The following is a 57,671-nucleotide window of genomic DNA, read 5'->3' as shown; positions in this document are numbered from 1 at the left end:
ATCGCAGTACAAACAGCTTGGCGTAATGATTGGAAACGCTGTCCGCAAGATCATTATCGAGGAACAGCGGCCAATGGGGTTATTGGACTCAAGGAAGCGTTAATTGCTGATGTCAGATGTTATATAGCTCTTTACTTTACCATCTTCACCAAAAGTTACTGTTAGTGACGTTTGAGAGTGTTGACCAACAAAATTACTATTAACATAGTACCAAGAAAGGGTTGTATTTCCGTCAGAGTCTTTTCCTTTGACAAGTGGCTTGCCAAATTTAGCTATCAAGTTAGCGTCTGTAGTCTGTCCTACAACTATTGAGTTGATATCACTTTCAGTGATTTTTACTCCGGCGGTGACACACCCAGCCAGCACCAACACCATAACGAGAGCGAGTTTTTTCATGATCTTTCCTTGTTTCAATGACTCGGATAAGGTTAGCACAATGATATTTGCATTTAACACCATACAGTGATTAAATTTTCCCAGAGTGGAAGAAAAGTAGTATCACCCTGAAAACCGTCCTTTGTGGCGGTTTTTGCGTTTGTGGCCTCGGCATTTTGTCGGGGCTTTTTTGTACCTGAATGTCGGGAGACATTAACCCATGATGCAGCAATCTGCGCAGCCAATAAAAGGCGCTAAATCTGGCGGATCTGGTTCACAGACGCCATATACAGCACCTGACACGCTGCGTTCTGTCGCTACCGCGAAACTGCTTTATGCCATTAGTGAAGGCGAGATAGAAGGGCTGGTTAATGGCTACAACTCTGTTTACCTTGATGGAACACCTGTAAATAACGCCGATGGCAGCGCCAATATAGAAGGCGTTACCGTTGATTTCCGCGCGGGAACTGTTGACCAAAGTTATATACAAGGTTTCCCGGAAACCAACAATGAAGTTTCTGTCGGCGTAGAACTACGCTACGGCACACCATGGGTACGCCAGTTCACTAATCCACAGTTATCAGCGGTACGGTTACGTTTTGCGTGGCCATCTTTGCTGACTCAGAAGGACAATGGTGATCGTGTTGGATACCGTATTACCTATGCCATAGATGTTTCCACCGATGGCGGCAGTTACACCACTGTACTTACCACAGCCGTAGACGGAAAGACAGAGTCTGAGTACGAGCGCAGCCACCGCATTGATTTACCGCAGCAGGGTTCAAGCTGGCAAATTCGCGTTAGACGATTGACTGAAAATGCCGATTCTGTAACGACTGGCGACACTATGAATGTGGTGTCGTACACGGAAGTTGTCGATGCCAAGTTACGTTATCCGCACACTGCATTACTGGCCGTTCAATACAACTCTGAGCAGTTTTCTAGCGTTCCGAAATTCGCGGCACTATGCCGTGGACGCATTATTCAGGTTCCGACCAACTACGATCCAGAAACACGTACGTATGCCACATCCGGTACAGGAACGACTAACGGCGTATGGGATGGCACATTTAAGCTGGCATACACCAATAACCCGGCATGGGTTTGGTATGACTTAATCCTGCATAAACGTTATGGCCTCGGCAATCGCATCAATGCCAACATGGTCAACAAATGGAAGCTGTACCAGATCTCCCAGTATTGTGACGTGATGGTAGATGATGGCAAAGGGGGTACAGAGCCACGCTACACCTGCAACGTCTATATCCAAACACAAAGCCAGGCATACCAGTTACTAAATGAGTTAACTAGCATTTTCCACGGGAAAAGCTATTGGGACGGCAGCCAGATGGTAGTTAATGCCGACATGCCTGAAGACCCCATTTACACCTACACCAACGCTAACGTCATTGATGGTATTTTTGAGTATAAAGGGACAGCTTTACGAGATAGGCACAGTGTTGCAACTACTAAGTGGAGCAATCCAGATCTCAATTATGAAGATGACACCGCCGTTGTATTTGATGACTCAGCAGTAACGCTCGGGATATCACAGCTTGATGTTGACGTTGTTGGATGCACATCAGAAGGTCAGGCACAGAGGGCAGGGCTATGGGCGCTAAAATCAGAACAACTTGAAACACGCACAGTAAACTTCACAGTCGGCCTAGATGGGCAAATACCACGCCCATTTAACATCATCAATATTGCCGATCAGATGTTGCAAGGGGCAATGAATGGTGGACGCATAAAAACTGCTACGGCATCAGTTGTTCAACTTGACCGTATCGCAGATGCAGCCGTTGGCGATCGCCTGATCGTAAACTTACCGTCAGGAAAGGCAGAGTCACGCAATATCACCGACATTGATGGCTATCACGTCACTGTTTCTCCAAATTACTCAGAAGTTCCGCAGTCTCAATCTGTTTGGGTAGTTGACTCTGATAATCTGGCCGTGATGCAGTTCCGTGTGCTTTCAATCAAGAGGTCAGACGAAAAAAAACAGTATGAAATTAATGCTGTTATCAGCGTTCCAGGGAAACATTCAGCCATCGATAGCGGTGCAAAAATCGATGTTAAGCCAATATCAGTAATCCCTGCAAAAATCCAAGAACCGCCAACCAATGTCACCCTCAGTCAGAGAACACTAGTCGAACAGACACTATCTGTAACTGTTATGACAATCCAGTGGGACGCGGCAGACGGGGCAGTGGCTTATGATGTGGAGTGGCGCAAGGACAATGGCGACTGGATAAAAGTACCGCGAACTGGCACTAGAAGTGTTGAAGTGCGTGGGGTGTATACCGGGCAATATCTGGCCAGAGTTACCGCGATAAATGCTGCTGATATTTCGTCGAAATACGCCACATCAGCACTTACAGATATCACAGGGAAAACCGGATCCCCGCCGGCACTCGCCAGCCTGACCACTTCCTCTATTGTGTTTGGCATCGATTTAAACTGGAGCTTTCCGGCCGGGTCAGAAGATACCCTCTACACCGAAATCTACTATGCAACCAGCGGCAGCGGAGCCAACGAAACACTGCTCGGTCAATATGCCTATCCTCTGGATAACCACACATTAAATGGTCTGGCAGCCGGCGTAAGTTTTTGGTTTAAAGCCCGCATTGTTGATAGGACGGGAAACATCGGTCCGTGGACTGATTATGTACAAGGTTCGTCATCGTCAGATTCAGGGGTAATTCTAGATTACCTGACTGGTAAAATCACCGAGAGCGAACTTGCTCAAGACTTACTGCAACCCATTCAAAGCATTCCAACGCTCACGGCCAACATCGACTCAATCAATCAGCAGTTGGCAGAGATAACAGGCGCTGGCGCGTGGGTAAATACCACCGTTTATGATAGTGGTGATTACGTTACTTATGACGATGGTACAGGCGTTTCACTATACCGAGCCAAGCAAGACGCCATCCCCGCCGGAACGCTACCAACTAACACCACATACTGGGACTACGTTGGCGACTATGCCAGTATCGGAGAAGCGGTCGCCGCGCTGACGGCATCAGTCACTGACATTGAAAATTCCATTGATGTACTCGATGGTCAACTCACTGCCAACGTTCGCCGCACCGATACCATGATCGCCGCATATCGTGATGACGATGACGGCGAAGGACGACTAGCTGACGTGTTGGCTGGTTGGAAAGCAAAAGCTGCAATAAAATTGGAGCAGAAGACTCGTGCTTCTGAAATCGAAGCTGAGGCACAGCAAAGGCTAAATCTAACAGCCACAGTTAATAGTAATTATTCGGATATTACTCAACAGTTAACAGTGCTGAGTAATGACCAGCAGTCAACAGCACAGGACTTGGAGACATTACAGACTGACTACGAATCTAACAAGTCATCTGTCCAAAATACACTCGATTCAATTACTACAGAAACAGGCGCGTTGGCGCAATCCATTCAGCAAGTAGAAGCTTCGGCATCTGCTGCAAATGCAGCAGCTTCAACAGCGCAAAATGCAGCAGACCAAGCCAAAGCTGATGCAGCCGCAGCTGCTGGGATAGCAAATGGCAAGGGAAAGGTGATTATTCAATCCACTGAACCAGCCACTGCTGACCGATTAGCGCAGAACTTGTGGATTGATACCACAGGTGGTGCTAATACGCCAAAACGTTGGAACGGCTCAGCATGGGTAGCCGTTACAGATAAAGCGGCTACTGATGCAGCAAACGCTGCTGCCGCTGCGCAATCTACAGCTGATGCCGCCCAATCTGCATCTGCACAAAACACCGCTGCTGTGCAGCAAGTGTCACAAGCTCAAGCAGATCTAGAAGGCAACGTAAATGCACTGGTAACAATAAAGGCGGAAACAACAACTAGTGGAAGAAAAGTTTGGGCTGGTTTAGCTCTTGGTTCTAATGGAGAATCGAGTGAAATATTACTGAAAGCAGACAATATCAGCTTCATTAATGGGACTGATGAAAATAGCATTACACCTGCTGTAGTCATCGAAAATGGCATGCCAATGATGAATGCTGCACTAATTGGCATCCTTCTGAATAAAACCATCATACAGCGTGTAGGCACCTCAATGCAGGTATTTGGCATTGGATTTGGGAGTTCAGGACAATTTGTAGAGTGGTTTGGCCCAAATGTCGGTGATATCAGTAACTGCACCGAGGCAAATGCCACATCTTATAAAAAAACCAACGGTGATCAGTTTACCGGCGGTTCATTTAGGAGCGGAGTGCTGCAGAACGGTTATCAAAATACTGGAATTAGCGCCTACGCTGTTGGCGATTACCCAGTCTCATTCGGCCCATTCGGCACAAATGGCCGCAGCAAAACAGTATTGCTATCCATCAGTGCGGCAGGGCCAGTTGTTCAACTAGGTACGCATTTAGATGGTTGGTCGCCAGGTACATTGCCAACCCCTGTTTTTGGGTGGGCAATAGAAAGAAAGATCGGGTCTGGTTCATGGACGCAAATAGCTGCTGGAACGATCACTGGGTCAACAGTAGTTTATCAGGATGAAATACCTGATACTAATCAATACAATTACTACTCAACATCATCGATTGATGGATCTTATACATATACAGATAACTCTGTATCTACTGATAACTTTAGCTACAGAGTAAGAGTAACGGCATGGACAAGTGTTTATTCAGGATCAAATCCAGCAGCTCGTCAAAGTATTGGACTAACATCTATTGAGTCTTAATTACTCTTTAATGACCAATATTTATCACAAATTATTTTACCTGTTGATTTATATTTTCTGCACTTTTTAAAAACGGTGTCACAAACATTCACAATGACAGTTTTATTAACTGATCCTTTTTTTGATGCTTCAGCAAATGACGTGATGATACGGCATTCATCACCTTGGACAATACACTGACTTTTATCAGTAATTGTCATTTCCTTTATAAATGTAACAGGTTTTTCACTGCTGATTGCGCTGAAAGAAAAACCAATAAGTAAAGCTGCAAATAATTTTGATTTTTTCATGATATAGCTCCTTTTTACAGTTTATTTTACGAACGATTTAAAAATTCATTTCATTAAACTTTTATAGGTTTTAATGAATTGCTCTGATTAATAAGTCAGGATTTATTGGAGATAAAAATGGCATGGTACAGAACAGGCACAGTAACCGTCACAAACGTCCAGACTGCAGTTACAGGCAGCGGCACAGCATGGCTATCTAACTCTCGCGTGGGTGATGCCTTCGTTGGCCCAGATGGAAAGATGTACGAGATAACCGGGATTAGTGCAGACAACGCAATGGCGATTTATCCGCCATATGCAGGCACATCAGCGTCAGGTCAGTCATATGCGATCATCCCAGTACCAGGGTATACAAAAAAACTAGCAGACCAAGCCGCCGAGCTTATCAACGACTATGATGATGCACTGCAAAAACCGTGGAATGTTGCTGAAACGCCAGCTGATGTTAGGACGGAATTGGAGCTGGGTAATGCGGCGACTAAAACTGTGGGGACGGCTACTGGAAATTTGATGGAAGTTGGTGCATTTGGTGTAGGATCAAAAATTTTAACTGATATATATGCTGCCGGGGGAACAAACTTAGCAAACTTTGGTGGTGGATTTTCTTATACATCAACGGTAGGGCCTGGTTCACCATCTACAGATTCTGCTATGCCCCGAGCAAATATTTTGACTATGCCAGGACAATCAAATGATCATTATGCGAGATTTTGGGCAACCAGGGCAAATTTGTCGTCCTATCCAAAATTATATTTTATGACATCATTTGGTTCGACAGTAAGACCGTATGTAGAGATGCTAAGCAAAGGCAATACTACAACTGATACAAACGGCTTCATCAAAGCGGCTTCCCCGATCATCAATCTCTACGCTGACAAAATCGAACTGAACGATGAAGCGAAACAGCAGAATATCGAGCTAGTAGTGAATGGCATTGGCGATTACACCATCACTGGCACCAGCGGATTTGCGCAAGATGGCTGGTACGTCACAACACCAACAGACGCTAATAACATGGCGAAAGTGAATGTGAAATATCAGCAAGAGCTACAGGCTGATGGTACCTATAGCCTTACAGTAAAAACATTTGAACCACGCTACAAACTTAATGATATCGGTGAATTTGAGTGCATTGGACAGCCATGCGACATCACATCCGAACGCTTTATCTCAATCCGCCTGCAGCCACTGCCAATACCGGAAATAGCACCAGAAGAAGTAGAGTAGTTTTGATTTTTAAAGTGTGTACATCTGTGTGTACATGTAGATTCTATTACATCAACTAAATATTAATTAAAACAGTAAATTAATGTTGTATGTTTCATAATCGTGCCAGTAAATTGTGGCCGGTTCGTTATCTTTCATTACTGTTTAAATCCTTTAATTTTATCAACTATCACTATGTATTTATTAATTTTATTTTGTTACTAGTATTTCCAAGTATTTTGCCATCTTAGCCTGTATTTCCAAGTGGTGTGTACCTTTATGTGTACATGTACGCGCTAGATGCGTAAATCTTCTTATGAATAGGTACACAGCCAATTTAACTGTCCTTATCTGGTACAAAGTTACGGGATTAAACCATATCTCGGCAACTGTGAGCTGTCTGGTCGGCCCCTGTTACTCCATCTGGCACCATCACATGGCAGTCCCGATTTCGTATTGAAGGATGTCCAGCCCGTCTAACCTTGGGCCATTGTCCCGATCTTAAATTATCTGCTGCAAGAGTTCTTATCCCGCACTGCGAAACGCAATCGCCAATGGCATTGCGTTTCGTGCGTACTGGCAAGCAAGTGCCGTACCGGGAGTGTCACCGTCTGGGACTGCTGTGAGTTATTTATAGATACCAGCCCTGAAGCATTAAAACCTGACGCAGTGGTAATCTATCGCTCAGTGTTCAATTTTCACTTGTTTAAAGCGTTTGAGAACATACCTGTAGAGGATATCACGCTTGGCGCCTGGATAGCCTTCATTTGATAAAAAAGCTATCGTTAGTCGGGTAGATGTGTAACCGACCCATCGATATGAGAAATCCGGCATTAGCGGGAAGTGGATAAAATTTAGCAGGCGAATCCAGAGTTAACAAAGATTTGATGTAAGTTTAAACCTTATTTAAAAGCGTGTAGAAAAATCAGGTGTAAGTGAGGAAAGGCAACCAAGTAAGCTCCTTATACCGCCTATAAATTACTTAACGTCCTTTCCGATCAATACAATTTGCCAACGATATTGAGCATTGGTAGATCAGCAGAAGATACAATCGAGTAGGCCAAAATGGCCCCAATATCGTCGCCCGCTTTTCTCATTTAGGCGAATCCATTTTTTGGTCAGCGCGCTACACGATTGTTGAATTATTGTGCCTTGCAATGCATCAGCTATGATAACACCGTTAAAACTCAACCGGTAAATACTATGGACGGTATAAAACTAATCGCTTTTGTGATACTTGTCGCAACCCCAATCTGCCAAGCAAATGTCTACAAATGCATAGTAGATGGAAAGGTAATATTCTCGCAGGAGCCATGCGCTGATAATGCAACGCCTGTCGATTTATCTAAAGTCGGCAGTGTAGTGGGAGCACAACGTCAAACTGATGCTGCTCAGTCTTCCGTCACGACTGCGGCAACAGGTGACAATCACACTGAAATTGCAAACTACATCAAAGCACAAGATCTCAATCGCCAAATCAGCAAACTTGAGTACCAGCGGCAGCAGGTATTCAAGGCGCGTGATGCAAAGCTAGATAAGCTCCGGCACCAAAAGAACTACGCAAGCAACAACCTGGCAGGGGCCACGTGGGAGCAAAGCATCTCCCAAGAAATGCAGTCAATAACCAGTGCTGCCGATTCTCAAGTGGTGTCAATTGATCGGCAAATAGCATCGCTGCAACAGCAGTTGAATGGTCTTCGATAGTTAGTGAAATTCAGGAAAATTTTTTACTAACGCGATTTCGTTTTGCCACAGTTTTGCCACCTAACAGGTAAGCACCAAAAACAGCAGATAACAAAAAAGCCCAGCAATAATTGCTAGGCTTTTCAGTAAGTTATTTGGTCGGTATGAGAGGATTCGAACCTCCGACCCCTGACACCCCATGACAGTGCGCTACCGGGCTGCGCTACATACCGAATGTGTTGTGAGCAAACAAACCGCGCAGAGGTCTGTTTCAACGAGGCAGAACTTTACCAAGAGCCAAGATGCAGTGCAAGCGGCAAATTAGCTGAACGGATTCAACTGCCTAGTTTGTGCGCGCTACCTAAAACACTGCTAACGCTTTAATTGCGTTTAATGGCTGTAAAGCCGCCGGCCTTCGCGCATCACTTCGATCATTTCCGGGGCACTCATTTTTTTGTGTAATCTATGGGAATAATCTTCATCGTAAATCCGGTATTTCCCGTGTCGATCAATTACGGTAATTTCATTTTGCTGATAAATAGCGAAGACACGATTGTCGCCAATATATAGCCAGGTTTGATCATCCGGTTGCATCAGATGGCGTCCTGCACTGTAGTCAGATGCCGGATTCGTGCATCCGAGCACTTGAGTCATGAGCGTTGGCACTACACCGTAATGGCTGGTACGGTAATTTACTTTGCCGCTCACGCTGCCAGGCCAGTGGATGATCAACGGTACCTGTATATTATCTGGTGATAGGTTGTGACGGGCTTCATCGGTATTACTAGTGAATAGCTTTCCGCTAACACCGGTTATCAGCACAATAGTATCTTGCGGTAATGCTTCCAGTAATCGCTGCAACTGCTGATCAATGAAGTTAAGCGATTGCCGGTATTGGTTGAACAGCACTTTTTCGGCAGGTTTCAGCGGTTTTGCAGGTTTTACCGTTTGGACGCCTAAAAAGCCAACTGGCGTATCATAATCTTCAGGAGATTTAAGATTTAGTAAGGCAAACCACGGCCCACGCTGTTGATGGCGCCACTGCTGAAAAGCATCAACGCTGGCAATATCACTCAATGCACTGCCGCCTTTTTCTGAAGCCAATACTGGTGCGAAATCCTTGAAAATTGCTTTGGGCTTGGCTTCATTTACACCATCATCGGTAGTGAACAGCCCAAGTTGATACCCCTGTTGTTTCAGCGTTTGAGTTAGCAACGGTGCGGTGTAATTAAGGTCCACTGCATCCATATAGCTACCCTGTAATCCGTAAAGTAGCGAAAACATGCCGCTACTGTACTGGTTTCCTCCACTCAGATGATGGGTGAATAACTGGTTTTGCTGACTGTAATGCTGCAGAAATGGCATGGTTTGACTATCGACCAGATCAGCCCGAAAACTATCAACGGTTATCAGTAAGACATTTGGCTGTGCATCTGCATGACATTGTAATGGCGCTTGAGGATAGCGGAGGCTGCGTTCGACTTTGATATCTGGGTTATTACTGCCATCAATGCCATGGTTTTCCATAAAGGTCTTGGCTGTCGCAGGGTAGGAAATAGGATAGGTATCGTCAAATCGGGTAATTTCGGTCACATCTGCCGCATCGGCCCATATATGTACTAGATGACTGCTCACAAAACAGATGCCAATAAAAACAACTAATTTATTGCCCAAATTGCGGCGTTGAATGCGTTCAATACGCTTCCATAGCCAATTGGCGGCCACTAATTCTATGGTCAGTATGACCACCGGTATGATGATAAATGACGGCCCCTGCATTAACCCATTCAGGTCAGCCCACGCCAGATCAAAGGCAAAAGGGGTGAGGTGCATGCCGTAGTCTTGATAGACCACCGTATCGTAAAGCAAGGTACATAAACCGATACAAGCAATAATGGCGGCATAACCACGCAAAATACGGGAATAAGGTAATAGCAGTGTGATTGGGAACAACAACACCAAGTACACAATAAACGACAGGAAGCTGAAATGACCAATAGTGCTGACCGTGAGGTAACCCCAACCGATCAGCGAGTCCGGTAGCCCTGGTGATTGCAGGTAGCGAATACCGATCAGCATGGCCAGAATGCCATTGAAAAAAGCAAACCAGTGCCCCCAGTTGATCAGGCGCGACACTCTGTCTCTTCCTCGTTGTTTTATTTGCTCCACCATTCAGCTTCCGCGTATTTCGAGTTGCTTGTGTATCTTACGGTTTTTTCGGTAAAAGATACCAGTAATTAGCGCCAGTTAGCGCAGCGATTGTGTCAGCGCTTTAGCAAATTGCTCGGCTAGTGCCTCTCTGGACTCTTTACTGACCTTTGTTGTCAGCAGGTAAGAAACCGTATTACCTAAGGCCATCAGACTCAGATCGGTCGGGGCCTGGTGTTTTTCCAGCACGTTCAACAGTTCAGTAATCAGGGTTTCAACTTCGGCGTTGCTGTATTTGGATTGAATCGGCATATCAAAAAATTTTCACTCGTGACTAGAATAGCGGCATATAATACCGGATTTACCACAGAGTAGCACTACGAAGCCCTATGAGTATTCACGTTGAACAAGCGATTATTCACGCTATCACTTTGAACAGTGAAGGTAAGTTAGGTTGCCGTTTACGGCCACAACCGTTGCTTAACGGCGCAGCTGTGGAAGCAATGGTGGAAGAATTACACCAGACTTACTCATCAAAAGCCGGTAAGGGATTTGGTTTTTTTGGGGTTCATGGTGACGATGGCGAAGCCAATCCGGCATTTAAAAATGCCTTGCAGTCTTATCTTGAAAATGCGTTAGGTTTTGTTGAGCTCTCTGCTGCTGCTGGCAAGCTGCTGCAAGAAGAGTTGTCAAAGTACGATTTTAGCCAGGGCGGCTTCCTGTTGTTAGCGCTGTACCAACATATGGCAACAGATTACCTGTTTGTAGCGTTATTGAATGCCAAGTCTTCCATGACGGTGCTGGACGATATGGAACTGACGCAGAATGATCATCTGGATCTTACCAACTTGCAGTTGGCTGCCCGCATCGATCTTACCGAGTGGCAACGCGATAGCGAATCCCGCAAGTATATCTCTTTCGTGCGTGGCCGAGCTGGCCGTAAAGTGGCGGATTTTTTCCTCGATTTTATGGGATGTGTTGAAGGCGTCAATGCCAAACAGCAAAGTAAGCAGTTGATGCAGGTGGTAGAAGATTATGTTGCGGAAGGCGATTTAACCAAAGATGAACGCCAGCAATGCCGCAACCGGGTGTTCGAATATTGCCAAGAACAGGTTGAAACTGGCATCGATGTGCAACTGAAGGACTTAGCCGATGAATTGGCGGAATCAGGGATGGAGTCATTCTATGACTTTGCTAAACAGGGCGAATATGACTTGGAAGACAATTTCCCCGCCGATAAATCTACGCTGCGACAACTGAAGAAGTTTTCCGGCACTGGCGGCGGCGTGTCTTTGAGTTTTGACAGTACACATCTTGGTGAACGGGTGATCTATGACCCTATCTCAGATACTATTGTGATTAAAGGTGTTCCGGCCAATCTCAAAGACCAGTTAGACCGCCGCTTGAAAAGTAATTAATCGTAACCTAAAAAAACAGGCACTTTGATGTGCCTGTTTTTTTAGTTGAGGCGGAAAATCAGCGGCTGCGGTTAAATTGCAGGCGTTCACCTACGGTGTTATCAATAAAGCGATTACCATCAAATTTATGGATGCCATTAACCCAGGTTCCCGCAATACTGGCTGCAAACTGATGCCCCATAAACGGGGTCCAGCCACAGTGATAGCGGGTATTTTCTTTGGTTACCGTAAACGGCGAGCCAAGATCGACCAAGGCCAAATCGGCAACATAGCCTTCACGCAAGTAACCACGATCTTTCAGTTCAAAACGCTCGGCAACGGCATGGCTGGTTTTTTGGACAATTTTTTCCAGTGAGAAAATCCCCTGCGCGTGCAAATCTAGCAGACTCAGCAGAGCATGTTGCACCAATGGCAAACCCGACGGCATCTTAAAATAGCTGTCGGCCTGTTTTTCTTCCCAAGTGTGTGGCGCGTGGTCAGTGGCAATGATATCGAGAATGTCATCATTAACCGCTTGCTGTAACGCTAACTGATCAGCACGAGTTTTGATGGCCGGATTACATTTAATCTGGCTACCCAACCGCTCGTAATCGCTGTCATTAAAGAACAGGTGATGTACGCAGACCTCGGCAGTGATGTTAGCCCCTTTTAGGTCCGCCAGTTTTTTCGCGGGCAGGAATAGGTGCAGTTCGTCAGCGGTTGTCAGGTGCAGCACATGTAATCTGGCTTTATTGCGAATTGCCAGATCTGTCGCCAGTTGGGACGACTTTAAACAGGCCTCGCGCGAACGGATTTCGCCGTGCAGCGAAACAGGGACGTGTTCACCATATTGCTGCCGCATTTTCTCTTCGTTAATGGCGATCGTTGGGCTGTCTTCACAGTGAGTGGCAATCACCACCGGCGAATTGGCAAAAATACCTTCCAACGTTGCTTGATTGTCTACCAACATGTTGCCGGTAGACGCTCCCATGAAAATTTTCACACCGCAGGCCTGATTGGGGTCGAGGCGTTTGATCTCTTCGAGGTTGTTATTGGTGGCACCAAGATAGAACGCAAAGTTTGCCAAGGAGCTTTGGGAGGCTCGGGTATATTTGTCTTCCAGTGCTTGAAGATTGGTGGTCTGCGGATTGACATTGGGCATTTCCATAAAACTGGTGATCCCGCCAGCCACAGCTGCACGTGATTCACTCGCGATAGTGCCTTTGTTAGGAAATCCGGGTTCACGAAAATGCACTTGGTCATCAATCATGCCAGGCAACAGATATTTGCCTGTCGCATCGACAACCGTCGCGCCCGCTGGAGCCGTGATTTGTGCGGCGATCTTGCTGATCCGACCATCTTCAATCAACAGATCCTGGCTGGTGATGACACCTTCATTCACCAGTTGCGCGTTGCATATAAGGGTTTTCATAGGGTACCTGTCTTACGTATTCTTAAGTTTGTCAGTGACACAGGTATAATAACGGAATATAAATTGAAATGCTGTGGCTCTTTGAAAAAGCAGCACAAAAAAATGTCACTAACCAATGGGCTGGTGTTGGCATCTGTTTTATTCAATGTCGATGAAATCAGGGTGGACTGTATTTCTGCCCAGGAGAAAACATGCAACTGTTTGTAAAGGATTTGACGGTGATCGATTTTTCCTATCTGTGTCCGTTTCGGGGCATGGTAGGGGAAAGCTGGATTGTTGATGTGCTGTTGGACGGCGGGCTGGATCAGCAAAACATGGTGCTGGATTTTGGCAAAGTTAAACGCACCGTCAAGCGCGTTATTGATGATGTGGCGGATCATCGTTTGCTGGTGCCAACGGCCTGCGGCGACCTGCGTTGGCAGCAACAAAGCGATACGGTGTGGATTGACTTTGCCAGCCGTAAAGGGTCGATTCATTTAGGTTGTCCAGCACAGGCGTTTGCGTTGGTACCCTGTGAACTTATTGATTTTGATAGTGTGACCGATTTTCTCATCAACGCGTTGCGGGATGCGTTGCCAGACAACGTCGACAACATCAGCCTGACACTGCGCAATGAGCTGCTTGATGGACCTTTCTACCACTACAGTCATGGATTGAAAAAACATGATGGTAACTGTCAGCGAATTGCTCATGGACATCGTAGTCCGGTTAACGTGTTTGAAAATGGTGTGGCTGCACCTGAGTGGGATCGATACTGGGCTGAACGCTGGCAAGATGTCTATCTGGGGAGCGAAGCTGACAGAGTCCCTGTTACCCAACTGACTATGTCTCCCCAATGCCGTATCAGCGATGACAGTCACTACGGCTTTCGTTACACCGCGCCCCAAGGTGAGTTTCAATTGGCAATGCCTAAAGGTTGTTGTGATCTGCTACCAGATGACACTACCATAGAGCTATTAGCACAATTTATGGCAGATACCCTGGCGGCAAAAATGCCGGGCCGTCGCTATCGGGTGATGGCGTTTGAAGGGATAGGAAAAGGCGCCATCGCCGTAGCTGGTCAGTTATTGTAACCCTTTGAGGTTGGAGGCACTCGCGTCGTTTATGTCGTTTACCAAGTCGTACGCTTTATTGGCCAGTTTATTGTGGGTCAGTAGCCCACAGTGGGGACTGGCCGCAACCGCACTTAAGGATGGAATACAGCTTAAAGGCACACTCGAACAAGGCGCACTGCTGCGCGGTCATGTAACCCCGGGAACGAAAGTATTGCTGAATGGTGAGCCGTTAAAGGTCAATTCCCAAGGGGATTTTGCTTTTGGTTTTGAGCGGGAAGCCCCATTGCAGCATACCTTGACTATGTCATATCCCGATGGTCGCTCAGAGACCCGTGAGCTTAAAATTGCTGAGCGCCAGTATCGTATTGCCAAGGTGAACGGCATCAGTCAAAAAATCATGCAGCCAGATCCTCAGGATGTTGCTAGAGCAGCCAAAGATAGCGCGATGGTGAAACAGGCCAGAGCGATATCTTCAGACGAATCTGGCTTTGCAGAAGACTTTATTTGGCCGCTAACGGGCAGAATTTCCGGCGTTTATGGTAGCCAACGGGTTTATAACGGCAAGCCAGGAAATCCCCATTATGGTGTGGATGTGGCGGCTAAAACTGGCACAGTGGTGGTCGCCCCTGCTGATGGCGTTATCACTTTGGCGGTGCCAGATATGTTCTATTCTGGTGGCACGGTCATCATCGATCATGGTTATGGTGTCAGTTCGACATTTCTACACCTGAGCAAACTCTACCTGCAGCCGGGGGATAGAGTTAAACAGGGACAAGCGGTGGCGGAAGTCGGTGCTACCGGTCGTGCCAGTGGCCCCCATTTAGACTGGCGCATTAACTGGTATCAGATGCGTCTTGATGCTGCAACAGTCGTCCCTAGCATGGATAAAGTACTGAAAAAAACTGTTCAATAATATCAGGTTGGTCTGAGCCTGAACGGATAAGCGCAGGGAGCTATATGCCGTTAAGTGCACTGTACATACTGATCGCCTTGTCGGCGGTATTCCTAATGTGGTTGTTACCGTCTTCGTGGTGGTGGCTGTGGCTACCGCTATGCTGGATAGCGCTGGCATTCACATTAGTCGCCAGTGCCTACGCTGTTAACCGTCCGGGTATTTTTCGCAAACGAAGCAACGGACAGTTATCTATGCTGATGCGTTGGGTATTACTGCCTTTTCTCTGGTTTGTTGGCAGTTTTAATGCCTTATTTCGACGTTATGACACCGTGCCACGCTTCAGTAAAATCCGTGATGATCTCTATTTAGGGAGTCGTCTGTTTAGTGTTGATATTGACGAATTACAACGATTGCAAATTGGCGCAATACTGGATGTTACCTCTGAATTTGATGCGATTGCGGTGGCCGATTTGCAACAGGCTGGAATTAACTACCTGAATCTACCGGTACTGGATCACTCAATACCATCTAAAGTCGCCATGCGGCGAGCGCTGCAATGGATGTCGCGACAGCAACGTCATGGTCGCAAATTGTTGGTGCATTGTGCGCTAGGGCGAGGGCGTTCAGTGTTGATGGTTGCGGCGTGGTTATTGTGTCGGGAATCGTTTGATTCGGTGACGCAGGTGCTGACTGATATTCGCCAACATCGTACCAGCATTCGTTTAAATCGACGGCAACTTAAATTTTTAAAGCGGCTTTGGCAATCGCAAGAACTGTCGTTAAAGCATCGGTTGTGGTTAATCGTTAACCCGGTTTCTGGCGGTGGCAAGTGGCCTAAATATCGTGAGGAAATTTGTCAGCGCTTACAGCAATATTATGAGGTGCAGGTGCTGGAAACGACACCGCAGCGGCCCGCCGCCGCACTGGCACGTAAAGCGATTCGAAGCGGTGCAGACATTTTGGTCGCCGGAGGCGGCGATGGCACGGTGAATGAGGTGGCCTCGGCGGTTATTGGTACAGATTTACCTTTAGGCATTATTCCGCTTGGAACCACAAATGCGCTCAGTCAGGTGCTGTGGGGCTTAGGCGCCAAGTTGGAGCCACTTGGCACTGCGTTAGAGGCTATCATCAACGGCGAACAACAGCGAATTGATACTGCCCGATGTAATGGACGTCCAGTATTGCTGTTGGTCGGGGTAGGGTTTGAGGCGCAAATGATTAAAACGGCTAACCGTGAACGTAAAAATGCGTTAGGTGAACTGGCCTACTTACAGGGCTTCTGGCAGGCATTTAGTCAAAATCGAGAGATGTCATTGAACGTTCGTCTGGACAAATCTGCGCCATTTACGCTGCATACTGGCTCGGTTACAGTGGCAAACAGTGCCCCTGTAACCACCATTCTAGCTCAGGGGGCAGGTCATACGGATCTGTGTGATGGTTTATTGGATGTCACCTGGTTGACGCCGACGGATGGGCTGGGCGAATCGCTGCTGACCATTGCGGAACTGACGGTGAACGGCTTAACCAAACAGTCGCTGGAGATTAACGCACATCATCAAAAAGTCGCCAAAATCAAGATTTCATCGGCTAAACGTATGGATTATGTCATCGATGGTGAGTATTTCCGCGGCCGTACCTTAAATATTCAGGTACGGCCCGCATCGCTAAATGTGTTGTTACCTTCGGCTACAGAAGATTAACCAAGGCTCACTTACAAGGTTAGTCATCACCTTTTTCAGTACGATGGATGCCCACAGCGCCTAATACATATTTTTCATATATGGGTTCACTGGTGCCGCGACGAACCTTGTACATAAAGTATTTTTCAAAAGCTATTTTTGCCAGATGGACCCATTTCCCCATGGAAGTCCAGTTAGCATTGCGTGGTGGGTTTTGTGGTAGGGCCACAAATGCCGCACCTTTATCGCCCATATCCGCCAGACAGATGGCATTGAGTGTTGGGATCGTCTTAGGCGCTTCGCCCTTGATGGCCGACAACATGTTGTCAACGATGGCGGTGGTCATGGATTCGATCATAAAACCGGTCTTGGGAACGCCGACCGGTACTGGGGTGGCTTCCATCGGTGGCAGCGCGACACACACACCTGCGGCATAGATGTCGGGATAAGCCACTGAACGCTGGTAGGTATCGGTCAGAACAAAGCCCTTATCGTTACAGAGCTTAGGAACCGCAGCAATCGCTGGGCTGCCTTTGAATGGCGGTAGCATCATCGACATTTTGAATGGTAGCTCATGCGTAAATTCGACTTCACCTTTGCGATTGAGCTCTTCTACATGCATAACACCATCATCCACCTTGACGGTTTTGGCATTGCAGATCCATTTGATATCGCGTTTGCGGCATTCGTGTTCCATCAGACCTTTTGAATCGCCAACACCACCTAATCCCATGTGACCAATATAAGGTTCGCTAGTCACAAACAGTAACGGCACTTTCTGGCGGATTTTGGCCGCACGTAGAGCGCTGTCCAGTGAGAAGAGATATTCGTAGGCGGGGCCAAAGCAACTGGCACCTTGAAATGCACCAACAATCACCGGACCAGGTGATTGTTGCAGTTGCTGATAGGCCTCAAAGGCTTTTTCAGCATGTTCTGCGGTACAGATAGATTGGGTGAAATTGTGGGGACCACTGCCTGGGATTGCATCGAAGTTCAGCTTAGGACCCGTACATATAACTAAGTAGTCATAGGATTGCTGCGTCCCATCACCGAGTGTTAACAATTTGTTGTCGGGATCAATGGCACTGACGCCAGCAGCAGAAAACGCAATTTTCCGTTTGCTCAGATAAGTATCCAGCGGCAGGCAGATATCTTTGGTCTTGCGTTCACCTAGGGCAACCCAGGGGTTCGAGGGTACAAACTGAAAATCAGGCCGTTCATTAATCACCATCACTTCACTGTCAGCGGGTAACCGTTGTTTCAGTTCAAATGCTGCAGACACGCCCCCGAGTCCGGCACCTATTACCACGACTTTGGTCATTCTTTTCCTCTCTTTTTTATAGGCCCTGAGATGTGAGCGACAGGGCTGGATGACTTATCCATAAGAAAAATCTAATGGATTGTGTACAGATTAGCGGATGGCTGACGCTATGCAAGTTTTTTTATAACGTAATTACACCAAAGTCGTAGATAGGGAGGGCAGAGGAATGTGTGAAAATTAGCTAAAACTAAGTGCTTTCATTTTGATCTTATTGATATTTTTCTAATTTATTGTACAACGTTTTAATACTAATCCCCAATTGCGCTGCAGTGGCTGTACGGTTGCCATTATTCTCTGCCAATGTGGCTTCTATCGCGGCCCGGGTCAACGTTTCCAAGGGTATCCCCGCCGGGATATTATCGATACTGGCATCCAGCGGCGCCTCTGCAAGCGAAATGTTTTCAGCGAGTTGTATATGCTGAGGCAGTATCACTTCATCGGCAAGAATATAAGCACGTTCAACGGTGTATTTTAATTCTCGGACATTGCCAGGCCAGTTGTGCGCTGCGATTTTGGCTAGAGCGTCGTCGGCAATGGCCACTTGAGTATTTTCTGCCGCATTGCGATATGCTAGAAAATGTTGCGCTAGGCCGATGATGTCCTGTTCACGTTCGCGTAATGGCGGCACCAGTAACGGGAATTGCGCCAAGCGAAAATATAGATCCTCCCGAAACAACTCTGCGGCAATAGCTTGCTGCGGGTCGCGGTTGGTCGCGGCAATGATCCTGACATTGGCGGTTTTTAACTGTTGACTGCCTACTGGGCGATATTCTCGATTTTCCAGCACTCGCAATAGTTTCACCTGATGGGGCAGCGGCATTTCAGTGATCTCATCCAGAAACAGCGTGCCACCCTCAGCTTGTTCAAATACGCCTTTATGATCTTTGACCGCTCCGGTAAAGGCACCTTTGATGTGGCCAAATAACTCACTGTCAACTAACTCTGGGCTGAGTGCGCCACAATTGATCGCCACAAACGGCCCCTGATTGCGATTGCTGGCAAGATGCAGGGTGTTAGCCACCAGTTCCTTGCCGGTGCCGCTTTCGCCCATGATCAATACCTGGGCCTCGCTGTTGGCGACTTTTCTCAGCGTACGATACAGCTTGTGCATGGCGCGGGATGAGCCCACCAATAACCCAAATTGATCCAATGCGCTGCTAGTAGCGCAACGTGCCTTCAGTGCAGTTTGTTGCTGCTGTTGCGCATAGTCTGCTAGAAAATCATCCAACACGTCTGCCAGCAGTTTGTCATCGATTGGTGGACGAAAGTGATAGCCCGCACTTTTATGAATGAGCTGATCCAATGCTGGATCTGGTGCACCATCGCTGAAAAACAGCCACTCTTGCTGGAGTAATAGGTTGCTGATGCTGAGCTGTTGTACTTCGCTGTTGATCACTGCGCTTGATTGTAACAGTACCAGATCGGCATCTGCTTGCTGCAGTGTCTCTAGCCAGTCGCTTGAAGGGATAACCCACTCACACTGTTGTAGCTGTGGCAAGTCAGACAATTGCTGTAATAGGTTTTTGTCTTTGATATGGATAAAGATTTTGGGACGAGACATAGAAGCTTCCTGCAACAGTGTTATGCCACTTTAAGACAGATATTGCGTGTGAACAATGACAATCTGAGTCTAAGCAAGGCTATGTTCAGCCTTGCCGTACGGCTGCTTGGTACGGTGTTTGTATAGTTTTGTGCAGGATGATGCTGTCTTATGATGAACTAACAGGAGATGATGATGCGAAATGTGACTCATCAGCACTCTGAGTTGAGCCTGCTTACACATGATGGCAATTGCCAGCATTTCAGCAACACCGATGTTGCGTTGTTATACCTCAATCTGCGGCTAGAATTGGACCCATTGCCGTTGCGGCAACGTTGGTTGCAGTTGACCGATAGCTACCGTTTGCGTCGGACGTTGACACGCTTACAACGACTACATTCCGGAATTGCCGGGAGTCTGTTGCGTTTTACCGGATTGGCAGAGCAACAAGGGCGTCGTTGGCCATCGTTGCAACATGCATTGGTTTGGATCCCGCCACTGCTCGCACATCGTTATCGGGCATTAAAACAGCAGCCACTGTCGATGCCACCACCCAGTAGTCATGCTTTCCGTTTGGCACTGTGGCAGTTGGAGCAAAATGTTGCGAGTTGGCATCGCCGCAGTGTTGCCTATTGCGAGTCAGAATCTGTATCCGTGCTGCTGGCGGATATGGCCGCGGCGCGACAGTTAAGTCTCGATAGTGTTTTTCCCGGCAATGAGCAGGGGGCTTAGCAACGGTTGATGCAGTAAAAGTTACATGCGGGCGTGAATATTTTACCTTAATGGCGATTAGCATCGCATGCTGTAGATGTGATTTTCATTATAACTATATGAAATAAATGAATTTAGTAAAGTTGGCATCATTCTGGTATTAGCTAAAACGACAAACGAGTTACCCGGGCTTTTGTCCGTTGCGCCAATCACCATTTGAAAATTTGGCACAAAAACTCGGTTTTCAATCACAAGAAGGAGGTCGTTATGAATAACAAGCTGATATCTGCCACTGTTGCCCTGGGTTTACTGATCCCGGCTTACAGCTACGCCCAGACTTGGAAGAATGAGGCCCATGATGCTTGGATTGATGGTAAAGCAGAAAGCGTATTGTTACTGAACACCAATCTCAACAATTTTGACATTAACACCGATGTACATCAGGGCAAAGTCACGTTGACCGGCGAAGTTGACAGTGATGTTGATAAAGCCTTAGCCGGCGAGTTGGTTGAAGGTCTGGAAGGTGTGAAATCGGTTGATAACAAACTGACGGTCATGCCAGCTTCGCCAACCAAAAATGGCGATAATGCGGATGATGCCTCGCAGGTGCTCACCGATACTAAAATCACCACTGTGGTGAAAACACGGTTGTTGTTTGAGCCGGAAGTGAGCGGCACTGCTATTAATGTCACGACAGAAAATGGCGTCGTTTCGCTAGATGGTGAGCTGCACTCATCGGCTGAAAAAGATCTCGCGTTGAATATTGCCCGTAATACTGATGATGTCAAAAATGTCGTAGACAATCTTAGAGTGCTGGATTAACCGTTTGCGTGTTATTTGGAAAAAGCCCGGATATTTCCGGGCTTCTTTATGATTATGTCGCTTCACTAGCAATAATGGTTTCGATGCTGTGTGGGTGCACTTTGATGCACAATTCTTCACAGTAAAAAGCAATTGTAGGATTAGGCAAACGTTCATCCGCTCCTGCCGGACTGCTGTATTTGATACTGATAGCGTCATCACCGTCGAAGACTGTGGCGAGCGTCGGTATTCTGTTCAGCAGTGCTTGGCGTAACTGCGCACAGTCGGTGGCTTCACACGGCAGCACTAATTCAATATGTTCCCAACCCTCACTGTCATAATGCTTATCCTTGGGGTAGGGCAATTCGATACAGGGAATGCGGTATTGCTCCAAACGCAGTGCTTGCGGCAGTTTAATAATCAGTATTGGGCGGCCGTTGATCTGTTTATCGGACAAGAGCTCGCCGTCAATTAAAAACTGCTGTTGCAACTTGTCGGCCAATTGCCTGCTGTTAACCCGTATAGCGGCATGATCGCATTGGGGCAGCACCTGCAAGCCCAGCCGATGCACAAACTTTTGCATCCTGGCGGCGAAGTCGGCAAACGATGCCATTAGCGTCTGGTAGTCGACCACCTGACTCATGGCCAAATCTCGATGGGGGTTCCGGGTTCCACCAACTTCCAAATTTCGTCCATTTCTTTATTGGTGACAGCGATACAGCCATTGGTCCAGTTGTACTGTTGTGCTTCTTCTGGAGGCAAATCGGTATGCGGATTCTGTCCGTGGATCATAATTTGCCCGCCGGGATTAATACCCAGTGCCCGCGCCCGGAAAATATCTTCATCGTTGGGATAAGAGATATGGATAGCGCGATAATAGGTACTGTTGGGCTTCTTGTAATCGAGGACATAGCGGCCTTCAGGTGTGCGTTGGTCGCCTTCTTTCAACTTGTGGCCCCGAGGCATGTCCCCCATGGCAATATGGTATTCGTGTAGGATTTTTCCGTTGCTCATCAACCGTAACTGTGACAGTGATTTCTTAACAACGACTAAGTCAACTTGAGGCTGTGCTAACAGCGGTTGGCTCAGCAAACTGAGTGTTGCGATTAATAGCAGGTGTGTACACTTGAACATGGACTTTCTTGTTATTGTGGATTGACGCCAGATAATGACGGCATCATAACCGAAAAGTTATCTGCTATTGAAGCACTCGCTGAAGAATGTATGATCCGCAGGCCAACTCAGCATGCTAACCCAGGAAATAAAACGCATGACAAAGCATCAACAGCAGCATGATTCACCACTGCAGCAGCGGTTGCGCACGATTATTTTTGGCACTGATACGGTTGCAGGACGAACATTTGATATCGCCTTAATCGTCTGCATCATTTGCAGTGTGGCGTTGGTATTTTTGAATACGGTGCAATCGGTAAATCAGCGTTTTGGCAGTTTAATTCTTGGTCTCGAATGGTTTTTTACCGTGGTGTTTACGGTGGAATATGGGTTACGTTTATACAGCTCTACGAATTCCTGGAAGTATGCCCGTAGTTTCTACGGATTGGTGGATTTGCTCAGCGTCTTGCCCAGCTATCTGGCGCTGTTTGTGCCAGGTGCTAATCTCACCTTGGTGATTCGGGTGTTGCGACTGTTCCGCATTTTTCGGGTGCTGAAGCTGCTGCGTTACCTTAGCGAAGGTAATATGCTGTTGCGCGCTATGTTGCTGTCAAGCCGTAAAGTTTTCATTTTTTTCTTCTCCGTCAGCCTGATCATCATGGTGCTAGGGGCGGTGATGTATGTCGTAGAAGGGCCGGAGAACGGGTTCAGTTCTATCCCTAAATCGGTGTACTGGACCATAGTCACCATTACTACTGTAGGTTATGGTGATATTACCCCAAAAACCGGGCTGGGGCAGACCATTGCCGCCTTTACTATGTTGCTGGGTTATTCCATTATTGCCATCCCCACCGGTATTCTGACCGCAGAAATTGGCCAAGAGATGGGGCGCGTACGCGACTTGCGCCGTTGTGCCAACTGCCTCAAAACCGGTCATGAACATCAGGCCAAATACTGCAGCCGTTGTGGTAGCGAACTGGAAGCCGCGCTATCGCCGGAAAAGGAGTCTCGTGAGTAACATCTCTGCTACAGCAAGTCATGCGAAGTTTGTTGAAGGTAGCATCCTCAAACATATTCTGGTGATGAGTTCTACTGCCGCTATCGGTGTGTCGGCACTGTTCTTAGTCGATCTGCTGGACATGTTTTTTCTGAGCATGTTGGGGGAACAGGAGTTGGCTGCCGCTGTTGGTTATGCTGGCACGATTTCATTTTTCACCACCTCTATTGGTATTGGATTGTCAATTGCCCTTGGAGCCTTGGTATCTCGTGCAATTGGTGCAAGGGAAATAGCAAAGGCGAAGCGACTTTTGATAAACGCCGCCACGGTCACTTTTGTTGTGGCGGTGTTGACTTCGGCTTTGGTGACCGCGTTTATTCCAGAGTTGTTGTCACTGGTGGGTGCCTCTGGTCGTACTGCTGAGTTGGCGACCAGTTATCTGCACATTCTAGTCCCTTCGTTGCCGATAATCTGTCTGGCAATGGCGTTGGGCGGTGCTTTGCGCGCAGTAGGTGATGCCAAATTGTCGATGTGGTCGACACTTGCGGGTGGTGCAGTCAATGCGGCGTTGGATCCCTTATTTATCTTTGTGTTGGGTTTAGGTATTGAAGGGGCAGCAATGGCTTCGGTATTGGCGCGGTTGACGGCATTGTTGATCGCGGCTCGCGGGGTCTTTGTGAAACATCAGTTATGGGGTGGTTTTCAGTGGCAGGCATTACGGCAGGATTTACCGGTTATCTTTGCCATTGCGGGGCCAGCAATGCTGACTAATGTGGCAACTCCCATCGGTAATGCCTTTGTGACTCGCGCCGTGGCGGATTTCGGCGATAGTTATGTGGCCGGCTGGGCGGTAATTGGCCGACTGATCCCGGTGACGTTTGGGATGATTTTTGCGCTCAGCGGTGCCATCGGGCCAATTGTTGGCCAAAATTATGGTGCTTGTGCATATGAGCGTTTGCGGGAGAGTCTCACCCGGGCATTGCAGTTTTGCACTTGTTACGTGGTCTGTATGTCTTTGTTGTTATTACTACTTAAAGACTGGATAGTCACCGTGTTTGCCATGCAAGGGCAGGCAGCGGAACTGATCCATTTCTTCTGTGAGTTTATGGCAGTATTTTTCCTGTTTAATGGCGCGCTGTTTATCGCTAATGCTTCATTTAATAATCTGGGAAAAGCCAAATACTCCACCTTCTTTAATATCGGTAAAGCTACCATTGGTACTATGCCATTTGTCTGGTTAGGTGGACAAATGGGCGGGGTTTATGGCGTGTTGGTCGGCCAAGCTTTGGGATCTGTGCTATTTGCGGTCCTGGGGGTTGTGACGGCCTATCGACTGGTGACCCAAGTGACTGCCGCCGGACGCGAGCGGTCGGATTCTCTGTTAGATGAAGCTGGATTGGCTCCGGTAGCCTGTGCGCCTATGTCGTCTTCTCGTGTACCAATGGCACTGTTGGCCGAAGAGGCTGAAGTCGCCGACGAGCGGCGACCAGACAGCCAATAAAACCTCAGGAAAACAGCTGATCTTCTAGCGTTCTGCCTTTTATTAACATTCGATACTGCAACTGCTGCTGATGCAGTAACTGCAGCAGTTGAATGTCCAACTGTTCACCGAGCACTGGTTGATACTTAAGTATCAGCGTATGTTTGCCACTTGGTTGAATCGCTTCAATCCCCGGCAAACCTTGTAATTGTGTTTGCAGTGCCGCCATGTCGCAAGATTGCATCTGCAATGTGAGATAGGTCTGGCTATCTTGGGTCGTCAAATCAACAGCTTGGCTGAGTTTGCCGTGGTCCAGATACAACACCTTGCCACAGAGTTTTTCCAGTTCTTCAAGGTTATGAGAGCTGATGAGAAAAGTAATATCAGCGGCCAGGTTACTCACTAGGTCACGGATGTTGCGCGCGTTGACAGGGTCCAGTCCGGCAGTGGGCTCGTCCAGCAATACCAGTTTGGGCGCGCCGATCAGCGCTTGCGCAATGGCGGCGCGCTTGCCCATACCGTGGCTCAACGCTTTGGGTAATGAACGCGCAGCATCGACTAATCCTACCAACGCCAGCACCCGCAATGCTTCGTTTTCTGCCGCTTTGCCGTTAAAACCATGCAGGCGTGCATATAACGCCAACTGGGTTAGCAGACTGAAATCTGGATCTAATGCGGCGTCTTGGGGTAATGCGGCCACTTTGCCCAGCAACGCTGCGCTGCCTGGTTGCTTACCCAACACTTTGATATCACCAGCACTGGGTTTAATAAACCCCAGCATCAGACTCAACAGTGTTGTTTTACCTGCACCGTTAGGCCCTACCAGCGCGATTGGGCTGCCAGTTTCTAGGGTCAGATCGACATTATCAAGCGCCAGCTTATTGCCGTAACGTTTACTCAAACCATGGCATCGCAACAGATTCATAGATCACCCCGTTTGATTAGCTGAAGTCCCAGCGCCAGATAGGCAATACTTTGGATAATTGGCAACGGGGCGCTGCTGAGCGCCGCTTTGGGACTGATGGCGAGCAAACCATCGGTTTGCATGCCGGGGACTAGATAATTCAGGAATCCCAGCAGTGGCAGGGCATAATCCAACAGCGGCAGTAAAATGGCCGACACGGTAAAGAATAACACCGCATAAATGGTGGCCTGTCGGTTAGAGGTTGCCACCAGTGACAGCACCGACATCAACGCCGTATAGGGCAATAGCACAATCAACAGATTAAGGGTGATCCAGAAGGCATCGGTAATCGCCACACCGCTAAGGGAGGGCTCTCTTATCATTGCCAGCGCTATGGTGGCGGCAACGGTCAGTATCAGCAACAACAGCTGGATCAGCATCATGCCCAGAAAACGGCCGAAAAATAATGCCTCACGACCGCAATGCAGTGTCAGAAAACGTAAGGTTCCGCGTTGCTTGTCTGCGGCAAATTGGCCTGCGGCCAACATGATGCAGAACATCGGGAACAGGTAAAGGGATATGGCCCAATACACTGCCAACTCAGCAACAGGCCAACTGAACAATTGGGCTAGTATTTTATTATCAATGGCGGCGGCTAGATCTCGCATACTCGGATCTGTCATTAGTTCAGCGGCACTTTTGATGGGATAAGCCAAAAACAATAACCATAATAAGGCAAACGTCAGTAATGCCAGTAGTCCTCGGCGTTGCAACAACAAGCGTTGCAGTTCAAACAACGCCAGTTGCCGGATATTATGCCAGCTGCCTGGGTGTGTTTTTTTAGAAGTTAGCCCCATGGGATCCCCTGCAATTTTGGTGTTAAAGATCGGCGTGATAAATCAGCGTATGGCTTGTTGTAGCTCAGCGACCAGCTGTTCAAGCACTGCCACCTGCTGTTCCAACTGCTGAACCCGTGCCGCTAACGGTTCGCCACTGCTAACACTGCTGACCGCTTGCGGTATGGTTTCAGCAACGTTGCTGAACAGTTCGGTAAAACGGACTTCACGTCTGCCAGCCTCCCGTGGTAGCTGTTGCAGCAACGATTTATCCAGCAAGGCCTGCAGATGGTGTTCCACTTCGTCAATATCGCGAAATTCATAAAGTCGCTGTGCCCTAGCTCTTAACTCTCCCGCTGTTTGTGGCCCTCGCAGCAGTAGCAGACAGATAATGGCCACTTGTGGCGCTGGGAACTGCAGATCGGAAAATTCGGTATTACAAAAACGGTGGCGATATTTACTGACCCTGCTGCCAAATCCGCTTTCCTCAGTGACTAATCGCTGTTGCTGCAGGCGCATCAGTCCATCCAGCACTTCACTGTCACTGAGATTCATCACCGGGTCGCGGGATGTTTTCTGGTTGCAGGCCAGTGTCAGGGCATTGAGTGACAGGGGATACTGTTCTGGAGTGGTAACCTCTTTTTCCAGCAGGCAACCAATAATGCGAGTTTCAATACTGTCCAGTGTCATGGCGTGTCCTTGTTGTTCGTTCAGAGTAGGCGGATACCATCATCCTCAATGGCCAGTTTCCCGGCCTTGAACAGTCCACCGATAGATTTTTTGAAGGCCTTTTTACTCATACCAAGCTCGGCATAAATCACTTCCGGTGCGGTTTTATCGCCAAAGGGTAGATAGCCTCCCGCCAGTTGCAGTTTTTGCAGGATCTGCTGTGATTGTTGGTCCAGCTCTTGTCGGTCACCTTTTTGCAGCGTCAGATCCAGTTTGTTATCGGCGCGAACTCGTTTGATATAGCCTGGTAGCCGTTGCCCGAAGCGCAATTTTCGGAAAACTTCATTCTGGTAGATAACGCCCAAATGGCGGTTATTGACGATGGCTTTATACCCTAAATCTGAGGTGCCAGCGATGATCAGTTCGACTTGTTGTCCCTCTTTATATCGCGCTGGCGACTGATCGATAAATTTATCAATTTTAGCGGAAGCGACGATGCGCTCATCTGCGCGATTCAGATGGACATAGACCAAATAACTGTGGCCTTCTTCTGCGGGCTTGCGCTGCTCACCAAACGGCAATAACAGATCTTTATCTAAACCCCAGTCAAGGAAGGCTCCGTAACGGCCGGTAGCGATGGTTTTGAGGTAGGCAAACTCGCCCACTTGTGCCAATGGCTTTTGCGTTGTCGCAATCGGTGTGTCATCAGAATCCAGATACAGAAAAACGTCTACCTGGTCACCCGGCTGACACTCTTTGGGAACGTACTTTTTGGGAAGCAGCACTTGTCCGAGTTCCCCAGCATTTAAATAAACGCCAAAGTCCACTTGCTTAATTACTTCCAGCGTACAACGTTTTCCTAGTTCGGCCATATTATCTCTGTCATCGTGTTGGCAATAAACGGGCGGATTATACCGTAAGCTGGCGGTAGATGCTTAGATGGATTGTTAATCTGGGGCGGCGTTAACGGGTAAGCCGCTGATGACACGTAAAAAAGCTTGATGTACGTTCATGAGTAAATAGTATAACGCTATGAATTTAAATCGAAATTCAATATGTTAAAGGTTGAATCCGCTATGGCAAATTGTTACTGTGTCAAAAACCATGCAATAAACTGATATTCCTGCTTGCATTATCACTCATAGCAGGGTTTAATTGCGCCGTTTTGCAGGTATGAACCATTCATGCTGATGCATAGCGTGGGTAGTTGGGTTTTATGGTTTATGAGTCATTAACCGTTGCTTGGTCTTGATACTGGCTCGGGGTTAAGAGGGTCTTTAGCTAATGCACAACCATTTACTTGCCGCATCTTTTCGTAAGGTGCCAGAGAACCTGTTTCCGATCAGTTTCAATTATGATGATCTGGGACTGAAACACCTCACGCTTATCCGTATCAATTCTGGCCGCGAAGAGGCCAATAATTCCCATTGATCTGTCGCGCTAATCGCGACCTGAGTTACCCGGCATTCCCCTAGGGAAGTGGCCGGGCAAGTGTCTTTGTCCCGTTTTACCCGTTGTTCTGGATTAGATTAGATGCAAGGGAAACCACAATATTTAGAAACACTTCATAGCGCCTACGGTCAATATTTTGAAGTTGACGCCATGCTGTATGAGCAAAAGACGCCACAGTGGCATCTGAGCATTTTTGAAAATCGTCAGATGGGACGAGTGATGGCGCTTAATGGTGTGATTCAAACCACAGAGCGGGATGAATTCGTCTACCATGAGATGTTAACGCATGTCCCTATACTGGCACATGGTCATGCCCGCAAGGTTTTGATCATCGGTGGCGGCGATGGTGGCATGCTCAGAGAGGTTGTCAAACATCGGCAACTAACGGACATCACCATGGTTGAGATAGACGGTGCCGTGGTGGAGATGTGTCGGGAATATTTGCCGCACCATTCTGCTGGGGCATTTGACGACCCTAGGGTGCGGTTAGTGATTGCCGATGGCTTAGCGTTTGTGCGTGAATGCCAACAGCAGTTTGATGTGATTATTTCGGATTGCACCGATCCATGTGGTCCCGGTGAAGTGTTGTTCAGCTCTGAGTTTTATCAGAACTGTAAGCGTTGTCTTACTGCTAACGGTATTTTTGTGGCGCAAAATGGTGTGCCATTTATGCAATTGGATGAAGTACAAAATACCGTGCGGCGCATCAGTTCATATGTGCAAGACTGTTGGTTTTATCAGGCAGCAGTGCCCACCTATGTTGGTGGCTGTATGGTGTTTGCTTGGGCCACAGATGATCAGAACGCCCGCCAATTACCCTTGGCGGTGTTGCAGGAGCGTTTTCAACGGGCGGCAATCAGCACTCGTTACTACACACCAGCAGTGCATCAGGCGAGTTTTGCCTTGCCTGCTTATGTTGAACAAGCGGTGGCGTCAGCAATGACGGTTACCCGATAACCCATTTTGACAGGCTGATAATAGAATGAGTGATTGGTCCATTGATGATGCTCGCAACGGTTACAACGTTGCTTACTGGAGCCAGGGTTTTTACGGTGTGAATGATCAGGGCGAAGTTACCGTTTCACCTGATCCTGCCAGTGGCAACCGTATCAGTTTAAGTGAATTGGCAAAGGACATGGTAAAAGCCGGTGTGAGTTTGCCAGTGCTGGTGCGTTTTCCACAGATCTTATGCCATCGAGTAGACAGCTTGTGTCAGGCGTTTAACCATGCCATAGACAGATATGAATATGGTGCTGATTATTTATTGGTTTACCCCATCAAGGTGAACCAACAACAAGCCGTGGTAGAAGAGATCCTGGCCAGCCAGATCAGCAAAACGGTACCGCAACTTGGTCTTGAAGCGGGCAGTAAGCCAGAGCTGATGGCGGTGCTGGCCATGGCGCAGAAAGCCAGTTCAGTGATCATCTGTAACGGCTATAAAGACAAGGAATATATCCGTCTAGCACTGATAGGCGAGAAGCTCGGCCATAAAGTGTATATCGTGCTGGAAAAAATGTCCGAGCTGAAAATAGTGCTGCGTGAATCCCGTGAACTGGGGGTGAAGCCCAGACTTGGTCTGCGGGCGCGGTTGGCGTCGCAGGGCAAAGGCAAGTGGCAGGCCAGCGGTGGTGAAAAGTCTAAGTTTGGCTTGTCAGCCGCACAGGTGTTGAAAGTGGTCGATGAGTTGCAGGAAAACGACATGCTTGACTCCTTGCAACTGCTGCATTTCCACTTGGGATCGCAGATTGCCAATATCCGTGATATTCGCCATGGCGTAGGTGAAGCGGCGCGTTTCTACTGCGAATTACGACAACTGGGCTGTGGCATCAACTGCTTTGACGTCGGCGGTGGTCTGGCGGTGGATTACGATGGTACCCGCAGCCAGAGTAATAACTCCATGAACTATGGCCTGACCGAATATGCCAACAACATTGTCAGTGCCTTGAATGACGTCTGTCAGGAATATGAACAGCCAGTGCCGCAGATTATCTCTGAGTCCGGTCGTTATCTGACAGCACATCATGCGGTATTGATTGCCGATGTTATCGGTACTGAAGCCTATTCTCCTGAAGTGATAACCGCACCAGATGAAGAAGCGCCGCAGTTGTTGCATAACATGTGGCAGTCTTGGTGTGAGATTAGTGAACGTGGCGATTCTAGAGCGCTGATTGAGATTTTCCACGATACCCAGTCAGACCTTGCTGAAGCACATTCGTTGTTTGCCTTGGGGCAATTGACGCTGCAACAGCGTGCTTGGGCGGAACAGACCAATCTGCGTGTCTGCCATGAATTACAGGGCATGATGAGTGCTAAAAATCGCTATCATCGGCCGATTATTGATGAACTCAATGAAAAGCTAGCCGACAAATTTTTCGTTAACTTTTCGTTGTTTCAATCGCTGCCCGATGCCTGGGGGATTGACCAGGTGTTCCCAGTACTGCCTTTGAGTGGTCTGGATAAACAGCCGGAACGCAGGGCGGTGATGCTGGATATTACGTGCGATTCAGATGGCACCGTTGACCAATACGTGGATGGGCAAGGGATTGAAACAACCTTGCCAGTTCCCGCCTGGAGTGCAGAAAGCCCTTATTTGATAGGCTTTTTCTTGGTGGGGGCTTATCAGGAGATCCTTGGCGATCTGCACAATCTATTTGGCGATACCAACTCCGCAGTGGTTCGTGTAGACGAAAATGGTTTACCCAATATTGAAACTGTGCTGGCCGGTGATACCGTGGCGGACGTTTTACGTTATGTAAACTTGGATGCGGTATCGTTTATGCGCACTTATGAAGAGCTGGTCAACACTCATATTGTCGAAGATGAGCGCGCTTCGATTCTGGAAGAGCTGCAATTGGGGATCAAAGGTTACACCTACCTAGAAGATTTCTCATAAGCAGGATGGATGACAGCAGGCCTGCGTGCCTGCATCAGGTTAGAAAAGATGTTTTTTGAAGGTTCTGAAAAAAAAATTGAAGTCATAGTGACGCCAGCTACGCCTTCGCTGCGCGCACTGGGCAGGCCCTTCTGGGAAGGAATGGTTGCCAAGGCTCATGCGGAAATTCTGTCATCGGTGAGCAACGATTTTTGCGATGCTTACCTGTTGAGTGAGTCCAGTCTATTTGTCTGGGACAACCGCTTTTTGATGCTGACTTGCGGCACTACCACATTGGTACATGCCGCAACCCATTTTGTTGAGCAGTTGGGAGAGGCAGCGATAGCTTTCCTCAGCTATCAGCGGAAGAATGAGTACCTGTCACATCTGCAGGCCAGCAGTTTTGCCGATGATCTGCAACTGTTGCGTAAGAAAATCAGTGGTAAAGCGTTTCGAATCGGTCATCTTGATTCGCACCACCATTACATTTTCTATACAGATAAACCGTATCAGGCAGAGGCGTCTGACATTACCAACGAACTATTGATGTACCATATCGGCGGTGATGCGGCTGAATATCTGCGCAGCGATAAACAGACGACAGCGGGCGTGCGCGTCACATTGGCGTTAGAGGAGATGCTGCCGGGATTCAGTTTCGATGATTTTCTGTTTGAGCCCTTTGGTTATTCTGTAAATGGTATTCGCGGACGCGAATATATCACTATTCATGTCACGCCCCAGGAAAACAGCTCTTACGTGAGTTTTGAAACCAACTTGGATCTGGCGGTGCAACCACTGGATATTTTTGCCCGCTTGCTCGGGGTACTGGATCCGGGGAGTTGGGATGTGATCCGCTTTAATGCCCCTCACGCCACGTGCGGGTTTCCGGCACACATTTGCCTTGGCAGCGCTAATATCGCCTTGGAACATGGTTACCAGCTACATTTCAGTCATTATCAGCAGCTTTGTCATGAAAAACTGCTACCGGAAGCTATCTGAGGAGTATGTCGATGTCTGATTTAAGTGATATTCGCCGCGAGTATACGCTGGGTGGGTTACGTCGTGCCGATCTGGCGGCCGAACCGATGGCGCAATTTGAATTATGGATGCAGCAGGCTAAAGATGCGCCGCTAACAGATCCTACGGCAATGGTGGTCGCCACTGTGGATGCCAGCGGTCAACCTTTTCAACGGATTGTGCTGTTGAAACGTTTTGATGAGCATGGCTTTGTTTTTTTCACCAATCTTGAAAGTCGTAAAGCCACACAACTAGCAGGAAATGCTCATATCAGTTTGTTGTTCCCTTGGCATCCGTTGGAGCGGCAAGTAGCGGTGACAGGGAAAGCTGAAGCCTTATCTACAGCTGAAGTATTGAAGTACTTTCTGACGCGTCCGAAAGACAGTCAGATAGCCGCCTGGGTGTCACAACAATCCAGTAAAATCTCTGCCAGACAAGCACTTGAGTCGAAATTTGCGGAAATGAAAGCAAAATTTTCTCGAGGAGAAGTACCACTACCAAAATTTTGGGGCGGGTACCGAGTGGTACCGGATAGTATCGAGTTTTGGCAGGGGGGCGAGCATCGGTTACATGACAGATTTTTATATAGTCGCAGTGGTGATGGCTGGCAGATCGATCGTTTAGCACCTTAAGCAAAACTGTCAGTAAAACTGTTGCAAAAAGTGGTTATAATCTCTCTGAAATAGTAGCGGGTGCAAAATTCGATTAGCTGATAGTTTCTTAATTATTTCACTGCGGTTAATCTAAAGCATCAAACCAACAACCGTGTTTTGTTAGCAGCGGGAAGTGCAATGGTAACCGACAAAGAAGGCTATGCCCATCTCATCCAGTATCTGACTGAGCATCTCGGATTGTTCGAAAATGCGGGTACCGGTGTCGATGGTAGTACCGTGATGGAAGTGTTTGAAGATCTGCTGGCGGCGCAGATTATTGTCGTTTGTGGGCAGAACCCGGAACTATCGTTTGCTCAGCGAAATACCATTATTCGCGAAGTGGATGCCATCATGTACGACTTGGAGGAAATCCTCGCCGGATGTGGTCGGCAACCGGTGAACCGCGAGCAGAGTTACTTCATTACTGAATTTACTGGTTTGGTAAAAAATCTGTTTGATCAGGAAATTGAAAAGGCGTTGCGACAGTAGTCAAGTTTATACCAGCGCTGGGATTGATAGGGTAATTTTGCAGCCTTTCCCCGGCGCTGAAACTAGCGTCATGTTTCCGTGTAACTGGGTTTTTAGGTAATAATGTACCGCTGTTAAGGTGCTATCGGTGGTTTGTTGATGCCACTGCTGTTTGAGTCGTTCTTGCTGCGTCATATCCATCCCTCTACCATTATCTACTAGCTCCACAGAGACATTCTGATCCGAATTGTTGATACTAATTGTTAGTAATTTCTCTGGTTGATCAATTAGATAAGCATCGTTGATAGTGTTTTGCAACAGGCGGTAGAACAACAACAGATGCTGCCAGCTTTTCCCCACAGCTATCAGGCGCTGACCGTTATTGAAGTTCACTTGTACCTGCTTTGCTGCCAGTTCTGGCGCCATAAATATCAGTAAATGATTGAAAAATTGCGACAGTTCCAACGGCTGGATCTCATTGTGCTGATAGTTCACCAACGCCTGCAAGTGACGCATGCCTTCAGCCTGTTGGAGGATCTGATGGTCAATTACTGTGGCAGGTTGTTGGTAAATGGCGGCGGATAATTGATCCAACTGCTGGCTTAATCTGCCAACCAACATGCTCAATAATCTAGGGAGAGGCTGTTCTTGCTGTTGCAACTGGTTGATTTTCTCCAATAGCTGCTGTTGATAGCGACTTTCCCGTTGTTGTTGCTGAATGACCAATAGCTTTTGCTGTTTCTGCTGTTGCACCAGTTGCTGTAGCTGTTGCAATTGCTGTTGTTGTTGCTTGATTTCAGCTTGAAGTGTTACCTCGTTACGTTTTACGCCACTGAGATCAAAACCTATAGCACCTACACCATTGAGTTCGCCTAACTCGTCACGTATGGCAAAACGAGTGACGAAAAACGGCCGCACGCCACCTTGATGAATATGCAGAGGTTCTTCTGCACTAAAAGGGGCCCGCGTTTGTAAAACCCGCTGTTCATGCTGAGCTGTCAGAGGCTGCTCAATGTTGGGAAATAGCTGTTGATCGCTATGGCCGAGCAGTTGTTCGCGTTCACGTCCAAGCAGCTCGCAGTATTTATCATTCATCAGGGTGTAGCAACCATTGAGATCTTTCATATGAATGATGTGCTGGGAAAATTTAAGCAACGAGTTTAGCTGCTCTGTACGGTTACGCAGCTCCTGCTGAAATGACTCTTGCACTTGCAACTGCTGCTCCTGCGCTAGATTGGTGGCATAGAGGCTCGCCATCTCCGCTTCCAGCTGTTGAACCCTATTGAGAAAACTATTAGCAAGACCCGCAAATTCATCCTGTCGTTCCCGCTGCAATATCTCCAGTGCCGCCAGATCCTGATTTTGTAATGTCTCCGCTATCTGGGTGATCGGGCTGATAAATATGCGCCGTTGTAACAGATACAGCAGCAACATTGCCAATAACTGGATAATCACCAGAAAAAAGCCTACTTTGCCAGCAAGCATGTAGGCGTTGTGGTGCAGTTGAGACAAAGGCGTTACCACCAGTATTTTCCAGAAAGTGCCCGGCATCAGAAAGACAGAGACCATAGCATCCTCTGCTAATAACGGATCCTGCGGCAACTCTATGGTATCGATCAATTCTGCTGTCGGCGGCCAATTTTGCGGTGTATTTTCTACAATCGCTTTTAACAAATCATTGTGGTTGTTGACCAGCGAAGGCAGAGTCTGTAGTTGCGCATCCGTAAACTGCGGCTGTCGTTGCGCCTGACGGATGATGGCATCATCAACATTCTGCAGTGCTGGGCGTAATGCTGAAAATACCGGCATTTTATCGCTGAGCCATTGGATATCTTCCACCTGGCTAGGGTTGGTAGGAAGATGCTGTTGTAGTCCCTGAGGCAATGACAACAAGCGGTTACGATAGTCTAGCGCAATGATATAACCGCTGAGATCCCGAGATAAATCGTGAAACAGCCCATTGATGCCATTGACACCAATATCGAGGGTGGCCGCACCAACGAATTTATGTTCGACCCGCACGGGCACCGATGCTGTAACCATGGTGATGCCAGTGGTAGGGTCGCGGTAGGCCGGTGACCAGAATGCTACGTCTGCCGGGTATAGACGGGTGGGGCGGTACCATTCCTCGGTATGATATGGCATTACCGCATTACGATTGTAATCGGAGAGTTGCACCAAGGTATTAGTCGCATCGCGGTACCAGAACAAACTGGGTATCGGCGCCGCGGGGTGTTCTCCTGGTTCGGGCCAGATACCACCACCACTGATAAGATCGTCCTGTCGCTTGCTGTCCAGCATCGCCGGAATTAACTGCTGCAACTTTTGTGGTTGTTGCTGATATAAGCCTGCAACACTTGCCATGGCTATCACCAATGACTCGTATTGTCCGGTGATCTCCTTAAGCCGGGAAATCACTACTTGTCCGTAGGTATAGTTAAGTTCTTGCTGTTGCCGTAATAGCTGATCTCGCTGGATAATCCACAATACCCCGATGGTGCTGGCGATAATGATGAAAGCAACAAATAACTGCACCCAAATAAATTTTGCCGACAAGCTATTACGCCAGGAGGGTCTGGAAAGCGGAGAAACGTGAGGTAAGCGCAGCTGAGTCATGGGAAAGTCCGTTTTAGCGGCAGCAACAACCGGCTTTTACATCATAGCGCTGAGATGTAGGACTTGTCATTATTTGAACAAATTCACTTGCTTGCAAAAAGAGCCCCTCAATTATGAGGGGCAATGACAGGAGGTGAATTATTCTGGGCGGTTGAGCCGCGTTTCAATCAAAGTATCAATAACCGCTGGGTCTGCCAGTGTTGAAGAATCACCCAGGTTCGTGATTTCATTAGCGGCAATCTTGCGGAGGAATCGCCGCATGATCTTACCTGAGCGAGTCTTGGGCAAACCGCTGGCCCACTGGATTAGATCGGGTGTCGCCAAGGCCCCAATCTCCTTGCGAACCCACTGCCGCAACTCTTGGCGCAGCGCTTCTGATGGCTCAGTATCCTTGGTCAGGGTGACATAAGCGTAAATACCTTGGCCTTTGATATCATGGGGATAGCCCACCACGGCCGCCTCAGCAACTAAATCGTGTGCTACTAGGGCGCTTTCAATTTCGGCGGTGCCCAAGCGGTGGCCAGATACGTTAATCACATCGTCTACACGGCCGGTGATCCAGTAGTAACCGTCTTCATCACGACGGGCACCATCGCCAGTAAAGTACATACCGCGGAAGGTTTTAAAATAGGTCAGCACAAATCGTTCATGGTCGCCATACACAGTACGCATCTGTCCCGGCCAAGAATCCAATATCACTAAGTTACCTTCAGTCGCACCTTCTAAGATGGTGCCATTATTGTCAACCAAGGCGGGTTGCACCCCAAAAAATGGTCGCGTGGCGGAGCCAGGTTTGGTATCAGTCGCGCCGGGTAAGGGGGTGATCAGAATGCCGCCGGTTTCTGTCTGCCACCAAGTGTCTACAATTGGGCAATGTTCATGACCAATGACCTCATGATACCAGCGCCAAGCTTCTGGATTGATGGGTTCGCCGACAGAACCCATGATACGTAATGAATCGCCCTTGAAATTATCAAACTGTTCTTTACCTTCCGCCATCAAGGCGCGGATCAGTGTCGGGGCGGTATAGAGAATGTTGACCTGATGACGGTCAACAATCTCACCGAGGCGGGCTGGCGACGGCCAGTTGGGGACGCCTTCATGGATCAGAACCGTGGCACAGTTAGCCAGCGGTCCATACACCATATAACTGTGGCCGGTGATCCAGCCCACATCGGCGGTACACCAATAAATTTCCCCGGGTTTATAGTCAAACACATATTCGTGGGTCATCGACGCATACACCAGATAACCACCTGTGGTATGCAGCACCCCTTTGGGATTGCCGGTGGAACCGGAGGTGTAAAGCAAGAATAATGGGTCCTCTGCGCCCATCTCTTCGGCTTCACAGAATTCTGAGGCGGTTTCAGTGAGTGAATGCCACCAGACATCGCGGCCGTCCTGCCAGTCAATTCTGCCGCCAGTGCGTTTCAGCACAATCACTTTTTCGACGGTGGTAACATCTGGCTTAGACAGAGCTTCATCAATGTTACGTTTCAATGGAATGGTGCGTCCGGCACGCACTCCTTCATCGGCAGTCAGTACGACTTTGGAACGGCCATCTTTGATGCGTGATGCGATAGAGTCTGGAGAGAAACCGCCAAACACCACGGAGTGCACCGCGCCAATTCGGGCACAGGCTAACATGGCAATGGCTGCTTCTGGCACCATAGGCATATACATGGTGACGACATCGCCACGACGCACCCCTTGGCTGCGCAGAGCATTGGCAAATTTACACACTTCAACATGTAGTTGACCGTAGCTGAGTGTTCTTTGTTCTTTGGCGTCGTCACCTTCCCAGATAATGGCGGTACGATCAGCATTTTGCGCTAAATGGCGATCGACACAGTTAACGCAGGCATTCAATGTGCCGTCATAAAACCAGTTAATGGATAGGTTATGATCATCAAAAGAGGTTTGTTTAATTTTGCTGTAGGGTTTGATCCAGTCGATGCGTTTACCGTGTTCGCGCCAGAATCCTTCAGGATTAACGACAGATTCTTGATACATCTTGCGATATTTCTCGTCGTTGACCAGCGCACTGGAAGCAATAGCTGCGGGCACTTTATAAATTGCTTGTTGATTGCTCATGGATACTTCCCGTTATTTTTGTGACTTGACGCAAAGTATGGGATGCAACCTTGTTTGGCCTCTATTAGACATTGGTCTAGATAGAATTAATTATTATTAATCATGTAGTTATACTTGTAATTAAAACGTAGGTAATACCACTTTGAATGTTTTTAAATCATCTGATGATCGACCTATGATGGCCGGTTAAATACAAAAATAAACAAGCAGTTGTTGCAATCTTGGTGTTTTGGAGTGACTGGGGTAGGCTTATGCTGGTTGCAGACATTGAGGTCTGTTGTCCGACTGCAAGAGAGTCACGATGAATCTGACAGTGTTAGTGGCGGTGATCGCCATCTGTTATGTGTGTTTGCTGTGCGTGCTGGCATGGGGGGCTGAACGTTGGTTTGGTAATCTCACCAAGAAGCTACAAAACTGGATCTATGCCCTGAGCCTAGCGGTATATTGCTCTTCTTGGAGTTTTCTGGGAACAGTCGGGCAGTCGGCTAAAGATTTCTGGTCATTTTTACCCATCTTTCTCGGTCCCGTCTTGGTGTTTGTGCTGGGATTTGGGCTGCTGCGCAAAATGGTGATGGTTTCCAAAGAGCAGAATATCACCTCTGTCGCTGACTTTATTGCCGCACGCTATGGTAAGTCGCAACCGCTGGCGGTGCTGGTCACGTTAATCGCACTGTTTGGCATCATGCCTTATATCGCGCTGCAGCTTAAGGCTATGGTGTACGGGCTTAATTTATTCCAACCCAAACAGGCGGCTTTTGATGGCAGTTGGCTGGCATTATTAATTAGTGCGTGGCTAGCATTGTTTGCCATTTTATTTGGTACCCGCAAGTTGGATGCAACTGAGCATAACCCCGGCATGATGCTGGCGATTGCATTCGAGTCCTTGGTAAAGCTCTCGGCATTTCTGATTATTGGTGTCGTGGTGGTCTTTGGGATTTTTGGGGGATTTGGTCCTTTATGGCATCAGGCCAACCTTGCAGGTGTGATCCACGAACCCAACATGCGTCTTGAGTACATCGTGCCGGAGTTGCTGGTCGGTATGGCGGCATTTTTGTGCATGCCACGGCAGTTTCATGTCATGGTTGTCGAAGCGCATGGTGATAAAAGCCTGCGCCGTGCCCGTTGGTTATTTCCACTTTATCTGTTGCTGTTTGGCCTGTTTGTCGGACCAATGGCTTTGGCCGGAAAATTACTGCTCGGAGATTCTGTTGCTCCCGATACTTATGTGATTAATCTGCCTTTATCTATGGGAAGCGACTGGTTAGCGGTTATCGCCATGTTGGGAACCATGTCTGCCGCCACCGGCATGGTGATTGTGGCGGTCGTAACGATAAGTGTGATGATTTCCAACGAATGGCTGGTGCCAGTACTATTGCGTACCGGCCAGATTAAGCGAAGTAATTTTAGTCAGTTTTCCACGCAACTATTGTATGTCCGGCGTATCGCAATCGTAATGATTGTGGCCTTTGGTTATACCGCCTATCTCAGCTTTTCAGATAATGAATCCTTGTCACATATGGGGATGCTGGCTTTTGGAGCCTTTGCCCAATTAGCGCCTGCGCTGGTGGGCGGACTTTACTGGAAACGCGGTAATCGCGCCGGGGTGATGCTGGGGTTAGCAATAGGATTTGCGGTTTGGGCGGTATTGTTATTCCGTGACGCGGCCATTACTGGCGATCTGTTTACCACCGGCATGCATGCGTTTACCGATGTATCGCCGGATGTGGTGGATATTCTGACAGCGCTTGCGGCCAACTTGGCGGGTTATATTCTGGGCTCCATGTGGTTTCGCGCCGGGGTGGTGGAACGAATCCAGGCCAGTATGTTTGTCACTCCTGGTTTGATGCGCAGTAGCGGTAATCGGCGGGCGGTGCAGATCAGCCAGCAAGATTTGCTGATCCTCGCTAGCCGTTTTGTCAGCCCAACGCGGGCGTATGAAAGTTTCTCGCGCTTCTCGCCCGACGCCGTGCGTTCCGACAGCTGGAATAAATCGGCATCTACGGCTTTGATTAATCATACGGAACATCTACTTGCCGGTGTGCTCGGTGCGTCCAGTGCCGCGGTGGTGATGGATTCTGTGCTGGAGGGGCGAGATCTGGCCCTTGACGAAGTATTCAGTCTGGTGGATGACGCCTCTTCACAGGTGCTGCTGAGTCAAGACATGTTGCGAGCCGCCATCGAGCACGCCAACGAAGGTATGAGTGTAGTGGATAAAGACCTCAACCTCGTTGCCTGGAATCACCGCTATGAAGAACTGTACCGTTATCCGCCGGACTTTTTGCAGCCAGGAATGTCGATTGCAAAAGTGATCCGCTTTAATGCTGCCCGTGGGTATTGTGGTCCCGGTAATATTGATGACCATGTCAATCGGCGTATGCAGCATATGCGCAACGGAACCGCTCACTCTTCGGAGCGACAACGCAAAGACGGCAAGGTGATTAAGATCCAGGGTAACCCGATGCCAGACGGCGGTTTTGTGATGACCTTTACCGATATCACCCAATATCGCCAGCAACAGCGGGCACTGCAGGAAGCCAATGAAAATCTGGAAGCGCGAGTCAGAGAGCGCACCTATGAACTGGCGTTGCTCAATAGCCAGTTGTTAGAAGCCAAAGCCCATGAAGAGATGGCAAACGCCTCCAAGAGTCGCTTTTTGGCGGCCGTGGGGCATGACCTGATGCAGCCGTTAAATGCTGCTAGGCTGTTTACCGCCTCCTTGAGCCAGCATCCACAACTGGAGCAGGATGTGAGCTTGACGCTAGAGCATATTAACAGCTCATTGAAGATTGCTGGCGAGTTGCTGACTGACCTTTTGGATATCTCAAGGCTGGATTCCGGCAAAGTCGATGTGAATCGCAGGGATTTCGCTATTTCAGAAATTCTTAACGGATTAGCGGTTGAGTTTGAAGCGATGTCTAAAGACAGTCAGATCCGCTTTGCGGCGGTTGCCTGCAACATGACGGTGAATTCCGATCCGGCACTATTACGACGTATTATTCAGAACTTTCTGACCAATGCTTTTCGCTATGCCAAAGGAGGAAAAGTGCTGCTGGGGTGCCGTCATCGGCCACATCATTTAGAAATTCAGGTGCTGGATACCGGCTGTGGCATTGAGAGCAGTCAACTGCGGGAAATATTTCACGAATTTAAACGGCTGAATAATCCGCAGAGTAAAAGTGTTAATGGTCTGGGACTGGGGTTAGCGATCGCTGATCGTATGAGCAAGGTGTTAGAGCACGAAATCAAAGTATCGTCTATTCAAGGTAAAGGCTCGGTATTTTCCATCATCGTGCCGTTAGGAAACAGTCGCGCAGTGCCCAAACCCCGCAGTATCTCCAGTACCTTTAGAACCTTAACCGGAGTAAAGGTGCTGTGTATCGACAATGAAGAGAGCATTCTGGCGGGATTGGAGAGTTTGTTAACTCGTTGGCAATGTGAGGTGGTATGTGCCAGCGATATTAACGATGCTCGTATCAAACTGGGCCTAAAAGGTGTGGCGCCGGATATCGTGCTGGCAGATTATCATCTGGATAATGATCGTAATGGTGTTGATGCAATGGATGAAATCCGCGCGCTTTATGGTGATAAATTACCGGGGATCCTGATCACTGCCAATACCAATAAGGCGTTGATTGAGGATGTGGAACGCCGTGGATATCACTATATGTCAAAGATGATTAAACCGGCGGCGTTGCGGGCGTTGATTTCCGGGCTGGTTAAACGCGCATAGACGCCGCGTTTGGCAAATCAATCGTCGCGCTCTGGCGTTGACACCAAGGGCGATAAACAATGCCATAACCTAATGTGGCTACCACCCAACAGAGTAACAGACTGGTAAGATCGTGTGTCAGGAAGTGGGCACCGCGCAGTTCCTGACACACCGCAAACGCGGAACCTAAAATGATGGCAAAACTAAGAAACTTAAAGCGCCTGGCGGGCATATGCGGCAGTGCAAAGTAATACAGTGCTACCCAGGCAAATGCGCCACTGCTGTGGCCACCAGGAAAACATTGGCCAAGATCCATTGAAGAAAACAGACTGTTGGGAAAGGGGATCCAAGGCTTGCTGCCGCCAAATTGTATAACGTCCCAAGGGCAGCTTACATTGGTGTACTCTTTGCCAAAACGTACTAGCAAGATGGATATTGCCACATTTGCCAGCAACAACAGCAGATCTTTACGCCAGGGCTTTAGTGATGGCTTGAAAAAACTGAGGGCTAATGTCACCAGCAATGTCAGTGACAGCAGTGTCACTATGTGCCGTCCACCATTGTGTAGAATATGTTCCAAGAAATAATTATGGCGTAGTGACCAACCTGGCGCATCACCTTCCTGATGAAATAACCACTGTGCCAGCATCAGATCGACTTGTGTCAGATGTAGCACTATCAACAATAGCAGGCCAGTAACTAACGGCAATAGCAGGTGTCGGTGTAACCAACTATTAAAGGACAAGAGGTGTTGTGACATATTTTCCCGACATGGACGTTCATCTGACGCTGACAATTATTGTTGCGATAACTTAACAATCGCTTAAGTCTAGCTTGTAAAAAGAACAATATCGGGCTGATGTGTTGTTGTAACTGTGCATAAACCATACGCGGTTAGTCGTTTCTGGCCCCGACGCGTCATTGCATGCACATTTTCACTGGCTGAACGCCATATTTTGACTATGTTTAATGCAAACCCTCTGATGTAACTCAGGGTTTGCATTGCCATTGAGCAAAAGGTGTAAACCCGCTGGATGATCTGGAAAATAATCATGGAAGAAGAGCTGTTCCTGTTTGCACCCGACGAGCCTCCTCTTGACTTAGCGATGGAGTCTCAGTCATGGAAGGTATTGAGCGTTGAAGATGACGCCAATTATCAGGCCAGTCTGGCTCATGCCCTGCATGGCTATGCCGTCAAAAGTCGTCCGATAGAAATGCTTACGGCTCCCACGGCAGCGGCTGCCGCAGAATTACTGGCAAACCACGATGACCTGAGCGTGGTATTACTCGATGTCGTTATGGAAGACGATGATGCTGGTCTGCGTCTTGTTGATACTATTCGGCAGGTATTGGGAAACAGCGCATTGCGTATCGTATTACTGACTGGTCAGCCGGGAATGGCACCGTTTAAAGATGTGATGAAACGCTATGATATTGACGAGTACTGGAACAAAGCTGATCTGTCATCAGAGAGATTGCGCACGGTTGTCGCGTCCAATATTCGCACTTGGAATGCTTACAACGAGTTGGACAAGGCCCGACGTGGGTTAAGTGTGCTGGTGGATGCGTCCAGACAATTGTCGCGGATTACCAATATTGATGAATTCTGCCAAACCATGTTAAGCGAAATAGGGCAACTCATAGGTGTTTCCAGAGGTGGTATTATCTGTGTTCGCAGTGGTGATGAAGAAAGTGCCGCTGAATATCGCATCGTCAGTAGTGCCGGAATTTTTACCTTAGCCCAAACAGATGCTACGCCATTGTTGAAACAGCTCCCGGAGCACCTGCAAGCGGTGTTGATACCTCTGATTTCCCAAGCTGTTGCTAATAAAACTCACCATTTTTCTGGCCGTTTCAGTGCTCTTTACTTCGAGACCTCACGCGAGGGCGAGCATCGATATGTCATGGTGGTTGAGTCTGAGAAACCATTGACACAGTATCATATCAATCTTTTACAGGTGTTCAGCGAGAACATTAACAACGGCTTTAACAATATTGTGTTGTGTAACCGCTTGTCTGAACTGGCTTATTTTGATCCTCAACTGAATATTCCCAATCGTGCTTGGCTGGCGCGATTTCTGGATAATCTACCTGTAAGCGAACGCTGTCAAAGTGCCTTGGTCGCGCTAAATATTAAGGATTTTGCGGAATTGGTACTCAGCGTCGATAGTGAATTTCTGAGTGGATTTTTACGGCAGTTTTATCAAAAGTTACAACAGCGATTTAAAGCCCAGCGAGTGATTGCCAGAATCACCGACAGCTGTTTTATCGTGTTGTTGAACGTCGAGGACCTGCCCACATCGCAGGTACTAGCCGCACTGAATCACTTTAAGGTGATGACCGACAATGTGCAACTACATGTCGAGGTCAGTGTAGCGCTGATGAACTTGTGTGAACTGACGACTATCAGTGGCCGCGAACTGCTACATATGATGGACTCCACCTTATTACAATCGCAGCGGGAGCATTTGGCGCTCATTCGTTACAATCCGCAGTTTCGCAGTAGTATTCTCGAACGTCACCAATTGATGCAGGGATTAAATAACGCTATTGATCAAGGTCATGTGTTACTGATGTTCCAACCTAAAGTGAGACTGGATGATGGCAGTATCGTTGGCGTTGAGGCGTTAGCTCGTTGGCGTGAGCCTGATGGCAGTTACGTTCCTCCTAGTAAGTTTGTACCAGTAGCGGAGATGTCTGGGCTGATAAACAAGCTGGACTTATATGTGATGCAACTGACCGTCGCCGCCATTAAACAGTTGCTTGATGCCGGGTTTCCGTTACCGGTTTCCTTTAATGTAACCAGCAGTGACCTGGATGACCTGTTTTTTATGGCGTCATTGGATCAGATCTGTCAAGAAAACCCGCAGATTTCGCAGTGGTTGGAGATCGAAATTACTGAATCCCAAACAATGCAGGACTACCAACATGTCAGACCCTTGTTACAGAATCTTATCAATAAAGGAATCGGCGTGAGCATTGACGATTTTGGTACTGGTTACTCGTCGTTGCAACATATTACCGAGCTATCAGCCACCGAACTGAAAATTGATAAGACATTCGTTGATGCCATGGAACGGGACAAATCGGGTGAAGCAATTGTTGACATGGTGATTAAACTTGGCCAACGTTTTAATTATTCAGTGATCGCGGAAGGGATTGAAAAACCAGCGCAAGTCCAGAAATTATCGGCATTAGGGTGTGAATTCGGCCAAGGCTTCTGGTTTGCTAAGCCAATGGAATTAAAAGATTTATTGGCATATCTTAAAAATAGGACAAAAGGAACGGACGAGCGAGAGATATGAACAGTGCTGCCACCCTGATGAAGTTGCGTTTAAAGAGCGTATTTTTCTTCGTGATGGTGCTGATCCTAGCGTTTCTCTCTGGTGTTATTGCCTACAATCTGCAAGCTTTAGGAAAAAACCGGGCGTTGGTTTCTGAACACAGCGAGCTTCTGAATCATGCCAGCCTGCTGTTGTATCAAGAACTGGCTGAGCTTGAAGATGTTATGCGGTTGATTGAGTCCAACGCGCAATTTATTGAAGGTCTGCGTCAGGATAAAACCCTTAATAGTGCCATGGTTGCTGATGTATTTGTGCGTTATGGCAAAGTGATTAACAACATCCTGCAACTGCGCTGGCTTGACGAAAGCGGTACTGAAAAAGTCAGGGTCAACGTGCAGGCCGGTAGGCCGTTTATCGTTCCTTCGGAAACACTGCAGTTCAAAGGTGATCGCTATTATTTCATTGATGGTATCCAAGTAACCCCGCCGCAACTCTATATTTCACCGTTAGATCTCAATATTGAACATCATCGTATCGTGGTGCCCTATGAACCTACCATCCGTATCTCCCTTCGTACCGGTGACCAGGATGGGTTGCGCAAGGGTTTGCTGATTATTAATTACAACTTGGGTCCAGCGCTGCAGCAAATGAACAAGCTCAGCAAGGAAAGCGCGCAGTTGCAACTGATTGACAAAGAGGGGTTCTGGATAGTTCACCCTGACCCGGCAATGTGTTGGGGACGGGATTTGCAGAAACCCCAAATGAATCTGATAAAACAGGCGCCAGCGCTGTGGTCTTCAATCAGTCAACAGCACAACCTGATTGGTCAGAAATATCAGGGGCAACTGATTAGTTTTCAACAGATTCAGATAAGTAAATCGGGCTATATGGTGCCTGACAGGGAATTTATCATGCTGGCAGTTACACCAGATAGCATAGTGTCGATGATGCGCCGTGACGCCATGATCCCGGCCACTGCCGTAGCGATAGTGATTGTATTTCTAGGAACAGGGTTTGTATTACGTGATTATCAATCTCGCGCTTCCGTGCATGCCATAGCGGCGCGATTGCAGCAGGAAATGGCGGAACTTAAGCGGGTAAATCGCTTACTGGATAGCACCCTAAAGCAGCAGCAGATGCTAAAAGACGATTTAGCTGAGTCTAAGCGGTTGTCATCGTTAGGGATGATGGTGGCCGGGGTCTCGCACGAAATGAATACTCCCATCGGCGGTGCCTTGTTGGCGGTTACCGGCGTCGAAGAGCAATTACAGCAGCTACAATCTGCCCTTGAACGAGGACTGACCAAATCGGCCTTGGTGCAATTTCTGCAACATACTCAGGCGGGATTACAGTTGGCAGAGAAAAATCTTGAACAGGCCAATGTCATTATTAAAAGTTTCCGGCGCTTGACGCTGGCACGCACAGGCGATGAGGTTTTGGAATGTTGCCCAGCAGAAATTGTGACAGATTTGATTAATGGATTAACGCCGCTCATTAAGAAACGCGGCATTCGTTTACTTAATCAGGTAGAGCCTCAGTTAAGAATCTGGACACAACCGGGTATATTGTCGCAAGTGCTGCAAAATCTAGTGCTGAACGCGGTGGAACATGGGTTTGATGAGCATACCGCGGATGGCCGTGTTGTTGTGAGCAGCCGCAGGCCCGATGCGGAGCATATTGAGCTGGTGGTGTCTGACAATGGCAAAGGCATCGCCCCCGAATTGATGGACACTATTTTTGACCCGTTTGTCACCAGCAGCCGTGCGAAGCAGCATACTGGTCTGGGGTTACATCTGGTGCATCAGTGGGTCACTCAGTGTCTGATGGGGCAAGTCTATTCGTTGCCCCGTCAGGATGGCGCTGCTTTTGTGGTGAAGTTGCCCATCAGCGAGCCGGAAGCTTCACTGTGAACGCGATGATTACAGATCATAATGGTGTTCCTTGGCGTATTCGGACAAGGTCTCAATAAGTTGGATTTCCTGCTCAATGAACTGGATCTGCTGATGGGTTTCTTCTGCTCGGGCAATATCCTGTTGTGCCATTGCGGCCGCGTCTCTGGAACTTTCGGACAAATTTTTCAAGTCGTGGCTGAGCGTCTGTGACTCAGCTTCAATATCACCGAGCACTTTGTTAATGCTGTCAATCGCTACCGCAATGCCGTTAATCGCCGTGGAAACTTCCTCTACCGTTTGGCCAGTCTCTTTCACGCTGTTCTGCGTGCGTTGTGATAATGCCCGGACCTCATCCGCGACGACGGCAAAACCTCTGCCCGCTTCGCCTGCGCGGGCCGCTTCAATGGCAGCATTTAACGCCAGCAGGTTCGTCTGCTCGGCAATTCCACTGATGGACTGAATGATACTGACAATCCTGTCGGCACTTGATCTTAATTGTGTCATCCCATCAGTCAGATAGTGGCGCTGTGTTTGTTGGCGGGCAATTTGGGTCATGAACAGTTCAAACTGTTCAGCAATGGTTACCTGCCGTTGTGATGAATCACTAGCTTCTGCGGCAATGTGTTGTAACTGTTGCGCAGATGACTGGATTAAGGGGTGGATCTTCGCCATGTGCTGAATGGTGTCAGCCTGTAATGTGTTAATTTTATTGGTGCTGATTGTCATTGCACGCAGATAATGACTAGAAAATGCGGCTAAGTAGAACGGGTAATTTTCGGCATATTCATCCTGGAACCGAGTGCCCGCTGGCACGTTAAAGAAAGCAACTGCTGTGACCGTTTGATTCTGGTGTAACCCTAAAAACTCTCCGAAGGTTGAAAATCCAGAGAGGCAGATGTCCTCAAAGGCGTTGACTCGATCAAGCTGATCAGCGTTGTTAAGCCGCCTTAAGATGCAATCATTGGCAATCATGGCCACGGGTTTTCCAGGTTTATTGCGCATAAAACGCTGGAAATCGTCGGCAGTGGACTGGGCAAAGTTTTTGGCTTTAACCAGTAACAGGTGTTCACCAAAATTTAAATTACAGAAGAAGCGAATACTGCCGTCAGCATTGATGGCGGCTACGGAGCGCACATAAATATTGCCATCGATTTCGATACCAAAAGAGTGCTGTTGCAGCTTTTGCTCCAGTTGTTGTTCACTGCAATTAAAGTAGCGGGTCAGCACAGCCACCGGCGTTTGTAACTGCATCTGTTCATCCAGCACGGTTTTTAATGTACGTGTCAGCGGATCGAAGTTAACAATGTCAAAGCCATTGCCAGTCTTGACAAAATTGTGGCTCTTTAAGATGCCAAAGCGGTAGCCTTCGGCGATTTTGCAAAAACAGATCACGGCGCTGTTGGTTTTGATCTCACCATCAAGTGCAATATCGGCCTGGGAAAAATCCAGTTTGCCGCCTGCGCTCCCCCCAACGAAGTAACAAGGAAAACGTCTGCTCTTGTACAACGCCTGGGTAAAAAAATCTTCGCTCGCCGAAAGCCCGTCAAAATAAGTCAACGCCAGAGTGCTTTTACTGCCGATATCAAATGGTACGGAAATACGCTGGATCTCGTCCATAATGCGCTTGATGCGGTCTTCCGGCTGCTGTTTTGCTGTACCGCTTTTAATGTCGGCACTGAAGAGGTTAATGCAATGGACCGAAGTGGCACTGAGTAAGCGTTTGGAAAAAGCGTGGATGACAATACCGTCCCATCTGCTGGGAGTGGCATGATACAACTGTTGATTACCACCTAATTCACCGGCGGTCATCAGCGCAATAATGTGTTCGGCAAACGGCATGGCCTGTTTGAGCTGGCGATTGACTGCCGCAAAATCACAGTGGGGGGACACATAAGCCAGCACTAAGGCGGTGCCGCCCTGCAACTCAAAAATATGGCACTGGTCAGCAGTGATATTGCTGGCATTGAGAGTTTGCGTAACTGAAAGCGGTGCATCGTTAGCTGCATGTTTTTTATCAACGGAGAAGCGGTTAAACCACATAAAAGACCCCCTGATAGCATGACCGACGCATGCCTCTAACTGTTTGATAGATATGGCTTCAGAACCGACCATATGACTATAGTTAGTGTAGTGCAAAAGTGGAGTTAGGCTAAAATGACATGCGTATAGTTGGTGCGTTTAAGCCCTGTTGCAGCCACTCAAGCAGCAAACTGACTTTGGGTGAAAGATGACGGTTTTGCGGATACAACCCCCAAACCCCTTCAGCCGCCGCGCGGTAATGTTCCAACACGGCCACAAGCGTGCCCTGTTGTAGGTCCTGCTGCACATAATAGTCAGGTAGTTGTACTAAACCGAGCCCTTTTCTGGCGGCATCACGTAACCCCATACCAGAATTGCACTGTAATCGTCCGTTAACTCGCCAAGTACGTTCCTGACCTTGTTCGTTGAAGCGCCAGTATGGATGATTTCCGACAAGACATTGATGGTGCTGGAGTTCCGATAAACTGTGAGGAATACCGTAATGTTGCAGGTATAAGGGGCTGGCGCAGACGTAATTACTACGAGTGGCAAGTTTTCTGGCCATGAGACTGGAATCTGTCAGTTTCCCAAGGCGGATAGCCAGATCAAAGCCACCTTCAATCAGATCTAACGTTTTATTGGTCAGCTCCAGTTCAAGCTGTAATTTACTATATGTTAATAGAAAATCATTCAACAATGGTAAAATGAACTGTTCTCCATAGGTTACCGGCGCCGTGATCCTCAAGAGACCTTGCGGTTCCAGTTTTAAGCTGCCAAGCGTGCGTTCCGCTTCTTCTATGCCGTCTTGCAATGCTCGGCAGTGGCGGTAATAAAGTAATCCTTCGTCGCTAAGGGTGACTTTACGTGTGGTGCGGTAAAACAGTTTGGTGTTCAGTCGTTGCTCTAGTGCGGTGATCTGGCGGCTCACCTGTGCGGTGGAGATGTTCAGACGGTGAGATGCCTTGGTAAAACTCTGACTTTCCGCGACCGCGATGAATTCGCAGATACCTTCCCAGTGATTCATTATTACCTATATGTAAAAGTAATTTGTTAGTAGCTTAGATTATCTCTATATCTGAAATAAATAAAATCTAAAACTGTACTGTTATGCCGCGCAACGATTTTTGCGCAATCAAGGAGAACTTCATGAGCGACAAATTTATTAAATCCAAAGCTGCCGTAGCCTGGGAGCCTGGTAAGCCATTAACGATTGAAGAAGTGGATGTCATGTTGCCCAGAAAAGGAGAAGTTCTGGTGCGGATAGTCGCAACCGGCGTTTGCCATACCGATGCTTTTACGTTGAGTGGCGATGATCCTGAGGGCGTTTTTCCGGCGATTCTGGGACATGAAGGTGGTGGGATTGTGGAAATGGTCGGCGAGGGCGTGACCAGTGTGGCGGTGGGCGATCACGTTATCCCACTTTATACGGCAGAGTGCGGCGAGTGTAAGTTCTGTAAATCGGGTAAAACTAACCTGTGTCAGGCGGTGCGTGAAACTCAAGGCAAGGGGTTGATGCCCGATGGCACCACGCGTTTCTATAAAGATGGCCAGCCCATATATCACTACATGGGATGTTCGACTTTTTCTGAATACACCGTACTACCGGAAATTTCCTTGGCAAAAGTCAATAAGAGCGCACCCTTGGAAGAGATTTGTCTGCTTGGTTGTGGCGTCACCACTGGTATGGGGGCTGTGATGAATACCGCTAAAGTCGAAGCGGGGGCAACGGTGGCAATTTTTGGTCTGGGGGGCATTGGCTTATCCGCTATCATTGGCGCGACCATGGCAAAAGCCGGTCGAATTATCGGCATCGATATCAATGAAGGTAAATTTGAACTAGCAAAAAAATTGGGAGCAACCGACTGCATCAATCCGAAGCATTATGACAAGCCCATTCAGCAAGTGATTGTAGAACTGACTGACGGCGGTGTGGATTACTCTTTCGAATGTATTGGCAACGTGAATGTGATGCGCTCTGCTTTAGAATGTTGTCATAAAGGATGGGGACAATCGGTGATTATTGGCGTTGCCGGTGCTGGCCAGGAAATTTCAACACGCCCATTCCAGTTGGTCACTGGTCGTGTCTGGAAAGGTTCAGCATTTGGTGGTGTAAAAGGTCGTTCAGAGTTGCCAGGGATTGTGGAACGCTATCTAGCAGGAGAATTTAAGCTCGACGATTTTATTACGCATACCATGCCACTGGAGCAGATTAACGATGCGTTTGAGTTGATGCATGAAGGCAAAAGTATTCGCAGTGTGATCCACTACTAAGCGAGGGCACTATGCTGGAAAATATCAGTAGTAATAAGGTATTTGGTGGTTGGCATAAGCAATATCGGCATCGCTCGACAGTCCTTAATTGTGATATGCGCTTTGCCATCTATTTGCCACCATTGGCCAATTCGCAGTCGGTGCCGGTATTGTACTGGCTGTCAGGACTAACCTGCACCGATGAGAATTTCATGCAGAAAGCGGGGGCCCTGCGAATAGCTGCGGAACTGGGAATGGCGCTTGTCTGTCCCGATACCAGCCCACGTGGAGATGCTGTTGCGGATGCCGAAGATGGTGCTTACGATTTAGGTTTAGGTGCTGGTTTTTATCTCAATGCCACCCAGGCACCTTGGAGCAGCCATTACCGGATGTATGATTATGTGGTATCTGAGTTGCCAGCGTTAATAGCACAGCATTTCCCGGTGAATGAACAACGGGCGATAGCGGGCCATTCAATGGGGGGGCATGGCGCACTGACGATTGCGTTAAAAAATCCTGGGCGTTATGTCAGTGCCAGTGCATTTTCACCTATTTGCCATCCGCTAGCATGTCCTTGGGGGCAAAAAGCGTTTACCGCGTATCTTGGTGATGACCGGGAACAGTGGAAACAATATGATGCCGTGGAGCTTATTAAAAGTGGCGCAGCGCCTTTACCCATGAAAGTGGATCAGGGCGAAAGCGATCCGTTTTTAGCAGAGCAGTTGTTGCCTGAGACATTGATTGCGGCCGCTAAGCAGATGCAGTTTGACCTCGATTATCAGCTTCATGCTGGTTACGATCACAGCTACTATTTTATTGCCAGTTTCATCGAGACTCATCTGCGGTTTCATCAGCAGCACTTTCAATAACCATTATTCAAACGTCTACAAAACAATACCAATGTTGCTCACTCAATACTTTTGAGTGAGCGGCATTGGTGTTACTTGTTCTGACAGATTTTCTGCAGTAACAGGATAAACGCTTTCAATGCCTGTTGATTGTCAAAGCCAAATGCCAAACCGTAGTGCACCGGTGTAAGGCTTTTGTATATGCGCTTGGGGAAACGCACCATCTGGGCACTGTGAAAATAACCTGGCTTGGCATGAGTGCCTTCAAGTTGTGATAACTCGTTCTGAAACAACTCATAAGCAGGACGTATCACCAATTGCGGCGACTTTTGTTCCGTCTGCATATAAAAAGCTTCTTTGCTGCCAGACAACATGTATTCGGTAATCTTGCCTTGACAGAAATTAGTGCGGCATTCAAGTTCAGATAGCGAGCTAACCATTTCGGCATGAGTAATCAAAACGCTAGCTCTCCAATTATTATGTTAGTTTAAGATAAATCGACTTTTTCCATGTCCAGTTGCTGCAGGGCAATAACGGCCTGCGTCCGGTTACGAACGCCTAACTTACGGAAAATTGCGGTGGCATGAGCCTTAATAGTCGCTTCTGACACACCCAAATCATATGCAATCTGCTTATTTAACAGACCTTCAGCAAACATCTGTAACACACGATATTGCTGTGGCGTCAGCTCTGACAATTTCCCGGCCATTTTTTCCGAGTCATTGTCATCGTTGATTTCCATTAATTCGATACCTGCAGGTAGCCAGATATCGCCCATCATCACATCCGTAATGGCTTGGGTGAAGGTTTCCATCGATGCGGACTTAGGAATAAATCCGGCACTGCCATAATGTAATGCTCGGCTGATGGTGGCCGCATCTTCATGGGCAGAGATAATGATCACTGGCAATTCAGGATAATGAGAACGCAAATGAATTAACGTGGAATAGCCATGAGAACCGGGCATTTGTAAGTCTAGTAATACCAAATCGTAATTTTGCTGTTCGGCATCCAATAGCTGTTGCAATGCATCCGCACTGTCGGCTTCAAACCACTGAGTTTCACTGAATCCCGGTGTCAGCGCTTGACGCAAAGCATTACGGAACAGCGGGTGATCATCGGCAATAATGATGTTGAGATTTTCTGGCTTCATGGCAGTTGTTCTTCGATGTACGCACATGTAAGTGCGCACACTGTAACAGAATTCCTAAATTAAATCCTATTGCTTTAATCAAGCAGTAAGCATCCTTGGCAACAACAACTTAGACTTTAGTTGAGTTTGTCAGCCAATGAAAGCTCTTTATGGCAACACAATTGTCAAAGTTGACAGGCGGGGCAGAGATCGAACAGATCTTCTGTGAGTACAGCAGTTGGTTTACGGTCGCTGTCGATGGCAACCATAGTGAAAACTCCGCGAATTGCGTGTTCGCGCTGATCTCTATCCATTGCTTCTATGTAGATGTTGACCTCAACTTTTAATGAGGTATTGCCCACATGGATCACTGAGGCAATTAATTCCGCCATGGTCCCCGCCGGAATTGGCTTTTTAAAGTCGATGCGATCCGAACTCACGGTGACTATCGGCTTGCGGCAAAAACGGGTGGCGGCAATAAATGCGGTTTCATCCATCCACGCTAATGCCTCGCCACCAAACAGGGTATTGTGGTGGTTGGTGACACTGGGAAATACCGCTTTAATAACTCTGGACTCAGCCATTGCCATGCGTGTCTTTATTATCCGCTGTCTTTGCTCTGATGTGATGGCACTGGAAAACAGTAGCGTTTGTTGATTGTTTAGTTCGATGTCGGACATAAGGTTGATCCTGTTAATTTAGTCGCGACATTATACTAAAGTCTAATAATGGTGGGTTAGGGGAATTTTAAGTACACGATGAAAGTAAATTACAGGGATTTTATCGTTTAATCGGTATTATCTTGCCGTGTATAAAAAACACCCAGCGACTGCCGGGCGTCTTTTCATACACTGCAATGTTGTTTTATTTGGCTAGACGTAAACGGCGTGAGCGGGCTGCTTCTGCCAATGCTAGAAGTAGCTGTTCAGAATCGTCCCAGTTCAGACAAGCATCGGTAATACTTTTTCCATAAACCAGTGCCTGTCCTGGGATGACCTGCTGGCTTCCTTCTTCAATAAAGCTTTCTGCCATCACCCCGGCAATCGCGCTAGAGCCAGAACATAACTGCTTGATAATGTCGTCAGCTACTTCGAGCTGTTTACGATGCTGTTTCTGACTGTTGCCGTGACTAAAATCGATGACAATGCCACTGCGGATGCCTACGGCTTCAAGTTGTGATTTTGCTTCAGCGATATGCTCAGCGCTGTAGTTGGGTGTTTTACCACCACGCAGGATCAGATGACCATAGGGATTACCGTGCGTCCGGTAAACCGACATAAAGCCGTCTTTATCGGGGGAGTAAAAAATGTGTTGAACACGTGCTGCGCGTACTGCATCCACCGCAATTTTCACATTACCATCAGTGCCATTTTTAAAGCCGACAGGGCAGGATAACGCTGAGGCCATTTCTCGATGGATCTGACTTTCTGTGGTACGAGCACCAATAGCGCCCCAAGTAATTAAATCGGCAATGTACTGACCATTCACCATATCCAGAAATTCAGTGGCAATAGGTAATTTCAGTTCGGTGATCTGCTGTAACAGTTGCCGCGCTAAACGCAGACCTTTATTAGGGCTAAAGCTGCCATCAAGATCTGGATCGGAAATCAGTCCTTTCCAGCCGACAATGGTGCGGGGTTTTTCAAAATAGACCCGCATCAGAATGCACAGTTCATCTTTCAATTCATGGTGGAGTTTGGCCAGACGCTTGGCATAATCCATGGCAGCTTGTGGATCATGGATGGAACAAGGACCAATAATTACCAGCAAACGCGGATCTTCACCCTCAATAATGGCGGCCACTTGATCGCGTTGCTGCACTAAATAGTCGGCAGCTTCCTGGGTTAGGGGATACTCAGATGCGAGTTGGGCAGGTGAGATCACTTTACATAATAGTGAGGAACGTAATTCGTCTGTTTTAATGGTCATTCATACTACCGGAGGACTAAAAGACATAGCTAATCAGCTGGCATGCTCGGGATTATAACTAATCAGGCGAGCCAGCAAAGCGATAATGACAGATAAAGCCATAGTTGTAACTAAATAACAGTTAAGGTAAGGCGATTTAGTGCAGTTAACACTAAAGCGCCCAGTCACCTCAAAACATATGACGCTCTAGCCCAATGGTATCTAGGATTTTGGTGGCAATTTCCTCCACCGATTGGTGCGTCGTGTCGATGTATGGAATTTTTTCTTTCTTGAACAACATTTCTACCTCTTTTACTTCCATACGGCATTGGCGTAATGAGGCGTAACGACTGTTTTCCAGGCGGCTTTCACGAATCTCATGTAGGCGTGCGGCATCAATTGTCAGTCCGAACAATTTATGTTTATTGCGTTTCAATACTTCCGGCAGCTTCAGGTTATCCATATCCTCTTGAATGAAAGGATAATTAGCAGCCTTCACTCCGAACTGCATGGACAGGTACAAACTTGAGGGAGTTTTGCCACAGCGGGAAACGCCCACCAGAATGATATCGGCTTCATCCATGTGCTTCAGCGTCTGACCATCGTCGTTTTCCATCGCGAAATTAATGGCTTCGATGCGGGCATCATAGCTGGCATTGAGCATACTGTGAGTGCGATGCATGCTGGGCATGGCTTGCACCCCCAATTGTTGTTCGAGGGGGGCCACAAAGGTGTTCAGGAAATCATAATCCAGCCCTTCGCTGGAATAGATGATGTCGCGGATCTCGGATTTAACGATGGAATGAAACACCAAAGGCCGCTGTCCTGTTGTAATAAAACTATCATTTATAAGCTTCTTTACAGACTCAGCTTTGGCGATGGTTTCCACGAATGGAATTGTAACTGAATCAAATTTAAGGGGAAATTGAGAAAGCACCGCGTGCCCAAACACCTCAGCAGTGATCGCTGTACCATCGGAAATATAAAACACTTTTGGTGCCATACCAACCTCATGTAGTAATTAAATTACAAACAAAATTATACATTTACGCTCTTTTCTGTGAAGTGTAAAATGCTTGCGCCCCAGTTTGAAGGGCCACTTAAATAAACTTGCGGAGATAGAACTGTGCAGCAATATGTACTCTGGTATCAGGAATTAGGCATGGAGGATGTCAGCAAGGTTGGCGGTAAAAACGCTTCCCTTGGTGAAATGATCAGCAACCTGGCCAACGCCGGCGTTCAGGTACCCGGCGGCTTTGCGACCACTTCCTATGCTTTTAATCAATTTCTCGAGCAAAGCGGAGTCAACCAAAAGATATATGACATTCTGGACACATTGGACGTTGATGATGTCAATGCATTGGCAAAAGTTGGTGCACAGATAAGACAATGGGTCGTAGAAACGCCATTCCAGCCAGAGCTGGAACAGGCAATTCGTACCGCCTATGAGAAATTGTCTGCAGAAACGACCGATGCCTCTTTTGCCGTACGCTCTTCAGCAACAGCAGAAGACATGCCAGATGCCTCCTTTGCCGGACAGCAGGAAACCTTCCTGAACGTCAAAGGTTTTGATGCAGTTTTGGTGGCAATTAAACACGTTTTTGCTTCTCTGTTTAACGATCGCGCTATTTCTTACCGTGTCCACCAAGGGTATGACCATCGAGGTGTGGCGCTGTCTGCCGGTGTACAGCGGATGGTTCGTTCAGATAAAGCCGCTTCCGGGGTGATGTTCACCATCGATACTGAATCTGGTAACGATGACGTAGTGTTTGTGACATCCGCATACGGACTGGGCGAAATGGTCGTGCAGGGCGCTGTGAACCCTGATGAATTTTATGTGCATAAACCCACCCTCGTAGCGGGTCATCAGGCTGTCGTGCGCCGCAACATTGGCAGCAAGCTGATCCAGATGGTTTATTCTGACGATAAATCACATGGCAAACAGGTGAAAATTGAAGACGTAGTCCAACAAAAACGTCGTCAGTTTTCCATCACCGATGAAGAAGTCATGTCGCTAGCGAAACAGGCGCTGATCATTGAAAAACATTACGGCCGTCCGATGGATATCGAGTGGGCTAAAGATGGCAATGATGGCAAACTGTATATTGTACAGGCTCGTCCTGAAACTGTACGCTCACGCGAAGACGTGCAGACCATCGAACGCTATCATCTGAAGTCCCGCGGTGAAGTGATCTGTGAAGGTCGCGCTATCGGTCACAAAGTGGGTGCTGG

General features: G+C 47.8%; 46 protein-coding genes, 1 tRNA gene and 1 pseudogene (2 of these 48 cut by a window edge). 24 read left to right on the top strand and 24 right to left on the bottom strand.

Annotation, left to right across the window (positions count from 1 at the left end):
• Positions 1-103, top strand: partial view of a tape measure protein gene (locus tag IE064_RS00505; RefSeq protein ID WP_189615441.1) — the 3' end only. It extends 2,789 nt beyond the left edge of the window; 103 of the gene's 2,892 nt are visible here — the last part of the coding sequence; its start codon lies beyond the left edge, outside the window; it ends in the stop codon at positions 101-103.
• Here IE064_RS00505 and bamE read toward each other — a convergent pair.
• Complete coding sequence (gene bamE, locus IE064_RS00500) at positions 100-396, bottom strand: outer membrane protein assembly factor BamE domain-containing protein (protein ID WP_189615439.1); 297 nt, start codon at positions 394-396, stop codon at positions 100-102. The two genes, IE064_RS00505 and bamE, sit on opposite strands and share 4 nt — an antisense overlap.
• Before the next feature lie 199 nt (positions 397-595).
• On the opposite strand from bamE, the gene IE064_RS00495 reads away from it, so the two are divergent.
• Positions 596-5,068 (top strand): TipJ family phage tail tip protein, encoded by a 4,473-nt coding sequence (locus IE064_RS00495; protein WP_189615437.1) that lies wholly within the window; start codon positions 596-598, stop codon positions 5,066-5,068.
• Here IE064_RS00495 and IE064_RS00490 read toward each other — a convergent pair.
• Positions 5,065-5,358 carry a hypothetical protein gene (locus IE064_RS00490; protein WP_189615436.1) on the bottom strand — a complete coding sequence of 98 codons (294 nt, stop codon included), beginning with the start codon at positions 5,356-5,358 and terminating at the stop codon, positions 5,065-5,067. The two genes, IE064_RS00495 and IE064_RS00490, sit on opposite strands and share 4 nt — an antisense overlap.
• Positions 5,359-5,475: 117 nt before the next feature.
• Between IE064_RS00490 and IE064_RS00485 the strand changes: the two genes are divergently transcribed.
• Complete coding sequence (locus IE064_RS00485) at positions 5,476-6,585, top strand: phage tail fiber protein (protein WP_189615434.1); 1,110 nt, start codon at positions 5,476-5,478, stop codon at positions 6,583-6,585.
• Between the two features lie 1,182 nt (positions 6,586-7,767).
• Positions 7,768-8,268 (top strand): DUF4124 domain-containing protein, encoded by a 501-nt coding sequence (locus tag IE064_RS00480; RefSeq protein WP_189615432.1) that lies wholly within the window; start codon positions 7,768-7,770, stop codon positions 8,266-8,268.
• Positions 8,269-8,403: 135 nt separating this feature from the next.
• Here IE064_RS00480 and IE064_RS00475 read toward each other — a convergent pair.
• From IE064_RS00475 to IE064_RS00465, 3 genes are all read right to left on the bottom strand, one after another.
• Positions 8,404-8,480 (bottom strand) — tRNA-Pro (locus tag IE064_RS00475).
• Positions 8,481-8,637: 157 nt separating this feature from the next.
• A complete protein-coding gene (locus tag IE064_RS00470; protein ID WP_189615430.1) occupies positions 8,638-10,419 on the bottom strand; it encodes a DUF3413 domain-containing protein in 1,782 nt (593 codons plus the stop codon).
• A gap of 75 nt (positions 10,420-10,494) precedes the next feature.
• Positions 10,495-10,707 (bottom strand): YejL family protein, encoded by a 213-nt coding sequence (locus IE064_RS00465; protein ID WP_189615428.1) that lies wholly within the window; start codon positions 10,705-10,707, stop codon positions 10,495-10,497.
• Positions 10,708-10,784: 77 nt separating this feature from the next.
• On the opposite strand from IE064_RS00465, the gene yejK reads away from it, so the two are divergent.
• On the top strand, positions 10,785-11,813 hold the full coding sequence (gene yejK, locus IE064_RS00460) for a nucleoid-associated protein YejK (RefSeq protein ID WP_189615426.1): 1,029 nt from the start codon (positions 10,785-10,787) through the stop codon (positions 11,811-11,813).
• A gap of 58 nt (positions 11,814-11,871) precedes the next feature.
• On the opposite strand, the gene IE064_RS00455 is transcribed toward yejK, so the two are convergent.
• Positions 11,872-13,224 carry a dihydroorotase gene (locus IE064_RS00455; protein ID WP_189615424.1) on the bottom strand — a complete coding sequence of 451 codons (1,353 nt, stop codon included), beginning with the start codon at positions 13,222-13,224 and terminating at the stop codon, positions 11,872-11,874.
• 191 nt (positions 13,225-13,415) lie between these two features.
• Between IE064_RS00455 and IE064_RS00450 the strand changes: the two genes are divergently transcribed.
• The 3 genes from IE064_RS00450 to IE064_RS00440 are packed head-to-tail and all read left to right on the top strand — an operon-like array spanning position 13,416 to position 16,874.
• Positions 13,416-14,297: a 6-carboxytetrahydropterin synthase gene (locus tag IE064_RS00450; protein WP_189615422.1), complete on the top strand. Its 882-nt coding sequence runs from the start codon at positions 13,416-13,418 to the stop codon at positions 14,295-14,297.
• A gap of 31 nt (positions 14,298-14,328) precedes the next feature.
• Positions 14,329-15,192, top strand: a complete 864-nt coding sequence (locus IE064_RS00445) for a M23 family metallopeptidase (protein WP_189615420.1) — start codon at positions 14,329-14,331, stop codon at positions 15,190-15,192.
• A 44-nt stretch (positions 15,193-15,236) separates the two neighbouring features.
• Positions 15,237-16,874, top strand: coding sequence for a diacylglycerol kinase family protein (locus IE064_RS00440; protein ID WP_189615418.1), 1,638 nt, complete (start codon positions 15,237-15,239; stop codon positions 16,872-16,874).
• Positions 16,875-16,893: 19 nt separating this feature from the next.
• On the opposite strand, the gene IE064_RS00435 is transcribed toward IE064_RS00440, so the two are convergent.
• Positions 16,894-18,174 carry an NAD(P)/FAD-dependent oxidoreductase gene (locus tag IE064_RS00435; RefSeq protein WP_189615416.1) on the bottom strand — a complete coding sequence of 427 codons (1,281 nt, stop codon included), beginning with the start codon at positions 18,172-18,174 and terminating at the stop codon, positions 16,894-16,896.
• A 208-nt stretch (positions 18,175-18,382) separates the two neighbouring features.
• A complete protein-coding gene (locus tag IE064_RS00430; protein WP_189615414.1) occupies positions 18,383-19,735 on the bottom strand; it encodes a sigma-54 interaction domain-containing protein in 1,353 nt (450 codons plus the stop codon).
• A gap of 174 nt (positions 19,736-19,909) precedes the next feature.
• On the opposite strand from IE064_RS00430, the gene IE064_RS00425 reads away from it, so the two are divergent.
• Both IE064_RS00425 and IE064_RS00420 read left to right on the top strand, forming a co-directional pair.
• Entirely contained in the window at positions 19,910-20,446 is a 537-nt protein-coding gene (locus IE064_RS00425) for a hypothetical protein (protein ID WP_189615412.1), read from the top strand.
• Between the two features lie 246 nt (positions 20,447-20,692).
• Positions 20,693-21,247 carry a BON domain-containing protein gene (locus IE064_RS00420; RefSeq protein ID WP_133038734.1) on the top strand — a complete coding sequence of 185 codons (555 nt, stop codon included), beginning with the start codon at positions 20,693-20,695 and terminating at the stop codon, positions 21,245-21,247.
• Positions 21,248-21,299: 52 nt separating this feature from the next.
• Here IE064_RS00420 and IE064_RS00415 read toward each other — a convergent pair whose 3' ends face one another.
• Complete coding sequence (locus IE064_RS00415) at positions 21,300-21,869, bottom strand: VOC family protein (protein ID WP_189615410.1); 570 nt, start codon at positions 21,867-21,869, stop codon at positions 21,300-21,302.
• Positions 21,866-22,360, bottom strand: a complete 495-nt coding sequence (locus IE064_RS00410; protein WP_189615408.1) for a L,D-transpeptidase family protein — start codon at positions 22,358-22,360, stop codon at positions 21,866-21,868. Before IE064_RS00410 ends, IE064_RS00415 begins: the two co-directional genes overlap by 4 nt.
• Before the next feature lie 136 nt (positions 22,361-22,496).
• Between IE064_RS00410 and IE064_RS00405 the strand changes: the two genes are divergently transcribed.
• Together IE064_RS00405 and IE064_RS00400 are read left to right on the top strand one after the other, a co-directional pair.
• Entirely contained in the window at positions 22,497-23,357 is an 861-nt protein-coding gene (locus IE064_RS00405; RefSeq protein ID WP_133038737.1) for an ion transporter, read from the top strand.
• Between the two features lie 64 nt (positions 23,358-23,421).
• On the top strand, positions 23,422-24,837 hold the full coding sequence (locus IE064_RS00400) for an MATE family efflux transporter (protein WP_229799832.1): 1,416 nt from the start codon (positions 23,422-23,424) through the stop codon (positions 24,835-24,837).
• A 4-nt stretch (positions 24,838-24,841) separates the two neighbouring features.
• Here the strand turns inward: IE064_RS00400 and IE064_RS00395 are convergent, their stop codons facing one another.
• The 4 genes from IE064_RS00395 to IE064_RS00380 are packed head-to-tail and all read right to left on the bottom strand — an operon-like array spanning position 24,842 to position 28,097.
• A complete protein-coding gene (locus IE064_RS00395) occupies positions 24,842-25,741 on the bottom strand; it encodes an ABC transporter ATP-binding protein (protein WP_189615404.1) in 900 nt (299 codons plus the stop codon).
• The gene (locus IE064_RS00390; protein WP_189615402.1) at positions 25,738-26,577 is read right to left on the bottom strand and encodes an ABC transporter permease subunit; all 840 of its coding nucleotides are present in this window, start codon (positions 26,575-26,577) and stop codon (positions 25,738-25,740) included. Before IE064_RS00390 ends, IE064_RS00395 begins: the two co-directional genes overlap by 4 nt.
• Before the next feature lie 42 nt (positions 26,578-26,619).
• Positions 26,620-27,246 carry a YceH family protein gene (locus IE064_RS00385; protein ID WP_189615400.1) on the bottom strand — a complete coding sequence of 209 codons (627 nt, stop codon included), beginning with the start codon at positions 27,244-27,246 and terminating at the stop codon, positions 26,620-26,622.
• Between the two features lie 20 nt (positions 27,247-27,266).
• The gene (locus IE064_RS00380) at positions 27,267-28,097 is read right to left on the bottom strand and encodes a CvfB family protein (protein ID WP_189615398.1); all 831 of its coding nucleotides are present in this window, start codon (positions 28,095-28,097) and stop codon (positions 27,267-27,269) included.
• 412 nt (positions 28,098-28,509) lie between these two features.
• On the opposite strand from IE064_RS00380, the gene IE064_RS00375 reads away from it, so the two are divergent.
• From IE064_RS00375 to IE064_RS00350, 6 genes are all read left to right on the top strand, one after another.
• Positions 28,510-28,656 carry a hypothetical protein gene (locus tag IE064_RS00375; RefSeq protein WP_165900099.1) on the top strand — a complete coding sequence of 49 codons (147 nt, stop codon included), beginning with the start codon at positions 28,510-28,512 and terminating at the stop codon, positions 28,654-28,656.
• A gap of 102 nt (positions 28,657-28,758) precedes the next feature.
• A complete protein-coding gene (gene speE / locus IE064_RS00370; RefSeq protein WP_189615396.1) occupies positions 28,759-29,634 on the top strand; it encodes a polyamine aminopropyltransferase in 876 nt (291 codons plus the stop codon).
• Positions 29,635-29,659: 25 nt separating this feature from the next.
• Complete coding sequence (gene speA, locus IE064_RS00365; RefSeq protein ID WP_133038744.1) at positions 29,660-31,570, top strand: biosynthetic arginine decarboxylase; 1,911 nt, start codon at positions 29,660-29,662, stop codon at positions 31,568-31,570.
• A gap of 48 nt (positions 31,571-31,618) precedes the next feature.
• Complete coding sequence (locus IE064_RS00360) at positions 31,619-32,548, top strand: adenosylmethionine decarboxylase (protein ID WP_189615973.1); 930 nt, start codon at positions 31,619-31,621, stop codon at positions 32,546-32,548.
• 11 nt (positions 32,549-32,559) lie between these two features.
• Positions 32,560-33,198, top strand: a complete 639-nt coding sequence (gene pdxH / locus IE064_RS00355) for a pyridoxamine 5'-phosphate oxidase (RefSeq protein WP_189615395.1) — start codon at positions 32,560-32,562, stop codon at positions 33,196-33,198.
• A 159-nt stretch (positions 33,199-33,357) separates the two neighbouring features.
• Positions 33,358-33,708, top strand: coding sequence for a DUF3802 family protein (locus tag IE064_RS00350; protein ID WP_133038746.1), 351 nt, complete (start codon positions 33,358-33,360; stop codon positions 33,706-33,708).
• A 6-nt stretch (positions 33,709-33,714) separates the two neighbouring features.
• Here IE064_RS00350 and IE064_RS00345 read toward each other — a convergent pair whose 3' ends face one another.
• Positions 33,715-36,303: a PAS domain-containing protein gene (locus IE064_RS00345; RefSeq protein WP_189615393.1), complete on the bottom strand. Its 2,589-nt coding sequence runs from the start codon at positions 36,301-36,303 to the stop codon at positions 33,715-33,717.
• Positions 36,304-36,441: 138 nt separating this feature from the next.
• Entirely contained in the window at positions 36,442-38,397 is a 1,956-nt protein-coding gene (gene acs / locus IE064_RS00340) for an acetate--CoA ligase (RefSeq protein ID WP_189615390.1), read from the bottom strand.
• 301 nt (positions 38,398-38,698) lie between these two features.
• On the opposite strand from acs, the gene IE064_RS00335 reads away from it, so the two are divergent.
• Entirely contained in the window at positions 38,699-42,127 is a 3,429-nt protein-coding gene (locus IE064_RS00335) for a hybrid sensor histidine kinase/response regulator (RefSeq protein ID WP_133038749.1), read from the top strand.
• Here the strand turns inward: IE064_RS00335 and IE064_RS00330 are convergent.
• Positions 42,114-42,866: a phosphatase PAP2 family protein gene (locus IE064_RS00330; RefSeq protein ID WP_189615388.1), complete on the bottom strand. Its 753-nt coding sequence runs from the start codon at positions 42,864-42,866 to the stop codon at positions 42,114-42,116. The genes IE064_RS00335 and IE064_RS00330 overlap by 14 nt on opposite strands.
• Before the next feature lie 274 nt (positions 42,867-43,140).
• On the opposite strand from IE064_RS00330, the gene IE064_RS00325 reads away from it, so the two are divergent.
• Together IE064_RS00325 and IE064_RS00320 are read left to right on the top strand one after the other, a co-directional pair.
• Positions 43,141-45,411, top strand: coding sequence for an EAL domain-containing protein (locus IE064_RS00325; protein ID WP_189615386.1), 2,271 nt, complete (start codon positions 43,141-43,143; stop codon positions 45,409-45,411).
• Complete coding sequence (locus IE064_RS00320; RefSeq protein WP_189615384.1) at positions 45,408-47,300, top strand: sensor histidine kinase; 1,893 nt, start codon at positions 45,408-45,410, stop codon at positions 47,298-47,300. Before IE064_RS00325 ends, IE064_RS00320 begins: the two co-directional genes overlap by 4 nt.
• A gap of 114 nt (positions 47,301-47,414) precedes the next feature.
• On the opposite strand, the pseudogene IE064_RS00315 reads toward IE064_RS00320, so the two are convergent.
• Positions 47,415-49,322, bottom strand: a pseudogene (locus IE064_RS00315) (methyl-accepting chemotaxis protein); the annotation flags it as partial.
• A 109-nt stretch (positions 49,323-49,431) separates the two neighbouring features.
• Positions 49,432-50,325, bottom strand: coding sequence for a LysR family transcriptional regulator (locus IE064_RS00310; RefSeq protein ID WP_189615380.1), 894 nt, complete (start codon positions 50,323-50,325; stop codon positions 49,432-49,434).
• Between the two features lie 122 nt (positions 50,326-50,447).
• Between IE064_RS00310 and IE064_RS00305 the strand changes: the two genes are divergently transcribed.
• Positions 50,448-51,572, top strand: coding sequence for an S-(hydroxymethyl)glutathione dehydrogenase/class III alcohol dehydrogenase (locus IE064_RS00305; protein WP_189615378.1), 1,125 nt, complete (start codon positions 50,448-50,450; stop codon positions 51,570-51,572).
• 11 nt (positions 51,573-51,583) lie between these two features.
• Positions 51,584-52,420, top strand: coding sequence for an S-formylglutathione hydrolase (gene fghA / locus IE064_RS00300; RefSeq protein ID WP_283166062.1), 837 nt, complete (start codon positions 51,584-51,586; stop codon positions 52,418-52,420).
• 71 nt (positions 52,421-52,491) lie between these two features.
• On the opposite strand, the gene IE064_RS00295 is transcribed toward fghA, so the two are convergent.
• The 5 genes from IE064_RS00295 to ppsR all read right to left on the bottom strand — a co-directional run bounded on the left by IE064_RS00295 (position 52,492) and on the right by ppsR (position 56,442).
• Positions 52,492-52,839 carry a hypothetical protein gene (locus IE064_RS00295; RefSeq protein ID WP_133038799.1) on the bottom strand — a complete coding sequence of 116 codons (348 nt, stop codon included), beginning with the start codon at positions 52,837-52,839 and terminating at the stop codon, positions 52,492-52,494.
• Positions 52,840-52,886: 47 nt separating this feature from the next.
• A complete protein-coding gene (locus IE064_RS00290; RefSeq protein WP_133038757.1) occupies positions 52,887-53,552 on the bottom strand; it encodes a response regulator transcription factor in 666 nt (221 codons plus the stop codon).
• A 164-nt stretch (positions 53,553-53,716) separates the two neighbouring features.
• Positions 53,717-54,121, bottom strand: coding sequence for an acyl-CoA thioesterase (locus tag IE064_RS00285; RefSeq protein ID WP_133038800.1), 405 nt, complete (start codon positions 54,119-54,121; stop codon positions 53,717-53,719).
• A gap of 274 nt (positions 54,122-54,395) precedes the next feature.
• Entirely contained in the window at positions 54,396-55,460 is a 1,065-nt protein-coding gene (locus tag IE064_RS00280; protein WP_189615376.1) for a 3-deoxy-7-phosphoheptulonate synthase, read from the bottom strand.
• 169 nt (positions 55,461-55,629) lie between these two features.
• Positions 55,630-56,442: a posphoenolpyruvate synthetase regulatory kinase/phosphorylase PpsR gene (gene ppsR / locus IE064_RS00275; RefSeq protein WP_189615374.1), complete on the bottom strand. Its 813-nt coding sequence runs from the start codon at positions 56,440-56,442 to the stop codon at positions 55,630-55,632.
• A gap of 123 nt (positions 56,443-56,565) precedes the next feature.
• Here ppsR and ppsA point away from each other — a divergent pair, with 123 nt between their 5' ends.
• Positions 56,566-57,671 carry the 5' portion of a phosphoenolpyruvate synthase gene (gene ppsA / locus IE064_RS00270; protein ID WP_189615372.1) on the top strand. 1,264 nt of this gene lie beyond the right edge of the window, so 1,106 of the gene's 2,370 nt are visible here — the first part of the coding sequence; its start codon is at positions 56,566-56,568; its stop codon lies off the right edge, out of view.

The organism is Shewanella fodinae (genome assembly GCF_014651955.1).
Taxonomy (GTDB): domain Bacteria; phylum Pseudomonadota; class Gammaproteobacteria; order Enterobacterales; family Shewanellaceae; genus Shewanella; species Shewanella fodinae.
Note: the sequence above shows the minus strand (reverse complement) of the source record. Positions and strands in the feature narration are given on the sequence as shown.

What these genes read in the sequence shown, in the direction of transcription:
- bamE (WP_189615439.1), bottom strand. Translation starts at nt 396, where the DNA reads ATGAAAAAACTCGCTCTCGTTATGGTGTTGGTGCTGGCTGGGTGTGTC.
- IE064_RS00495 (WP_189615437.1), top strand. Translation starts at nt 596, where the DNA reads ATGATGCAGCAATCTGCGCAGCCAATAAAAGGCGCTAAATCTGGCGGA.
- IE064_RS00490 (WP_189615436.1), bottom strand. Translation starts at nt 5,358, where the DNA reads ATGAAAAAATCAAAATTATTTGCAGCTTTACTTATTGGTTTTTCTTTC.
- IE064_RS00485 (WP_189615434.1), top strand. Translation starts at nt 5,476, where the DNA reads ATGGCATGGTACAGAACAGGCACAGTAACCGTCACAAACGTCCAGACT.
- IE064_RS00480 (WP_189615432.1), top strand. Translation starts at nt 7,768, where the DNA reads ATGGACGGTATAAAACTAATCGCTTTTGTGATACTTGTCGCAACCCCA.
- IE064_RS00470 (WP_189615430.1), bottom strand. Translation starts at nt 10,419, where the DNA reads ATGGTGGAGCAAATAAAACAACGAGGAAGAGACAGAGTGTCGCGCCTG.
- IE064_RS00465 (WP_189615428.1), bottom strand. Translation starts at nt 10,707, where the DNA reads ATGCCGATTCAATCCAAATACAGCAACGCCGAAGTTGAAACCCTGATT.
- yejK (WP_189615426.1), top strand. Translation starts at nt 10,785, where the DNA reads ATGAGTATTCACGTTGAACAAGCGATTATTCACGCTATCACTTTGAAC.
- IE064_RS00455 (WP_189615424.1), bottom strand. Translation starts at nt 13,224, where the DNA reads ATGAAAACCCTTATATGCAACGCGCAACTGGTGAATGAAGGTGTCATC.
- IE064_RS00450 (WP_189615422.1), top strand. Translation starts at nt 13,416, where the DNA reads ATGCAACTGTTTGTAAAGGATTTGACGGTGATCGATTTTTCCTATCTG.
- IE064_RS00445 (WP_189615420.1), top strand. Translation starts at nt 14,329, where the DNA reads ATGTCGTTTACCAAGTCGTACGCTTTATTGGCCAGTTTATTGTGGGTC.
- IE064_RS00440 (WP_189615418.1), top strand. Translation starts at nt 15,237, where the DNA reads ATGCCGTTAAGTGCACTGTACATACTGATCGCCTTGTCGGCGGTATTC.
- IE064_RS00435 (WP_189615416.1), bottom strand. Translation starts at nt 18,174, where the DNA reads ATGACCAAAGTCGTGGTAATAGGTGCCGGACTCGGGGGCGTGTCTGCA.
- IE064_RS00430 (WP_189615414.1), bottom strand. Translation starts at nt 19,735, where the DNA reads ATGTCTCGTCCCAAAATCTTTATCCATATCAAAGACAAAAACCTATTA.
- IE064_RS00425 (WP_189615412.1), top strand. Translation starts at nt 19,910, where the DNA reads ATGCGAAATGTGACTCATCAGCACTCTGAGTTGAGCCTGCTTACACAT.
- IE064_RS00420 (WP_133038734.1), top strand. Translation starts at nt 20,693, where the DNA reads ATGAATAACAAGCTGATATCTGCCACTGTTGCCCTGGGTTTACTGATC.
- IE064_RS00415 (WP_189615410.1), bottom strand. Translation starts at nt 21,869, where the DNA reads ATGAGTCAGGTGGTCGACTACCAGACGCTAATGGCATCGTTTGCCGAC.
- IE064_RS00410 (WP_189615408.1), bottom strand. Translation starts at nt 22,360, where the DNA reads ATGTTCAAGTGTACACACCTGCTATTAATCGCAACACTCAGTTTGCTG.
- IE064_RS00405 (WP_133038737.1), top strand. Translation starts at nt 22,497, where the DNA reads ATGACAAAGCATCAACAGCAGCATGATTCACCACTGCAGCAGCGGTTG.
- IE064_RS00400 (WP_229799832.1), top strand. Translation starts at nt 23,422, where the DNA reads ATGAGTTCTACTGCCGCTATCGGTGTGTCGGCACTGTTCTTAGTCGAT.
- IE064_RS00395 (WP_189615404.1), bottom strand. Translation starts at nt 25,741, where the DNA reads ATGAATCTGTTGCGATGCCATGGTTTGAGTAAACGTTACGGCAATAAG.
- IE064_RS00390 (WP_189615402.1), bottom strand. Translation starts at nt 26,577, where the DNA reads ATGGGGCTAACTTCTAAAAAAACACACCCAGGCAGCTGGCATAATATC.
- IE064_RS00385 (WP_189615400.1), bottom strand. Translation starts at nt 27,246, where the DNA reads ATGACACTGGACAGTATTGAAACTCGCATTATTGGTTGCCTGCTGGAA.
- IE064_RS00380 (WP_189615398.1), bottom strand. Translation starts at nt 28,097, where the DNA reads ATGGCCGAACTAGGAAAACGTTGTACGCTGGAAGTAATTAAGCAAGTG.
- IE064_RS00375 (WP_165900099.1), top strand. Translation starts at nt 28,510, where the DNA reads ATGCACAACCATTTACTTGCCGCATCTTTTCGTAAGGTGCCAGAGAAC.
- speE (WP_189615396.1), top strand. Translation starts at nt 28,759, where the DNA reads ATGCAAGGGAAACCACAATATTTAGAAACACTTCATAGCGCCTACGGT.
- speA (WP_133038744.1), top strand. Translation starts at nt 29,660, where the DNA reads ATGAGTGATTGGTCCATTGATGATGCTCGCAACGGTTACAACGTTGCT.
- IE064_RS00360 (WP_189615973.1), top strand. Translation starts at nt 31,619, where the DNA reads ATGTTTTTTGAAGGTTCTGAAAAAAAAATTGAAGTCATAGTGACGCCA.
- pdxH (WP_189615395.1), top strand. Translation starts at nt 32,560, where the DNA reads ATGTCTGATTTAAGTGATATTCGCCGCGAGTATACGCTGGGTGGGTTA.
- IE064_RS00350 (WP_133038746.1), top strand. Translation starts at nt 33,358, where the DNA reads ATGGTAACCGACAAAGAAGGCTATGCCCATCTCATCCAGTATCTGACT.
- IE064_RS00345 (WP_189615393.1), bottom strand. Translation starts at nt 36,303, where the DNA reads ATGACTCAGCTGCGCTTACCTCACGTTTCTCCGCTTTCCAGACCCTCC.
- acs (WP_189615390.1), bottom strand. Translation starts at nt 38,397, where the DNA reads ATGAGCAATCAACAAGCAATTTATAAAGTGCCCGCAGCTATTGCTTCC.
- IE064_RS00335 (WP_133038749.1), top strand. Translation starts at nt 38,699, where the DNA reads ATGAATCTGACAGTGTTAGTGGCGGTGATCGCCATCTGTTATGTGTGT.
- IE064_RS00330 (WP_189615388.1), bottom strand. Translation starts at nt 42,866, where the DNA reads ATGTCACAACACCTCTTGTCCTTTAATAGTTGGTTACACCGACACCTG.
- IE064_RS00325 (WP_189615386.1), top strand. Translation starts at nt 43,141, where the DNA reads ATGATCTGGAAAATAATCATGGAAGAAGAGCTGTTCCTGTTTGCACCC.
- IE064_RS00320 (WP_189615384.1), top strand. Translation starts at nt 45,408, where the DNA reads ATGAACAGTGCTGCCACCCTGATGAAGTTGCGTTTAAAGAGCGTATTT.
- IE064_RS00310 (WP_189615380.1), bottom strand. Translation starts at nt 50,325, where the DNA reads ATGAATCACTGGGAAGGTATCTGCGAATTCATCGCGGTCGCGGAAAGT.
- IE064_RS00305 (WP_189615378.1), top strand. Translation starts at nt 50,448, where the DNA reads ATGAGCGACAAATTTATTAAATCCAAAGCTGCCGTAGCCTGGGAGCCT.
- fghA (WP_283166062.1), top strand. Translation starts at nt 51,584, where the DNA reads ATGCTGGAAAATATCAGTAGTAATAAGGTATTTGGTGGTTGGCATAAG.
- IE064_RS00295 (WP_133038799.1), bottom strand. Translation starts at nt 52,839, where the DNA reads ATGGTTAGCTCGCTATCTGAACTTGAATGCCGCACTAATTTCTGTCAA.
- IE064_RS00290 (WP_133038757.1), bottom strand. Translation starts at nt 53,552, where the DNA reads ATGAAGCCAGAAAATCTCAACATCATTATTGCCGATGATCACCCGCTG.
- IE064_RS00285 (WP_133038800.1), bottom strand. Translation starts at nt 54,121, where the DNA reads ATGGCAATGGCTGAGTCCAGAGTTATTAAAGCGGTATTTCCCAGTGTC.
- IE064_RS00280 (WP_189615376.1), bottom strand. Translation starts at nt 55,460, where the DNA reads ATGACCATTAAAACAGACGAATTACGTTCCTCACTATTATGTAAAGTG.
- ppsR (WP_189615374.1), bottom strand. Translation starts at nt 56,442, where the DNA reads ATGGCACCAAAAGTGTTTTATATTTCCGATGGTACAGCGATCACTGCT.